Genomic DNA, 51,054 nt, shown 5'->3' on the forward strand with positions numbered 1-51,054 from the left:
GGGGTAGCCGGCCGTCTGCAGGATGCGCGACAGGGTCTGCCAGCCCACGCCGTGCATCGCCGTGTACACCCACGTGAGACCCTGGGCGCCCTCGGGCGCCGGTGCGACGGCGGCCGTGGCCTCGATGTAGGCGTCGACGACGTCTTCGGTTGCCGTCTCGAAGCCCAGCGAGCGCGGGATGGTGCCGATGTCGCCCTCGGCGGCGACACGGTCGATGTGCGCGGCGATCTCGCCGTCGGCCGGCGGGACGATCTGCGACCCGTCGTCGGCGCCACCGAGGTACACCTTGTAGCCGTTGTCGTCGGGCGGGTTGTGGCTCGCCGTCACCATGACGCCGGCCGCGGCGCCGAAGTGCCGCACGGCGAACGCCAGCACGGGCGTCGGCAGCAGCCGCGGCAGCAGGATCGCCCGCAGGCCCGCTCCGGCGAAGATCTCGGCCGAGTCGCGCGCGAACACGTCGGAGTTGCGGCGACCGTCGTAGCCGATCACCACGATCGGGGCGTCGTCGAGGATGCCGGGCACCTCGGGACCCTCGGCCGCCAGCGCGTCTTCGGACGGCGCTTCGGTCAGCTCGGGTGCGGTCGGCTCGTCGGCGCTGCCGGTCTCGGCGTCGGCGTCCTCGCCGGTGGCGTCGGAAGCGGCGCCTTCGGTGTCGGGACCGGCGCCGGCGTCGTCGTCGGACTCTGCGCTCACGTCGCGCTCGGTGTCCGCCGCGGGCGCCGCGACCTCGACGGCGTCGCTGTCCGCATCCGCTGCCAGGGTCGCGGGCGCCTCCGCGGCCGAGCCGAGCGGCTCCAGCCCGGCCTGCTCGCGCACGTAGGCGGCGAGGCCCGCGGCGGCCTGCGCCACGAGCACCCGGTTCATGCGGTTGGTGCCGGCGCCGAGCGCGCCGCGCAAGCCGGCGGTGCCGAACGCGAGGCGCGTGCCGAAGCGATCGTCGAGCTCCGCCCGTGCGGCGGCGTCGTCCGCCTCCGCCGCCTCGATCAGCGCACGCAGCTCGGCGCGGGTCTCGCCGTCGGGATCCTGTGCCAGCCACGCCTGTGCGCGTGCGAGCACCGAGTCGTCGCCGCCGCCCGGGCCGGCGGCATCCTGCTCGCTCACATCGCGCCGATCACTCGGGCCAGCAGCGAAGAGATGACCGGCTCGGCCTCGCGGCCGGCGTCGATCACCTCCTGGTGGCTGAGCGGGGTGGTCTGGATGCCGGCGGCCATGTTCGTGATGAGCGAGAAGCCCAGGATCTCCATGCCCGCCTGACGGGCGGCGATCGCCTCGAGCGCCGTCGACATGCCGACGATGTGACCGCCGATCGTCTTGGCCATGTGGACCTCGGCGGGCGTCTCGTACTGCGGCCCGCGGAACTGGCAGTAGACCCCCTCGTCGAGGCTGGGGTCGATCGAACGGGCGAGGTCGCGCAGACGCAGCGAGTACAGGTCGGTGAGGTCGATGAAGGTCGCGCCCTCGAGCGGCGAGTCGCCGGTGAGGTTGATGTGGTCGCTGATGAGCACAGGGCGTCCCGGCGTCCAGGTGTGCTTGATGCCGCCGGCGCCGTTGGTGAGCACCATGGTGCGCGCGCCCGTCGCCGCGGCGGTGCGCACGCTGTGCACGACGCGGCGGACGCCGTAGCCCTCGTAGTAGTGCGTGCGCGCCCCGATGACGAGCACGCGGCGGCCCTTGGGGGTGATGACGCTGCGGAGCGTGCCCACGTGTCCGGCGAGAGCGGGGGCGCTGAATCCCGTCACCTGCGTGGCGGGGAACGTCGCGGTCGTCTCGCCGAGCAGCTCGGCGGCCTTGCCCCAGCCGCTGCCGAGGGTGAGCGCGATGTCGTGGCGCTCGACGCCCGTGATGCGGGCGATGTCCTCCGCGGCGGCGGCGGCGACCGCGAACGGGTCGGCGGCGGGGTCGTCGAGAGGATTGCCGTTGGTGTCTGACATGGGACCACTTTAGGAACCGCGGGCCGTGAGAGCCAGAACGGCCGTGAGCGCCCGCACGCCGGGAGTGTCGCGGCATGTCGTGCCGGGGGCGCCCGGCAGGGAAGAATGGAAGTCATGTCGATCAGCTTCGAGACCACCCAGAGCGTCGCCATCCTGGGCGGCGGACCCGGAGGCTACGAAGCGGCGCTCGCCGCCGCCCAGCTCGGAGCCGAGGTGACCGTCGTCGAACGGGCGGGCATCGGCGGCTCGGCCGTCATCACCGACGTCGTCCCCTCGAAGTCCCTCATCGCCACCGCCGACGCGGCCGTCGCGATCGCGGGCGCCGGCGACCTCGGCGTGCAGCTGTTCGCGAAGGGCAAGGACGGCAAGCCGCTCAAGCCCGAGATCGCCATCAACCTCTCGGCCGTCAACAAGCGACTGCTGACGCTGGCGCGCCAGCAGTCCGACGACATGCGCGCCTCGCTCGTCGAGGCGGGCGTGCGCATCATCTCGGGCCACGGACGCCTCGAGGGCGACAACGCCGTGGTCGTCTCGACCGGCCCGGGCGGCACCGACTTCGATCGCATCGAGGCCGACACCCTTGTCGTCTCGACCGGCTCCTCGCCGCGCGAGCTCGCGACCGCCAAGCCCGACGGCGAGCGCATCCTCACGTGGACGCAGCTGTACAACATGTCTGCGCTGCCCCAGCACCTCATCGTCGTCGGGTCCGGCGTCACGGGCGCCGAGTTCGCCGGCGCGTACATGAACCTGGGTGCGAAGGTGACGCTGGTCTCCAGCCGCGACCAGGTGCTGCCGGGCGAAGACAAGGATGCCGCGGCCGTCCTGGAGCGCGTCTTCAAGCGCGGCGGCATGAAGGTGCTGTCGAAGTCGCGCGCCGACAAGGTCGAGAACACCGGCGACGGCGTCGTCGTGACGCTGTCGGACGGCCGCACCGTCGAAGGAAGCCACTGCCTCATGGCGGTGGGCTCGATCCCCAACACGCGCGGCATCGGGCTCGAAGAGGCCGGCGTGCAGATGACCGAGTCCGGTCACATCCAGGTCAACCGTGTCGCCCGTACGTCGGTGCCGAACATCTACGCCGCCGGCGACTGCACCACGTTCGTGCCGCTCGCGTCTGTCGCCTCGATGCAGGGCCGCACCGCCGTCTTCCACGCGCTCGGCGACGTCGTGATCCCGCTGGAGCGACGCCGCATCACCTCGAACATCTTCACCGCGCCCGAGATCGCCACGATCGGCTGGCAGGAGAACGACATCGAAGAGGGGCTGATCAACGGCGTCGTGCACAAGCTGCCCCTCGCCGCCAACCCGCGCGCGAAGATGATGGGCATCAAGGACGGCTTCGTCAAGATCATCGCCCGCGAGGGCAGCGGCACCGTCATCGGCGGCGTGATCGTCGGCCCGCGCGCGTCCGAGCTCATCTACCCGATCGCCATCGCCGTCGAACGGCGCCTGACCGTCGACCAGGTCTCGCGCGTGTTCGCGGTGTACCCGTCGCTGTCGGGCAGCATCACCGACGCGGCCCGCGCGATGCACGTCGTCGACCACAACGTCTACGGCGGCTGAGCCCGGCGGTCCCTCACCCGCCGCGTGCGCACCCGCCGGGCGAGCGTCTTCTCGGCCGCCGCACGCAGAATCGGATCCGCATGTGCGGATTCCCGCGGCGACACGCCGCGCCGACGGCCGCAGAAGTGGCATGTCGCGCCGAGGCTCCGCACGTGCGGATCCGATGCAGCGCCGAGCGCGTCGGGCGCCTGACGCGTTGCGCAGAACATGAGGCGAGTGGATGCCGGGCCACCGGCATCCACTCTTCCCAGGTCAGTCCAGACCGGTGCTCGCGCCCCACAGCTCGGCGGCGCGGACCGCGGCGGCGTCGACCAGCGCGCGCAGCTCGGGGCGGTCGGGCATCGGGAACGACACGTACGCTCCGCGGCCGCCCGCCACCGGACGGCCGTAGGCCTTGACCGCGAGCGAGCGGTCGGCCAGCAGTCGCACCGTCAGCGTCTGCAGCTCGAACTCCTCGCCCCGGCGCACGTCGGTCCAGCGCAGCTCCGGCGGGATCACGACGTTGATCGCGAGCGCCGAGACCTCGGGTGCGGGGGAGTCAGGAGAAGCGGCCATCTCGCCATCCTGCCAGGCCCCCGAACTGTCCACATCGCGGTCTGTCACCGAGCAACCCCGTTGTCGACGGCCAGAACGTGGTCGCTCGGCGAGAAACCGCGTTGTCAGCGGAGAGGGGAGAGGGCGAGCGCGGGCGAGGAAGCGGGGGAGAGTGGATGCCTCGGGCCGAGGCATCCAGCCGGGTCAGGAGATGGTGAGGAGCTGGTGGCCCGCCGACACGGTGGTGCCGGGGTCGGCGTTGATCGCGCCGATGACGCCGTCCTTGTGCGCCTGGATGGGCTGCTCCATCTTCATCGCCTCGAGCACGACCACGAGGTCGCCCTTGACGACCTGCTGACCCTCTTCGACGGCGACCTTCACGATCGTCGCCTGCATCGGCGACTTGACCGCGTCGCCCGAGGCGCCGGCCACGACGGACGGGGCGTGCGAGCGCCGCGACGGCGGTACGGCGGCGGGGCGTCCCGACACCCCGGGAGCGGGCGCCACGCGATCGGGGAGGCTCACCTCGAGGCGCTTGCCTGCGACCTCGACGACCACCGTGTGGCGCGCCTCGGCCGGCTTGGGCGACTCGAGCTCGCCGTCCCACGGTGCGATGTCGTTGACGAACTCGGTCTCGATCCAGCGCGTGTACACGCCGAACACGCCGTCCTCGGCGGTGAAGGCGGGGTCGCGCACGACCTTGCGGTGGAACGGCAGCACGGTCGGCAGCCCCGCGACCTCGAACTCGTCGAGGGCGCGACGGGAGCGCTCGAGCGCCTCGGCGCGGTCACGGCCGGTGACGATGATCTTCGCGAGCAGAGAATCGAAGGCGCCGCTCACGCTGTCGCCCGCGGTGACGCCGGAGTCGAGGCGGATGCCGGGGCCGCCGAACGTCTTGAAGACGTGGATCGGGCCAGGCTGGGGGAGGAATCCACGACCCGGGTCCTCGCCGTTGATGCGGAATTCGATCGAGTGGCCGTCGGGCTGCGGGTCGTCGTACCCGAGCTCCTCGCCCTCGGCCAGCCGGAACTGCTCGCGCACGAGGTCGATGCCGGTGACCTCCTCCGAGACCGGGTGCTCGACCTGCAGGCGCGTGTTCACCTCGAGGAACGAGATCGTGCCGTCGGCGCCGATCAGGAACTCGCACGTGCCCGCGCCGACGTAGCCGACCTCCTTGAGGATGGCCTTCGAGGCGTCATACAGGACGCGGTTCTGCTCAGCGGTGAGGAACGGCGCGGGCGCCTCCTCGACGAGCTTCTGGTGGCGGCGCTGCAGCGAGCAGTCGCGCGTCGAGACGACGACGACGTTGCCGGCGGCATCCGCGAGGCACTGGGTCTCGACGTGACGCGGCTTGTCGAGGTACTTCTCGACGAAGCACTCGCCGCGGCCGAAGGCGGTGATGGCCTCGCGCGTGGCCGACTCGAACAGCTCGGGCACCTCGTCGATCGTGCGGGCGACCTTGAGGCCGCGTCCGCCGCCGCCGTACGCGGCCTTGATCGCGATCGGCAGGCCGACGGTCTCGGCGAACGCCACGACCTCGTCGGCGCCGGCGACGGGGCCGGGAGTGCCGGGGGCGAGCGGGGCGCCGACCTTCTCGGCGACGGCGCGAGCGGTCACCTTGTCGCCGAGGGCCTCGATCGCCTCGGGGGACGGGCCGATCCAGACGAGACCCGCCGCGATGACGGCGCGGGCGAAGTCGGCGTTCTCGGCGAGGAAGCCGTAGCCGGGGTGCACGGCGTCGGCACCCGAGCGACGGGCGACCGACAGGATCTTGTCGATCGACAGGTACGTCTCCGCACTCGTCGCGCCGTCCAGCGCGTAGGCCTCGTCGGCCAGACGGGCGTGCAGCGCGTCGCGGTCCTGGTCGGCGTAGACGGCGACAGACGCCTTTCCGGCGTCACGGGCGGCGCGGATGACGCGAACGGCGATCTCGCCGCGGTTGGCAACGAGAACCTTGGCGATCTGAGGCATGGATGCCAGCCTACCGACGCAGTTCCTCGGTCTTTTGAGCGCTTCGTACAAGAACCGAAGAGAAACGTGGGATTCCTACTACAAAGCGGCTGTGCCTTCGACCGAGGGGTCCGTGGTGTTCCACAGGTCGGTCCACTCCACGCCCAGCTCGCGGACCAGCAGGCGCAGCGTCGACACCGACATGCCCACGACCGTCGACGGATCCCCCTCGACGCGCGAGATGAACGCCCCGCCGAGGCTGTCGACGGTGAACGCACCGGCCACGTGCAGCGGCTCGCCGGACGCGACATACGCCTCGATCTCGGCATCCGTCACGTCCTCGACGAACGAGACGGATGCCGCGGCCGTCGCGTGCACCTCGCGCGGCGGCTCCGCCGGCGAGACCCGCACGACCGCGTGCCCGGAGTGCAGCACGCCCGTCCGCCCGCGCATCGCCTTCCAGCGGGCGGTCGCGTTCTCGGGCGTGTAGGGCTTGCCCAGCACCTCGCCGTCCAGCTCGAACATCGAGTCGCCGCCGATGACGATGCCGTCGAATTCCGGGATGTCGTCGTGCAGCCGCGCTGCCACGTCCGCGGCCTTGCGCCGGGCGAGCAGCAGCACGTGCTCGTCCGGGGCGAGGGTGCGCTCCTCTGCAGCCTCGACCGCGGCGACCACCGCCTCTTCGTCGACGTCGGGGGCGAGGGTCAGGGGGCGGATCCCGAACTGCCGCAGCAGCATGAGCCGGGCGGGCGAGGTCGAGGCGAGGCAGACGCGCATGACCCCCACCGTACGCGGCCGACCACGGCGAGGATTCAGGAGAAACGCCGAGAGCCGCGCGTCGTGCCGCAGGTTCGATGCGGGATGTCCTGAGTTCTCGACATCGCGCGCGGCGTAGGCTCGACGGGTGAGTGCAACCGGCGACGTCATCGACCTCGAGATCACAGGTGTGGCGCACGGCGGGGTGTTCGTTGCCCGCCATGAGGGGCGCGTCGTGTTCGTGCCCGACGCCATCCCCGGCGAGACCGTGCGTGCGCGCCTCACCGACACGACGAAGAAGTCGTTCTGGCGCGGCGAGACGCTCGAGGTCCTCGACGCCTCGCCGCATCGGCAGCCCCATGTGTGGCGGCAGGCCGATGTCGACGTCGAGCCCGAGAACCGTCCCGGCGGCGCCGACTTCGGCCACATCGAGCTGTGGCACCAGCGCGAGCTCAAGGCCCGCGTGCTGCGGGACGCGCTGCAGCGGTTCGGCGGTATCGACTCTCCTGCGGTCGGCGTGGAGGAGGCGTCGGCGACGGGTGCGGCGCTCGCCGCCGAGACAGACGACGGCACCGGCTGGCGCACCCGCCTCAGCCTGCACGTCGACGCCGACGGCCGCATCGGTCCGTACGCCGCACGCAGCCACCGGGTGATCCCCGATCTCGACTTCCCCCTCGCGACCGAGCAGGTCGAGCGCGCCGCCATCGAGCTGCGCAGCGGCGAGCCCGGCCGCATCGACCTCGTGCAGCCCGCCGACGGCCGCGTCCGCGTGCTGCCGCGGCCCGAGCGGAAGGGGCCGGTGGCCCGCCGTGGCCGTGGAGGGCGCCCCGCCGTGCGCGGACCCGAGACCGAGGTGGTCGTCGAACGGGTCGGCGGCCGCGACTTCCGGGTGGATGCCGGCGGCTTCTGGCAGGTGCACCGCCTGGCCGCGCACTCGCTCACGCAGACGGTCACGGCGGCGCTGCAGGGCATCCGTCCCGACGGACCCATCCGCCGCGACGGCGGCCTCTGGATCGATCCTGATGCCTGGCACCTGGACCTCTACGGCGGCGTGGGCCTGTTCGCGGCGACGCTCGCCGACCTCGGTGGCCCCACGACCCGCGTCACGAGCGTGGAGTCCGACGAACGGGCCACCGAGCACGCCGGCGAGAACCTCGCGGAATCGGTCGGCGCCCGTGCCGAGACCGGGCGCGTCGACCGGTGGCTGGCGCGCCTCGCGGACGAGGCATCCCCCTCGGAACGCGAGCGGCTGTCACGCGGTGTCGTGCTGCTCGACCCGCCCCGCGCCGGCGCCGGACGCGAGGTCGTCGAGCACATCACGGGCCTCGCGCCCGAGACCGTCGTCTACGTCGCGTGCGACCCCGTCGCGCTGGCGCGCGATGTCGCGACGTTCCGCGCCGGCGGGTACGAGCCGGCGCGGATCGACGCGCTCGACCTCTTCCCCAACTCCCACCACGTCGAGGCCGTCGCAGTCCTCACCCGGTCGGGCGGCTCTCGCTAGGCTGGCGGCATGACGCACGTGGCCCTCATCGACGACCACGAGTCGGTGCGGCTCGGGCTGGAAGCCGCATGCGCGCGCATCGCCGACATGGAGGTCGCCTTCTCAGGCAACACGGTCACCGAGTACCTCGGCTGGCGGGTGCGCACGCGCGGGGCGCCGGCCGACGTGGTGGTGCTCGACCTGACGCTCGGCGACGGCACGACAGTCACCGAGAACGTCACGCGGCTGGTGCGCGACGGCTCGAGCGTCATCATCCACAGCGTCGCCGACCGTCCCGCGGCCGTCCGCGAAGCGCTCGCCGCGGGAGCCGCGGGCGTCGTCAGCAAGTCCTCGCCCATCGGCGACGTGATCGCCGCCGTGGGCACCGTCGCGCGCGGCGAGCCGCTCAACAACGTCGAGTGGGCCAGCGCCGTCGAGGGCGACCGCGACTTCGCCGACGCCCAGCTGGCGGCGCGCGAGCGCGAGGTGCTGCGGCTGTACGCCGCCGGCCTGCCGCTGAAAGCCGTCGCCGACCGCCTCGGGATCGCCTACTCGACCGCCAAGGAGAACATCACGCGCATCCGGGTGAAGTACGTCGAGGTCGGCCGGCCGGCGCCCACCAAGATCGACCTGCTCCACCGCGCGGTGGAGGACGGGCTCATCGACGAGCCGGCGTCCGATTCGGGGGACATCGCGCGTGGCCGCTGACGGGCAGACCGCGGTGCTCGACACCGCGTGGGCCCAGATCCCGCACTCGCGCGAAGCGACGGCGGGCATCGGATCCTTCACGCGGTCGCGCGTAGAGCGCATCATCTCGCTCGTAGCGGGCGGTCTCGGCTCGCTCATCGTCGGCGCCCAGGCGTTCGTCACGGCGCTGGGGCCGTCCGATGAGCGGCCGGGCTGGCACGAGACACTCATGATCGCGGTGTTCGGGTCGCTGAGCATCATGATCCTGGCGTGCGTCATCGGCCGCGGTGTGCGGCTCGCGGCGGGCGGGTTCGCGCTCGTGTACATGCTGGCGCTCGCGGTATGGCCGATCGCGACGGCGGGCATCGCCCCGCGGACGCTCGACGAACCGTGGATCTGGTACCTCGTCAACCTCGCCACCCTCGCCGCGGTGCTCGCCTTCCCGTTCCCGCTGCAGATCGGGTGGACGATCCTCGCCCCCGTGCTGTTCGGGCTCGTGCGGCTCGTGCAGGGCGGCTTCGCCGCCGACTACTGGATCGCCGTGAGCCTCGACGTGTCGTTCGCGCTGATCCTCGGCGGCGTCATCCTCACCCTCGGCTGGCTGTTCCGGTCGGTCGCCGTGAACGTCGACGAGACGCGCGCCCGGGCGGTCTCGTCGTACGCGCGCGCCGCCGCCGCGGATGCCGCGGAGCAGGAGCGGGTGGCGGTCGCCGCGCTCATGCACGACAGCGTGCTGGCCGCGCTCATCGCCGCCGAGCGGGCGACCACGCCGCGCGAGCGCACGCTGGCCGCGGCGATGGCGCGCGAGGCGCTCACGCGACTCGCCAACACCGAGCAGGATGCGCACGAGGGCACCGACGAGCCCCGCGACGCCTACCAGCTCGCCGATGACATCGAGGCGGCCGCCGGAGAACTCGGCGTCGAGGTCGACGTGCAGCGCGACATCGCGCCCGGCAGCCCGCCGCTGCCCGGCCGTGTCGCCCGGGCGCTGTCGCTGGCCGCCACGCAGGCGATCGCCAACGCGCTCCAGCACGCGGGCGGTGCCGGGCTCGGCGTCGCGCTCTCGGCGAGCGAGGGCCGCGTGCGCGTCGACGTGCACGACGCCGGCGAGGGGTTCGACCTCGATGCCGTGCCCGATGACCGGCTCGGCATCCGCGCGTCGATCGTGGCCCGTGTGGCCGCCGTCGGCGGCAAGGCCGACCTCGAGACCGACGCGCACGGCACGGCCGTGCATCTCTCGTGGCAGGAGAGTGCGTCGTGATCAGCGTCAAGAACGTCCTCATGCTGCTGGCGGTGGCCTTCACCGCCTATCTCGCCGCACGCGGCCTGTGGTGGACGACGGGGGAGGTGCGCCAGCCGCTCATCGTCGTCGCCGCCCTCGCGCTGTACCTCGTGACGACCTGGCTCTGCGTGTTCTGGGAACCCACCTCGGGCTACGTCCTGGCTGCCGGCTCCGACGACGAGGGGCCACGCGAGACGTCCGCCGACGTGCGGACGCAGACGGCCATCGACGGCATCCGGGGGCCCCGCTCGCTGCCGCCGGCCGCGCAGGTGCTCGCGCTGGCGTGCGCGGCGATCGTGCCGACCGCGATCGCTCTGGCGGTGGATCCGGGCGATCGCACGGAGCCGTTCGCGACGTGGTACCTGGGCGGCATCGGTGCACTCATGACGATCGTGATGGTCCGTCGCCGGCCCTGGACCGCATGGTCGGGCATCGTGCTGCTGACGATCGCGTCGATGGCGTGGATGGGCCCGTTGGGTGCCTTGTCGCTGGGCCTCGTCGGCTCGGTGGTGTGGGTGGCGTGCGCGCAGCTGCTCGTGCTGTCGATGGACCGTGCCGCGCGCGACACGTCGCGCCTGACCCGGCTGCAGCGTGCGGCCTCGGCCTGGCAGACGTCGCAGGTCGTCCGCCAGCGCGAGCGGCGCGTGCAGGTGCAGAAGGCGCTCGCGGTCGCCGGCCCCGTCCTGACGCGCACCGTCGCGCACGGGGGGCACCTGACCGACGCCGACCGCCTCGAGGCCCGTCTGGCCGAGGGGCGGCTGCGCGACGAGATGCGCGGCCCGCGCCTGCTCGACGACGATGTGCGCGCCGAGCTGGAGCGCGCGCGGCGCCGCGGCGCCAACGTGACGGTGCTCGACGAGGGCGGCCTGGACGGCGTGGACGACGAGACGCTGAGCGTGATCCGGGCGCAGCTGGCCGAGACGCTACGTTCGGCGAGCTCCGACCGCCTGTACATCCGCACCTCACCGGACGAGCGGATCGCGGTCACGGTCGTCGGACGCTCGATGTCGGTCGGCGGGCCGAGCGACGAGGACAACGTCGACCTGTGGCGCGAGATCCCTCACCCCGGCCGCTGAACGCGAGAGAGGAAGGGATGCCGGGCGCCCGGCATCCCGTGAGCCACGGGGCGCGGGGGACGAAGCCGGCTTCGTCCCCCGCCTAGCAGGGGGAGGGGAAGCCAGACGGGGAACGTGACCGGAGGAGGCGAGGGGCGGCGAAGCCGCCCGCCCCTCGCCTGGCGGACGGTTACCCGAAAACCGTCCGCATGGCCGGATCCGGGTCATCCGCCGAGCGGATTCGGATCGGCCGAACGCAGAAGCGTTCCAGCGGTACAAGTATCTCCAGGCCGCAAGCGGTCTGTCTGTAGGTATTTCGGGGGACAAAGCTGTCCGCCGGCTGGACCGGCGGCCCGGCGACCGCCGGATCAGCCGAACCGGCCCCAGCCGAGGTCGCGGTTGAGGGGCTGGCGCATCGACCGTGCCGACAGCTCCCAGCCGCTGCGGCAGCGCGGCTCCTCGGCGACCGCCTCGGAGGCCTCGCCGGTGTACGCCTGGCTGACGACGGCGATGAGGGCCGCCAGCTCCTCCTCGGTGGGCGTGCCACGGCGCACGTCGATCGTGACACCGGGGTCGCCGGCATCCGTCTCGTCCCTTGCGATGCTCACAGCGGGATGTTCCCGTGCTTCTTGGGCGGGAGGCTCGCGCGCTTGCCGCGCAGGGCGCGCAGGGCCTTGGCGATCGAGACGCGCGTCTGCGCGGGCTCGATGATGCCGTCGAGCTCGCCGCGCTCGGCGGCGAGGAACGGGGATGCCACGTTGTAGGTGTATTCGCTGGCCAGACGCGCCCGCACGGCGGCCACGTCTTCGCCCGCCTCTTCGGCGCGCTTGATCTCGCCGCGGTACAGGATGTTGACGGCGCCCTGGCCGCCCATGACGGCGATCTCGGCGGTCGGCCACGCGAGGTTGATGTCGGCGCCCAGCTGCTTGGAGCCCATCACGATGTACGCGCCGCCGTAGGCCTTGCGCAGGATGACCGTGACGAGGGGGACCGTGGCCTCGGCGTAGGCGTACAGTAGCTTCGCGCCGCGGCGGATGACGCCCGTCCACTCCTGGTCGGTGCCGGGCAGGTAGCCGGGGACGTCGACGAGCGTGACGATCGGGATCGAGAACGCGTCGCAGAACCGCACGAAGCGGCTCGCCTTCTCGCCGGCCTCGATGTTGAGCGTGCCGGCCATCTGCGACGGCTGGTTGGCGATGATGCCCACCGAGCGCCCCTCGATGCGACCGAAGCCGATCACGATGTTGGGCGCGAACAGCGGCTGCACCTCGAGGAAGTCCTCGGAGTCGACGATGCCGCGGATGACCTGGTGGATGTCGTACGGCTGGTTCGGCGAGTCCGGGATGAGCGTGTTGAGGGCCCGGTCGGCGTCGGTCGTCTCGAACTCGAAGCCCGACTCGTACACGGGCAGCTCGGCCATGTTGTTGTCGGGGAGGAACCCGAGCATCGAGCGGACGTAGTCGATCGCGTCCTCTTCGTCCTCGGCGAGGTAGTGCGCGACACCCGATCGGGTGTTGTGCGTGTGCGCACCGCCGAGCTCCTCCATGCCGACGTCCTCGCCGGTGACCGTCTTGATGACGTCGGGGCCGGTGACGAACATCTGGCTCGTCTTGTCGACCATGATGACGAAGTCAGTGAGCGCGGGGGAGTAGACGGCGCCGCCCGCCGCGGGTCCCATGATGATCGAGATCTGCGGGATGACGCCCGACGCGGCGGTGTTCAGGCGGAAGATCTCGCCGTACTTGCCGAGCGCGATCACACCCTCCTGGATGCGGGCACCGCCCGAGTCCAGCATGCCGATGATCGGGATGCCGCTGCGCAGGGCGAACTCCATGACCTTGATGATCTTGTCGCCCGCGGCCTCGCCGAGCGAGCCGCCGAAGGTCGAGAAGTCCTGCGAGTACACGGCCACCGTGCGGCCGTGGATCGTGCCCACGCCCGTGACGACCGAGTCGCCGTACGGCCGGGAGCGGTCCATGCCGAACGCGGTGGTGCGGTGGCGCACGTACTCGTCGAGCTCGACGAAGCTGCCGGTGTCGAGCAGCTGCTCGATGCGCTCGCGGGCGGTGCCCTTGCCCTTCGCGTGCTGCTTCTGCTTGGCGGCGTCCTCGGGGTCGAGGACGGCCTCCTGGTAGCGCGCGCGGAGGTCGGCGATCTTGCCGGCGGTCGTCGAGAGGTCGGGCTGCTCGGTCACGGATTCCACCCTATCGGCGGGCTCCCGCGATCCGTTGGAGGGTTCGCACAAGGGGTCGCGGCATCCACTGTCACCTTCGCGCCGAAACAGTCAGTCTGGCAGCCGGGATCCTCACAAGATCTTCGACTCGCATCTGTCCGCCCACCGGGCGGTGCGGCTAGGGTCGGTGCCACGGTGTCAACACGGTCGAGACTTGTGAGAACAGGAATGGCGCGGGCGGCGGTGCTCGCGCTCTCCGCGGTGCTGAGTGTGGGGATGGGCCCGGCCCCCATGCCCGAAGCATCGGAGTCGACTCCGTCGGACACGCGCCCGACGCCGACGCCAACCCCCGCACCGACGCCGACGCTCGCACCGACGCCCAACCCAACCTCGGCGCCGACACCCACTCTCACACCGACGTCCCCCCAGCCGCCAACCGCGCCGACTACATCGCCGACGGACTCGACCCCCGAGATGCCGTCGCCCCAGTCGCCTCCGGACACGCGAGCTCTCCAGGCGCCCGCCACCGCCGTGATCCCGAGCGCACCACGCCTGTCGGGTGCCAACCGCATCATGACGAGCGTCGCCGCATCCCAGCATGCCTTTCCGAGCGGTGCCGCCACCGTCCTGGTGGCATCGGGATATGCTCCCGCCGACGGAGTCATCGCGGCCGGTCTCGCGTTCCACCTCCAGGCACCGCTGCTGTATGTGGACCCGGCAGCGGCGCCCGCAGCTGTGCAGGCTGAGATCGCGCGCCTGGACCCGGGTCGCGTGATTGTAATAGGAGGGCCGTCCGGCGTCAGTGATGGCGTCATCGGTGTGCTGCGCACCATCGTGCCCGACGTTCAGCGCTTCGCCGGGGTCAATCGCTATGACAGCTCTCGGCAGGCGCTGGTCGGGCTCGCCACCCGGATCGAAACGGTCTATCTCGCGAACGGGACGGCATTCGTGGATTCTGCGCTTGCGTCGGCTGCCGCCACCACCATCGATCGCGCCACGCTCCTCGTCGACGGCATCCAACCGAACGCCGACGTCGCCACGATCGATGCGCTCCGCCGCGTCGGCGCTAGTGAACTCGTCATTGTCGGCGGATTCTCGACAATCGGACAGGGGTACGAGCAGTCGCTCAGGGCCGCGGGGTTCACCGTGTCGCGCCGCGTCGCCAGCGATCCGTATGCCGAGACGGTCCTCATGGCAGTCGATCAGCCCCAGTCGCCGCAGCGCGCGATCATCGTGAACCCGCAGACGACTCCCGACCTTGCTGTCGCGTCTGCGCTCGCCGCCGCATCGGGGCAGCCGCTCTTCTACGCGGTCGAACCATGTACACCCGACACGGTCGCGGCGCACATCGCTGCAGCGAGGATATCGGTCACCGCCGTCGGCGGACCGGAATGGCTGGGGCAAGCAGTTCTCGAGAACCGGTCGTGCTCCTCGGAGAAGTCACTTCGGGAGTCTCAGCTGAATCAGGCTATCCGGGACACGGCTGCGCGATACCCCGGCTCGTTCACGGTTTCCGTGCATCAGCTCGACGGCCTTGGCGTGACTACCGATGTCGGAGGAGGTCTCCAGCGCGAACCGGCGAGCATGATGAAGATCTTCGCGGCCTGGGCGGCACTTTCACGGATCGAGCGGGGGACTGCGCGGTTCGACACGGTGCTCGCCTCGGGAATCGACGTTGGTACGTGCATGTACGTGATGATCCATGCATCGGACAACTATTGCCACGCGGATATCGTGCACTGGATCGGCATTCCACAGATCAACGCCATGATCCGTGGCGCCGGCTTCACCAACACGTACTACGGAAGCGTCCCGACCGGAACCAGCGTGCTGTACGCGGGCAACAGAACCACCACCAACGATCTCGTCGGCATGGTCGAACGACTCGAAGAAGGCACCATTCTTTCGCGGCCGTTTGCCGATCACCTCCTGAGTCTCATGCAGGGGCAGATCTGGCGAGCGCGTATCGCGTCGGGGATTCCACCAGGCGTCTGGCAGGCGAGCAAACCGGGGTCGCTGTGGGTGGCTTCGGGACTTCTGCAGGGAGACACCGCCGAGGTGAGGGGGCCGAGATCGTCATACGTGCTCTCGGTCATCGGCGACGATGCCCCCTCGCAGGAAGCGTTCCGTGCTATCTCCCGGACGGTTTACGAATATTTCAACGGATCATTCGGGCAAGCCGCGTCATATCCCGCTGAGCAGATGGTGACCGTTCGTGCGACAGCCCTGCGCACATCTCCCGGGGGGCCGATGACGCTCGTCGTTCCCGCCGGCGCGGCCATCCAGGTCGTGGATGCAAACCGGGTCTGGTACAAGGTGTACTACGGTCAGCGAGAACTCTGGACGATCTTCACGGATCTGCGTAACCGCTGAGCCAGGCGTAGCGTGAGGTCATGTCGTTCCCGTCGGAGGGCTACCCCCTCGCCGCCGCCCTCAGCCCGCGCGTCCAGGTCGTGCCGACGACCGACTCGACCAACGCCGACGTCGTGCGCCACGTCACCGAGGCGCCCGCGGAGTGGCCGCACCTCTCGCTGCTGCTCACTACCGACCAGCGGGCGGGCAGGGGCCGTCTCGATCGCACGTGGGTGACCCCGCCCGGCTCCGCGCTCGCCGTCTCGGTCGTGGTCGACGCCGCCGCCATCCCGCCGGCAGCGCGGGGCTGGATCCCGCTCGTCGCCGGTGCGGCGATGACGCGTGCCGTCGCCGCGCAGCTGTCGGGCACGTGGCACACGACGAGGCTCAAGTGGCCGAACGACGTGCTCGTCGACGGTCGCAAGGTGTGTGGCATCCTCGCCGAGATCGTCCCCGCTCATCCCGACGTCGTCGTGATCGGGGCGGGGGTGAACACGCGGATGCCCGAGACCGATCTTCCCGTCGACACCGCCACCTCGTTCGCGGCGCTGGGCGAGGTGTGCGACAACGACCGCCTGCTCGCGGACTACCTGGGAGCGCTCGCCGAGCAGCTCGAGGCGCTCGCCTCCGCGCACGGGGATGCGGCCGCCGCCGGCGTGCTGGCCGAGGTCGAGGCACTGTGCGGCACGGTGGGCGCGGATGTCGCGGTGTCGCTGCCGGGCGGCGAGACGCTGCGCGGGCGCGCGCAGCGCATCGACCCCGATGGCCGGCTCGTCGTGGTGCAGGACGGCGAGTTCGAGAGCGCGGTGTCTGCCGGCGACGTCGTCCACGTCCGGCGTGCCACCTGACGCGACACGGCCGTTTCGCAGGCGCGTGTCGGCGCCACCGGTCACAATGGACCCATGACGCAGCCGATGGGACTGGGCGGCAGACCGCTGACCCCGGCCCCCGGCGCGCCCACGCCCGAGCTGCTGGTCGCGAAGTTCCGCGGCCACGCGCGGCGCCTGTTCTGGTCGGCGCTGGTGCTGATCGCCGTCGCGGGCGCGTGCGGCTACTTCTACGGCAACCTGCCCGCCGGTCTGCAGAATTGGATGCTGCTGGCCGCAGCCGCCGGGATCGTGCTGCTGCTCGTGGTGCTGCCCTTCCTCACGTGGTGGGGCCATGTGTACACGATCACGACGCGCCGTGTGCTGGAGCGTCGCGGGGTCTTCGTGGTCAAGCGCCGTGAGCTCGCCCATGTCCGCGGCTACACGCTGAAGGTGAAGCGCGGACTGCTGCAGCGCATGTGGGGGGCCGGCACGATCACGCTCAGCAACGGCGTGGACGACCCGCTGCGTCTCACGAACATCCCCTCGGTCGAGCTGGTGCATGAAGCGCTCGTCGACCAGGTCGAGGTGAACCAGATCCTCGCGCACCGCGACGCCCAGCCGCTGCCACCGGGCCCGCCGCCTCCGCTTCCGCCGACGGTCCCGACCACCCCGCTCGCGTAGGTCCTGCATCATCCCGCGCGTGCGGGATGATGGAAGCAGGCAGTCGAGAGGGAGTCGCATGACGCTGCGAGTCGGAGTCGTCGGGGGCGGGCAGCTGGCCCGCATGATGATCGCGCCGGCGGTCGAGCTCGGAGTGGAGCTCCGCGTGCTCGCCGAGGACGCCGGGATGTCGGCATCCCTCGCCGCGACGGCGGTGGGCGATTACCGCGACGCCGACACGGTGCTCGAGTTCGCGCGCGATGTCGACGTCGTCACGTTCGACCACGAGCACGTCCCGCAGGACGTGCTCGCGACTCTCGTCGACGCAGGCGTCGCCGTGCACCCCGGCCCCGACGCGCTGCGCTTCGCGCAGGACAAGCTGCTGATGCGCGCGCGCCTGCAGGAGCTCGGGATGCCGCAGCCCGACTGGGCGGCCGTCACCGATGCCGACGAGCTGCAGGCGTTCATCGACGACCACGGCGGCCGCGCCGTCGTGAAGACACCGCGCGGCGGGTACGACGGCAAGGGCGTGCGCGTCGTGTCGGCCGGCACCGAGGCCGAGGACTGGTTCGCCGCGCTCGCCGAGGACGCCCACGGCGGCGCTCTCCTGGTCGAGGAGCTCGTCGACTTCACGCGGGAGCTCGCGCAGCAGGTCGCCCGTCGGCCCTCAGGTGCGATGCGCGCGTACCCGGTGGTCGAGACCGTGCAGCGCGACGGCGTGTGCGCCGAGGTGATCGCTCCGGCACCGCACGCGGGGGAGCGGCTTCCGCAGGTGGCCGCGCAGATCGGCACCGCCATCGCGGAGGGCTTGGGGGTGACCGGGATGCTGGCGGTCGAGCTGTTCCAGACCACCGACGAGCGTCTGCTCGTGAACGAGCTCGCGATGCGTCCGCACAACAGCGGCCACTGGAGCCAGGACGGCGCCGTGACCGGACAGTTCGAGCAGCACCTGCGTGCCGTGCTCGACTTGCCTCTGGGCGACACCGCGCCGGTCGCCGACTGGTCGGTGATGGTCAACATCCTCGGCGGCCCGACGGAGGGTGCGCTCGATGAGCGCTTCGCCGCCGCGATGGCCGAGCACCCCCAGGCGAAGGTGCACACGTACGGCAAGGCGCCGCGCCCCGGGCGCAAGGTCGGCCACGTCAACGTCGTCGGCGACGACCTCGACGACGTCGCGTACCAGGCGCGGGCCGCGGCATCCGTGTTCCTCGATTGACGCCGGACGGCCGCGCCGTTGCGGGGATCTTCCAGCCATGACCCCTACCCTTGACGGGTGACCGGCGCGCTCGAATCCCCCTTGCACTCCTCCGAGACACCGCTGGTCGGGGTCGTCATGGGCTCCGACTCGGACTGGCGGGTGATGAGCGACGCGTCGCAGGCGCTCACCGACTTCGGGATCCGGCACGAGGTCGAGGTCGTGTCGGCGCACCGCACGCCCGACAAGCTCATGCGGTACGGGCGCGAAGCGCGCGCTCGAGGCCTGCGCGCGATCATCGCGGGCGCCGGCGGCGCGGCGCATCTCCCGGGCATGCTCGCCTCGGTCACGGCCCTGCCCGTCATCGGCGTGCCGGTACAGCTGGCGACCCTCGACGGCATGGACTCGCTGCTGAGCATCGTGCAGATGCCGGCCGGCATCCCGGTCGCCACGGTCTCCATCAACGGCGCCAAGAACGCGGGTCTGCTCGCCGCCCGCATCCTCGGCGCGGCAGACCCCGAGGTCGCCGATCGCGTCGAGGCGTACGCGCGCGACCTCGAGACCCAGGTCGAGCTCAAGAACCGGCGGCTCAAGGAGTCGTTGTGAGCGTCGCGAGCCCGCCGCGTCACACGACCCGTCCCGCCGCGGCGGCGGTCGTCGAGGAGCGCCCGCTGCGGCATCCGGATGCCTCGTCCCGCGCGTTCATGACCAGGCGCGGGTGGTGGCTGGTCGTGCTCAACTTCCTCATCCCCGGGTCGGCGCAGGCCGTTGCCGGCAACCGCAGGCTCGGAAAGTTCGCACTGGGCGCGACGCTCGTGATGTGGACCGCGCTCGTCGTCACGCTGCTGTTCGCCCTGCTCGCACCGACGGCCGGGCTCAGCATCATCACCGGCGCGTGGCTGCCGGACTGGCTGGGACTGCTGCGACCGCTTCCCCTGCTCATCGTGCAGGGTGCCATCATCGCGTACGGCCTGCTGTGGATCGTGCTCACGATCGACACGCTGCGCCTCGTGCGCCTCGTCAAGACGGGCACATGGGCGCGGTTCGGCATCGCGCTGGTGGCGATCGGGCTCCTCGTCGTCAGCAGCGGCACCGCCGCGTGGGCGCAGGGCGCGGTCGGGTCGGTGCGCAGCGGCGTCGGGATCTTCCGGGCGACCGGGCCCGTCGTGCCTCCGGACGACGGCTACTACAACATCCTGCTGCTCGGCGCCGACAGCGGCGAAGGCCGCGACTCGATGAGGTTCGACAGCATCTCGGTGGTGTCGATCAACGCCGAGACCGGCGCGACCACGATCACCGGCATCCCTCGCGACATGCCGAACTTCCCGTTCGCCGACGGTCCGATGAAGGACCGGTACCCGAACGGGCACGAGGGTCACGCCGACCCGACGTGTGGGTGGGGGAGCGGCATCAACCAGCTGCGCACCGAGGTCGAGGTGTGCCAGGACGGGAACGAGCTGTACCCGAAGGCGATCTCTGAGGCGTCGGAGCCCGGCGTCGAGGCGACGAAGGACGCGGCCGAGGGCATCCTCGGCGTCAAGATCCCGTACTACGTCTTCATCGACATGCACGGGTTCGCGTCGCTCGTCGATGCGCTGGGCGGTGTCGACATCAACGTCACCGAGCGCCTGCCGAAGGGGGGACCGCCCGAGGGCGTCGACCCGCACGACGTCGACGCGTGGGCGACCGGTTGGATCGAGCCCGGCCAGCAGCACATGGACGGCGACACCGCCCAGTGGTACGCCCGCTCGCGCTACACCACGAGCGACTTCGACCGCATGCGACGTCAGCGAGAGCTGCAGGAGGCGATCCTCGCGCAGTTCAAGCCCGACGTCGTGCTGACCCGCTTCAACGAGGTCGTCGCGGCGGGCACGGACCTCGTCAAGACGGATCTGCCGCAGTCGCTCATCCCGACGCTGGCCGACCTCGCGCTCAAAGCGAAGGAGCAGCCGGTCAAAACGATCGAGCTGACGCCTGCCGGTGGCATCGACGAGTTCGACCCCGACTACGCCTACATCGCCGAGCTGATCCAGTCGACGCTGCATCCGCCGGCGCCGACTCCGTCGGGGGAGTGATCGTGGTCGCCACACTGCGCGTCGTGCTCGATCAGCTCGTCGCCCCTACCGAACCCGAACTCGCCGAGGCGTCGCGCGAGCTCGCGCGCGCGTTGGTGATTGGTGCGCCTGCCGGCTGCGAGGTCGAGGCGATCGCGCCTTCGGGGTCTGACGCGTTGTCGGGCGCGGTTCCAGGTTTGGCGGGTGTGCGGCGTACGGCCCTGCCGCGACGGGAACTCGCCGCCGCCCTGCAGCTGGGCGTCGGAACCGGCATCGGCGGCGGCATGATCCACTCACCGTCGCTGTTCGCCCCGCTCGTGCGTCACGACCGCGTGCACGACCACGACCAGACCGTCGTGACGGTGTGGGACCTGCGCCCGTGGGAATCGCCCGCCGAGCTGCCGCGCGGCGTCGCGGCGTGGCACAAGGCAATGCTGAAGCGCGCCGTCAAGCATGCGGACGCTGTCGTGGTGCCGACGCACTCGCTTGCCGGGAGGCTGCTCGAGATCGCGCCGGGACTGGGTGACAGGGTGCGGGTGATCGCGGGGGCGTCGCCGTCGGGATTCGCTGTGCCGGTGGACGAGATCGGGCGGCGTCGTGAGCTCGGCTTGCCGGAAGGGTTCGTGATGATTGCCGGCGGTGCGCTGGCATCGGAGGGATTGGATGCCGGATTCGCAGCGGTCGCGGCATCCGGGGTGGACCTTCCTGTGGTCGTGCTCGACGTCGAGGAGGGGCACGAGCCTCTCGTCGCCGAGGTGGCTTCGGCCGCCGGCATCCCGGAGCGACGGCTTCACGTCCGGGGCGTGCTTTCGGTGGCGGATCGGGCGGCCGCGTTCGGCGGGGCCGTTGCGCTCGTCGCGCCGTCGCGCCGTGCTGCGTTCCCGTGGCGCGTCGTCGACGCGCTGACGCTGGGGGTCCCGGTGATCGCCGCGGCGTCCGCCGTGCACGACGAGGTCGTGTTCGACGGGGGAGTGCTGGTGGCGGGTTCGGATGCATCCACGTTGGCTGCGGGGCTGGGTTCGGCTTTGGCTGATGCGCTCGGGTCGACGGCTGCGGCCGATCGGCTCGGCGTGCTCGCGGGCGACCGCGGGCGCGCGTTCTCGTGGCGCGAGGCCGCGGACAAGGTGTGGGCGCTGCACGCCGAGCTGTAGGCGATTCAGAGCCACCGCCGGAACCCCTTCGAGTCACGTGAGAACGTCGTGTTGATGCGCCCAATACGCCGACGATGTTGTACTCACTGGTCACATCCGCCACACTGATCACATGGCGGGGGCTATGAGAACGGGTGCGATCGCGCCTAGATCGTTCAGAATCGGGCTGATCGGGGCGGTTTTCACGTTGATGTTCGGTCTGCTGGCACCGGTTGCTCCGGCCGCGGCCGCTGCACCGACTGACGCGGCCACGGCCGTCGGCTCGTCGATTGTTCCCAGTGCCGATCTGACGAAGTTCCAGCCTGGCAACATCGTCAGCGACGCAGTGTTCTTCCAGAGGGACTCCATGACGGAGGCGCAGATCCAGGCGTTCCTTGAGCAGAAAGTGCCGAGGTGTCAGGCCGGATACACGTGCTTGCGTGACTGGTACGACACCTCGCGGACGACGGCCGCTGACGCCATGTGCGGGGCGTACTCAGGTGGAGTCCGCGAGCGTGCTTCCCGCATCATTTTCAAGGTGGCTCAGGCGTGCGGCATCAACCCGCAGGTGATCCTGGTCATGCTCCAGAAGGAACAAGGACTCGTCACTCACGTATGGCCGAGCGACTGGCGCTACACGATAGCGATGGGCCAGGGATGCCCCGACACAGCGGCGTGCGACACGCGGTACTACGGGTTCTTCAACCAGGTTTTCGGCGCGGCATGGCAACTGAAGCGCTACGCCAATCCGCCGGGAACAAGCCAGTACTTCACTTGGTATGCCCCGGGGAGGACCTGGAATGTCCGGTGGCATCCCAACGTTGCCTGCGGATCCTCACCCGTATACATTCAGAACCAGGCAACGGCCGACCTCTACTACTACACGCCGTACCAACCGAATGCCGCGGCGCTGCGAGCTGGCTACGGCGAAGGCGACGGCTGTTCCAGCTACGGTAACCGCAACTTCTACCAGTACTTCACGGATTGGTTCGGTTCGACCCAGACCCCCGCCAACGCGTGCGCGCAGCCCGCCTCGGTGTCCACGTCAAGTGGCGAGTTCGTGGTCAACGTCGCGTCACTCAACGCTCGCCTAGCTCCGACGACGGCGTGCGATCCGCCAGCTGGATCGCTGAGTCAAGGCACGGTCGTTACGCGCACGGGGACAGCCGGCGACTGGTCGCGGATCCGCATCGACGGAGCGACGTTTTGGGTAAGCAGCCAATACCTGTCGCCCGCACCCGGGGCGACGTATACCGCCACGCGGCTCGCAGGAGTGAACCGCTACGACACGGCCGTCGCAGTTTCCAAGGCGGCTTATCCCGCCGGAACCCGCAAGGTGTACGTCGCGTCCGGGACCGAGTTTGCCGACGCCCTTGCTGCCGGGGCCGCAGCCGCCAAGACCGGCGCCTCCCTGCTACTGACTGAGCGGGATCTGGTTTCCGGCAGCGTCCTGGCCGAGATGCAGCGTCTGGCGCCGACGTCCGTGGTCATACTGGGAGGTCCCGACCGTATCTCGACCGCAGCTCAGGCGTCCATCGCAGCCGCGGTTCCCGCTGCGATGGTGACGCGGATCGCCGGAGTCGACCGCTACGAGACGAGCCGCCTGATCGCAGCCGAGGCGTTTCCACAGGCGACGGCGGCCTACATCGTGACAGGCACGCGTTATCAAGATGCGGTGGCTGCCGCCGCGCTGGGCGGGGCAGTCGGGGCGCCGGTGATGCTGGTCCAGGGTTCGGACGCGACGCTTGACGCGGGGACCGCGGCGGCGCTGCGTGCGCGAGGAGTGAAGTCCGTAACGGTCGCGGGCGACGCTTCGGCGGTGAGCGCCGGAATCGAGGCGGGCCTGCGAGCGGCCGGAATCGCCGTGACGCGGATCGGCGGCGCGAACCGGTACGCAACGAGTCTGCTGCTCAACCAGGCGGTCTATCCGAAGGGCGCGCCGACGGTGTATCTCGCCACGGGTACTGACTTCCCCGACGCGCTCAGCGGCTCGGTGCTGGCGGCCATCACCAAGTCCCCGCTGGTGACGACTCCGGGAAACTGCCTGTCCGGTCCCGCGAAATCGTGGTTCATCGTCAACAACGTTCAGAAGATCACACTCGTAGGCGGCGAGCCGACGCTCAACGCTGACGTCGCGCGTTCGACTCGCTGCTGACGGTCAGGGCCGTAGGCGGCGCCGGCGGCCCACACCTTCAGCAGCGGGCGGACTCGATGTTGTGTCAGGGACGCAGGTAGGCCATGAGCGACGCGTCGGCATCAGTTGGCACGAACCCTGCCCCGATGATCTTGGACAGGTCCAGCACACTGTTCGCGGGACGTGGGGCGATTGGCGCTGGGGCGGCGGAGAAGTACTCCTCGGTGGAGACGCCCGTCACACGGTGAGGATCGTGGCCTGACAGCTCGAACACACGACGAGCGATCCCTGCCCACGAGCAGGGCTCGCCGGCGCCAGTGAGGTTGTAGACACCGTACGGAGAGTTGCTCTCGATCAGGTGTCGGATGCCACGGGCGATCTCGTCGGTGAAAGTCAGTCGTCCCACCTGGTCGTCGACAACCTTCGGATCGACACCTCGATCCGCAAGCGACGCCATCGTGCGGACGAAGTTGTTCCCCTGGCCTATGACCCACGACGTGCGGACGATGTAGTGGCGGGGCACGGTCGCCACGGCGACATCCCCCGCGGCCTTTGTCTGGCCGTAAACCCCGAGCGGTGAGTAGGGCTCCTCTTCAGAGTGCTCGCCGTCATGTGTACCGTCGAAGACGTAGTCGCTTGAGACGTGTACGAGGGTGATGCCGTTCTCTGCGGCGATCCGACTGAGTAGGGCTACACCGTTGACGTTGGCCGCCCATGCGTCGCGGCGCCCCTTCGGTGTCTCGGCGAGGTCCACTGCCGTGTACGCGCCGGCGTTGATGATGACGCCGTAGTCGCGCCACCGTCGTGCGGAGCCCAGCCCCGGGGAGGTGAGGTCCAGTTCATCGCGGGACGTGAACTCGACATGCCTCGCGTCGGCGAACTCCGCGCGCAGCGCGCGCCCCAATTGACCGTTCGCGCCCAGCACGAGCGTCTTGCGCGGTTGCATCGGCATGACGTCCGCCAGGCGCGGGTGGGCCAGGTCCTTCGCCGAAATCTCCACCTGGTCCAGAGCAATGGGCCAGTCGATGCTGATCGTCTCATCCGCGAGGTTGAGGAACGTATACGTGGCGTCAGGCGACCAGTGATCGTTTACGAGGTAGACGTAGGCGGTGTCAGCTTCGAGCGTCTGGTAGGCGTTACCGACCCCGCGGGGGACGAAGATCGCGCGCGAGGGGTCGATCTCTGCGGTGAACACCTTTCCGAACGTCGGGCCTTCTCGCAGGTCGACCCACGCTCCAAAAATCCTGCCGGATGCGATCGAAACCCATTTGTCCCAGGGTTCGGCGTGGATACCGCGGGTGGTCCCCACCGCGTCGTTAAACGAGATGTTGTTCTGCACGGGTCCGAAGTCCTGCAGCCCCAGCGCGGTCATCTTCTCGCGCTGCCAGTTCTCCTTGAACCACCCGCGGCTGTCGCCGTGGACGGGGAGGTCCCAAAGCACAAGCCCGGGGATGCCGGTCTCGACCGAAGCAAGTTGTTTGCCGAACTCCGTCATCACTGGCCCTTCGTGGCGTAGAACGCCTCGGTGGCGTCCTTGGCGGGAGCCCACCAGTCCTCGTTCTTGCGATACCAATCGATCGTGGCTGCCAGCCCCGCCTCGAAATCGCGGTAGGCAGGCTGCCATCCGAGTTCCTCGCGCAGGCGGGTCGAGTCGATGGCATAGCGCAGGTCGTGGCCCGCTCGATCGGTCACGTGGTCGTAAGCGGCGGCATCCTGTCCCATCAGGGTCAGAATCAGCTCGACGACGTCCTTGTTGTTCTTCTCGCCGTCCGCGCCAATCAGATAGGTCTCGCCGATTCGACCCTTATCGAGAATCGTCAGCACGGCGGATGAGTGGTCGTCCGCGTGGATCCAGTCGCGTACGTTCTCGCCCTTGCCATATAGCTTCGGACGGATTCCCCGCAGCACGTTTGTGATCTGCCGGGGGATGAACTTCTCCACGTGCTGGTAGGGACCGTAGTTGTTCGAGCAGTTCGAGATCGTCGCCTGGACGCCGAACGAGCGCACCCACGCGCGGACGAGGAGATCGCTTCCTGCCTTGGTTGACGAGTACGGACTGGACGGGTTGTACGGCGTGCTTTCGGTAAAGCGCGCAGGGTCGTCCAAATCCAGGTCGCCGTAGACCTCGTCCGTCGAGATGTGATGGAAGCGGGTGTCGTGGCGGCGCGCGGCTTCGAGCAGGGTGTAGGTCCCGATGATGTTCGTGTCGATGAACGGGCGGGGGTCGTTCAGCGAGTTGTCGTTGTGCGACTCCGCGGCATAGTGGACGACGGCGTCGGCCTCGGCGACGAGGCCGTCCACCAGGGCGGCGTCCGCGATGTCGCCTTTCACGAAGGTCACGCGCTCCTCGGGGAGACCGTCAAGAGACGCCAGGTTGCCGGCGTACGTCAGCTTGTCGAGCACCGTCACGTGATCGTCGGTGTGGGCGACGACGTGGTGGACGAAGTTCGAGCCGATGAACCCGGCTCCGCCGGTCACGAGGAGTTTCCGCATGCCACAAGATTACTGGCAGCCGCCTCGCCGCTCGTGCGGCGACCGCGCTGCACTCAGGATCTCCCGGGCATCGGTCGAATAGGCTAGGCGACAGTGCGCTCCTCGACACGAGTTTGCGGCACGGATCATGCGATGCAGCGTGCGTTGCTGAGAATCACCGAAAGGCACGGAATGGTCGAGGGGCGAGCGTCGGTCGACGATGCACCGACGATGGACGAAGCAGGCGACGCGGAACACACTGTCGGCGTGGACCGCGCGGCGACACCGAAATGGATGCAGCGCAACAGCCGCCTGGTGGACTGGATCGTCGCGATCATCCTTGTGATCGCGAGCGTGGTTCTCGTGGTGTGGCAGGTGCCACAGCACAAGATGGTCTCGCCGATCGACGAGTACGTCTACATCGACTACCTCGCCAAGGTACCCACCCAGCTAGTCGTGCATCGTGGCGAGGAGACGGGCGAGTATGCGCGACTGTACCTCTCGTGCAACGGTGTCAGGACGCTGGGGTACTACCCTGCGGACTTCTGCACCGACTGGCAGGAAGCCGACGAGGCGACGATGCCCAACGGCGGGAAGACGACCGCCGACATCTACACCCCCGTGTACTTCGGCGCGACGTGGCTCCTCGCCCAGCCGCTCATGCTTCTGGGCATGAGCGACATCACCGAGGCGGGTCGCTACACCGGTGTCGTCTGGCTGGCTGCTGCAGCCGTGTTGCTGTATCTGACTCTGCGGAGGCTACGGGTCGACGTGGTGACGGCGGGTTCGCTGGGACTGCTGATGGTCGGCTCCCTCTCCGCATACTGGTCGAACACCTACATCAGCACCGATGCGATGTCGTTGCTAGCCGGAGCGCTGATGGCGTTCCTCCTCACCATGTTCCTTCGCGGATCACGGTGGGTTCCGTGGCTGTTCGTCGGGTCGGCTGTCGTGCTCACTCTCGCGAAGATGCAGAATCTCATGGGCGTGGCCGCCGCCGCGGTCACGTTGATCCTCTGGGCGCTCACCGATGCGGTCCGCCGGGGCCGCGGAGCCGAGAGGCGCTGGATCTCTCTGGTACGCGACCGGCGCGTGATCGCGGCGTTCGCGGCCGTCGTCGTCTCCGTTGTCGCGCAGGGCGTCTGGGCAGTCATCCGCAACCTGATCGTCGCCGACACACGAGCGGACCAGGGCGTCGAGGCGCCGTTGAGCAAGCGTGCACTGGCCGAAGAAGTACTGCGCTTCTTTCCTGGGGTCTCGAAGGGGGCGATCGATCCGGGGCTGCTGGGAATCGCCGCGCAGATCGCTTCGGCCGTCATGGCCTGGATCATCGTCGCCGGTGTGATCGGTCTGATCGCCGCATCGCGTCGAGGGTCGCGCTCCGAGTCGCTGGCGCTCGCGACATTCTTTGTCGCGCTCGTTTCGGGGCCGCTTCTGGCCATAGCGACGGTGGTGATGGCGGGTTACTACTTCTATCTCCCGGCGCGGTACGGCATGTCGCTCCTGGCGTTCTTCCTCGTGTGCGCTGGCCTCCTGTTCACGCGCTCGGTGTGGACACGCTGGTTCTCTGTGGTCGCGGCTGTGGTGAGCTACGTCGCAGTGATGACCCTCACCGGGTGACGCCCTCGAGGCTGCCGACGGTTTGGAGCGAGTCAGCAGATAGCCCAGACTAGAGGAATGCGTGGCATCATCCTCGCCGGCGGCACCGGCTCGCGGCTCCACCCGATCACCCTCGGCATCTCGAAGCAGCTGGTCCCGGTCTACGACAAGCCGATGATCTATTACCCGCTCTCCACGCTGATCCTCGCTGGCATCCAGGACATCCTGATCATCACGACACCTCAGGACTCGGACCAGTTCCAGCGACTTCTCGGGGATGGTTCACGGTTCGGCGTCTCGCTGACGTACAAGACGCAGCCCTCTCCAGACGGCCTCGCTCAGGCTTTCGTCCTCGGTGAAGAGCACATCGGCGGCGAGAGCGCGGCGCTCGTCCTCGGCGACAACATCTTCTACGGCCAGGGCATGGGCACGCGCCTGCGTCAGTACACGGATCTCGAAGGCGGTGTGGTCTTCGGATACTGGGTGGACGACCCGACGGCCTACGGGGTCGTGGAGTTCGACGCGGATGGCAGGGTCGTTTCGCTGGAGGAGAAGCCGACGGCGCCGAAAAGCAATTACGCAGTTCCCGGCCTCTACTTCTATGACAACGACGTCGTGGAGATCGCCAAGAACCTCACTCCGTCGCCTCGTGGCGAACTCGAGATCACCGACGTGAACAAGGCTTACCTCGAGAGAGGCGCCCTGCAGGTGGAACTCCTGCCCCGCGGGACGGCCTGGCTTGACACCGGCACTTTCGACTCTCTCAGCGAGGCCACAGACTTCATCCGTACGGTCGAGAAGCGCCAGGGTCTCTCTATCGGCTGCCCTGAGGAAGTCGCCTGGCGCATGGGCTTCCTCTCCGATGACGAACTGCGCACGCGCGCAGAGCCGCTGGTGAAGAGCGGTTACGGCGCCTACCTTCTCAAGGCGCTCGAGCAGGGGCGACACTGACCGAGAAGAGCGCTTCGTTGGTTTCGAGAACCGTGACTCCGCCAACTTCCCTTCCGAGCGACTGCCGGCGCCTGGTCGTCTACGTCGTCTGGGACAGACGAGGCGACGTGGAGCCTTACATTCCCCACGCGCTGGGTGCCCTTCGGCAGCACGCAGCGCGCATCGTCGTCGTCGTGAACGGCAAGCTGAGCGACGACGGACGGGCGGCACTCGAGCCCGTGTCGGATGAGATCCTCGTGCGCGACAACGTGGGCTTCGATATCTGGGGCCACAAGGCAGGGCTCGATCATGTCGGCCCTGCGATCGCCGAGTACGACGAAGTGGTGCTGACCAATGACACCTGGTTCGGGCCGATTCGGCCGTACGGACCGGTCTTCGAGAGGATGGCGCAGCAGGACGTCCACTTCTGGGGAATGACAGATCACGCCCGGGAGGAGCCGAATCCGTTCACCGGGGACGGCGTACTCCACTACCACCTGCAGTCCTTCTGGATCGCGATCCGCCGAGGGATGTTCGACACCGAGGCATGGCGGGAATATTGGCGCGAGCTTCCTCCGATGCCGGGCTATTTCGATGCGGTGCTCAAGCACGAGGCGGTCTTCACCGAGCACTTCGCGACGCGCGGATACACGCACGCGGCCGCATTCCCCTCGTCGCAGTACCCGACTGATCATCCGGCGCTCTTCAATCCGGATCTGCTGATCGACGACGGCTGCCCCCTGCTCAAGCGGAGGCCGTTCTTCCACTATCCACCGTTCCTGGACCGGCACGCCGTCATCGGGCGCGAGATTCTGCAGACCGTTGAAACGCACGGCTTCCCCATGCCGGTCATCTGGCACGATCTCGCCCGCAATGTGGCGCCGCACACGCTCAACACGGATGCCGCAATGCTGGAGGTCCTCTCCGACCTCGAGGAGGCGTACGAGCCCGCACGTGCCATGCGGATCGCGGCCGTGGTGAACATCGTTCATCCCGACATGACCGACGCGCTCCTCGATCGCATAGAGCGCCTGCCAGGCGATGTGCACGTCTTCCTGACGACAAACGAGCAACGTCGGGCAGATGCGATCCGTGAGGTCTTGCACGAGCGAGGCCGCGATGACGTCGCACTCCGGATCGTGCCCTCGAAGGCCGGTAAGCATATGAGTGCCTTCCTCATCGAATATCCGGAAGTGTTCGAGCCAGATCGATTCGACCTGGTCGTCAAGCTCCACTCGAAGCGATCGGCCAAGAAGTCGTACAACGCGAGCAGGTACTTCACGCGCCATCAGCTTGACAACCTGCTGAGCTCCCCGGGTTACGCCGCGAACGTCATCGGGCTGTTTCAGCGGGAACCGGGATTGGGCGTCGTGTTCCCACCGACCATCCACACGGGCGTCGCGACGATGGGCAGCGGCTGGGGAACGTACCGGAAACGGGCCGAGGCATTGGCACATGACCTGCGCATTGATGTTCCCATCGACGAGATCACGCCTCTCGCCCCCTTCGGAGGCATGTGGATCGCTCGGCCCGAGGCGCTGCGACGCCTGACCGAGCGGGTTTGGACCTACGAGGAGTTCGAGCCGGATTCCCGCTTCCCCGACGCGCCGCTGGGCCCCACGATCGAGCGCCTGATCGCCAACGCGGCCGGGGAGCTGGGGTTCCACGTCCGCACAGTCCTCAACGCGGAGCATGCCGAGCTCAGCCACACATCCCTTGAGTTCAAGCTCGACCAGCTTTCCTCCACGACACCGGGGTACCCAGTCGAGCAGATCCAATTCCTCCATCGGGCCGGCCCAACGGGCCACGGTGGAGCGGCCGGCCTCGCCCGAATGTATCTTCAGTTGAACCATCCGTCAGCGGCGCGCACGATCTCGCCGGTCTACCAGGCGGTGCGTAGGGTCGCGGGCGCTGGTCGCCGGATTCTCAAAGGGATCGGAGGCGGGCGATGACTGCCGATGCGATTCCTGTGACCGCGGCTGACACTCGTCGGCTGATCATTTACGCCGTCTGGGACCGTCGCGGCGGGATCGAGGATTATGTGCTCTTCGCCCTCGACGCCTTGCGGTCGCATGCGACGCGGATCGTCGTCGTGGCGAACGGCACGCTGAGTCCCGCGGCCAGGGCCAGTCTGGAAGGGCGCGCCGACGTGGTGATCGTCCGCGACAACGTCGGGTTCGACATAGGAGCTCACAAGGCCGGTCTTGAGCACGTCGGCGACGGCGTCTCCGACTTCGACGAGATCATCCTCACCAACGACACCTGGTTCGGTCCGGTCCGCCCCTTCGCGCCGGTCCTGGAGAGGATGGCGGCCGTGCCGGTCGCCTTCTGGGGAATGACCGACCACCCCGAGGTCGCGCCGAATCCATTCTCGGGGACGGGCGTACTGCCGTACCACCTGCAGTCGTTCTGGATCGCGGTGCGTCCGCAGCTGTTCCTGTCGGAGGCATGGCGCGACTACTGGCGTGACCTGCCCGAGATGGCAACCGTCCAGGATGCCGTGCTGCTGCACGAGGCGAGCTTCACTCGTCACTTCGCAGCGCAAGGCTTCGACCACACGGTCGCGTTCCCGTCCAGCGACTTTCCGAGCGAGCATCCGGCGCTCTTCAACGCCGACCTCCTCATCGAGGCGGGCTGCCCGCTGCTGAAGCGACGACCGTTCCTGCATTGGCCGCCGTTCCTGGATCGCCATGCCGTCGTCGGGCGGTGGGTCATGGAGACGGCCGAGCGTCATGGGTATCCGATAGAGCTGGCATGGCGGAGTCTGGCCCGCAACGTCGAGCCGCGTGTGCTGTACACGGATGCCGCAATGCACAAGGTCGTTCCTCACCGCGACATGGGCTACGACGCTTCGCGCCCGTTCCGGGTCGCAGCGCTCCTGCACATTTTCTACGTCGAGATGACCGACGAGATGCTCGACCTCGTCGACGCGTTGCCCGGCACGTACGATCTGTTCATCACTACCCCTGACGCCGACAAGGCCGCCGCCATCGCTGCGCTGATCGATCAGCGGCCGCGTGAGGGCCGCGCCGTCGAGGTCAGGGTGGTCGAGAATGCGGGCCGGGACCAGAGCGCATTCCTCATCGGATGCAGGGACGTCGTCCTCGACGGCGGCTACGATCTCATCGTCAAGCTCCATTCGAAGAAGACACCGCAAGACGGTTACAACGTCGGGCGCCACTTCAAAGCCCAGCAGTTCGGGAACCTCCTTCCGAGCCCGGGATACGCTGCGAACGTCCTGGCCATGTTCCAGAAGGAGCCCGGCCTGGGCCTCGTCTATCCGCCGATGATCCATCTCGGCTACCCGACGATGGGCCGCGGGTGGTGGTCGAACAAGCCGGGATTCGAGAAGTACTGCCGAGAACTCGGCATCCATGTCCCGCTGGATGAGATCTCGCCGATGGCCCCGTACGGCTCGATGTACATCGCCCGTCCCGAGGCGTTGCGTCTTCTCGTCGAGCATCCCTGGACCTACGACGGATTCGGGGGAGCGGACGCGTACCGTGACGGGGGTCTGGCGCACATTCTTGAGCGGATGCCCTCTTACGCGGCCGCGGAGCTCGGGTATCACACCCGGACCGTGTCGACGCCGGAGTACACCTCGATCAGCCACACCTCGATGCAGTTCAACTTCGATCAGATGTCTGCGACGATTCCCGGCGACAGCGTAGATCGGATCATGTTCATCAAACGGGCGGGATACGTCGGCCAAGGGCGCTTCCGCGATTTCGTCCGGATGTACTTCGGGCTTCATCCCCGGATCGGCCGCCGGCTCGGGTGGATGACGGACCCGTCCAATCGCCTGGTGCGGCTCGCTTCGCGTTTGACACCGCGCCGGTGACTGTCCATCGGCGCGGTCGCTCGGAACGGAGCCGGCTGCATCTGGGAGAATGGAGCACATGACGGATGCCGACGATGACCAGAACGTCGGTGCGGTCGTGCTGGCCTATCATCCTGATGCATCGCTCGTGGACAACGTGCTCGCGCTGGTTCCGCAGGTGTCCGCCGTCGTTGTGGTGAACAACTCGCCGGCCGCCGAACCCCGACTGTTCGACGAGCTGCGCGGGATCGCGGGGGTCGAGGTCGTGGATCTGCCCGGCAACCTCGGGGTAGCCGCGGGATTCAATGCAGGCATGCGGAGACTCTTCGATGCGGGCCACCGTTACACGGTGATCTTCGATCAGGACAGCACCGCACCGCCCGGACTCGTGCAGGGGCTCGTCGATGCTTACCGGTCGTTCGGAGCGGGGGCCGGGATCGTAGGACCGGCACTGCGCTCAGGGGTCACTGGTCACGAGTTCCGGCGTGAGCGGGGCTCGGGGGTCGGCGTGCGCTCGACGCTCATCAGCTCAGGAGCGCTGTTCTCCCGGGAGGTGGTCGAGCGGATCGGCCTTCACGACGAGGGTCTTTTCATCGACTACGTCGACCATGACATCAGCCTGCGTGCGGAGCGACGCGGACTCAAGAACCTGAAAGCGTTCGACGTCGTTCTCGACCATCGCTTCGGCGGAGCCGTCCCGCGGCGCATCTTCGGACGCGACTTCTTCGTAGCCGACTACTCACCCATGCGGCAGTATTACATGTCCAGGAATCGCCTGATCCTGGTCCGCCGATACGGATTCGGTGGCTGGTTCTGGGAGGATCTGTCGTACATGGTCAAGGCATGGGCGAAGGTGCTTCTGTTCGAACGCGACAGGGGTCGCAAGGTGGGGGCCTTCCTCCGCGGTGCGCGGGACGGCCTCCGTTACGACGCAAGGCATCGGGATCAGGGCGCGGGCGCGGGAACCACGTCATAGACATACTGGGTCCGTCCTGACCAGGTGAGCCGGCCGGCCGCGACGAGGCAGGACGCGTCGAGTGGTCGGATCGAGACGACGTGGCGCAGCTCTGCGATTCGTTCCTGGACGACACACGGTGACGCTCTCACGACGACTGTGTCGGCGAAAGGCTGTTCGAAGTCGATCCCCGAGTCGGCCCAGTCGAATTCGATGTGAGTACCGCCACGGTTCCACATCGACTCGTGAGCCCGCGTCGGATCCAGCAGTTCCCATCGCTCGCTGTTTGGTCCGATCTGCTGTCGATAGCTGAGCGACGGCACGGCGGTGGCCGTCATGAGCGACACCATCTCGGCGGAGTCGGCCGCCCACAGGGTTCCGTCGTGCCTACTCGTCTCGCCCCAAGAGAGCAACTGCTGTGCGGATGGACTCTCTCTGAGGTCGCCGAGGCCGAGGGTCAGCGGTTGCGCAGTGATGGTCACGGCGACCGCGGCCGCGCCGCCCGCCAGCATGGACCATGCCCGTCCGGGCCAGTAGACGAGGACGAAGACGACAAGCCCCGACACGACGGCGGACAGTGCGACCATCCAGGGAGCGAGTTCAGAGATCAGCCCGGAGGTCAGCAGCGAGATACCGCCCCAGACGGACAGGGCTGCGACCGAGACGCCGGAAGCCGCCCCTGTGACGAGGCGCTGGCCGGGAGTGGTGCCGCGGTACAGCGACAAAGTGATGCAGAACGCCACGACAGCGAGGTATCCCACACCCATCGCGGCGCGGTTCGCGGGGACCCGATTGATCAGTGGGATCGCCGCGCTCCACTCGCCCCAGCTCACGAGCGCCCAGGCGGCCCAGAACAGTGTCGGAACCAATACCGCGAGGACGACCCATCGCGAGCGCGCGCCACCGCGCAGGCGTCCCGTCAGGAGAACGACGATGACCGCGGCGGCGAGAGCGAGGTAGGAGGTGGTGACTTCCGACTGATTTGAGCTCGCACCGACGGTTTGGAACCGCAGCCAGCCGAGGTTCGTCGCGCCGAACACGAAACCCGGGTCCAGTGCCTGCCCACCGCTCTGCCGCAGTCCGGGATAGACCGTCGACAGGCCCGCCGCGATCGCGTCGCGGCTCTCCCAGAACAGCGCTGCCGTCCATGCCAGGCCGGAAGCGGTCACGGCTGCGATCGCGGCGATCCGCGCTCGGAGGGGCGACCGGTCCGTTAGGATCACCACTGCAGTCGCGAGCACGATGGGCAGACCCACAACGATCGCCGTCGGCTGGTAGTACGTCGGTGTCCGCGCCAGCAGGATGCCTGCGACAACGAAAGCGCATGCGCTCACTAGCCACCTGCGAGAAGACAGAGCGCGTGAACCGTGCACTGCGAGGGCGCAACCTGCCGCGACGAAGCCCATTGTGTTGACTGGAATTCCCGACCACCACGCCGTTGCCGGAGACGCGGCGACGACGACCGCTGCGAGATATCCCCACCGTAGCTGTCCCGAGATCGCTCGGAACAGCACGGGTACGCCGAGGAACAGCAGGTAGCTCGGGAGCCACCATTTGAGCGCGAAGAGCATCTCGGCGGGCACAAGCGGCGCCAGGTGGAAGAGTGTGCTCTCAAAGAAGACCAGGTCGGAGACCGGTCCAGTGGGCAATTGGGCGAACAGATCGCCCGAAGCGCTCAATGGAAGTACTGCTGAATCGCCGTGGCGGGTGATCTGCCCCAGCCAGATGGGGGACCCGGTGCCGAACTCGTCCGCCCGAACGCTCTGGTAGCCACCGAGGTGAAACCCGAGAGGATGCTGCGGATCCTCACGCAGAGCACTGATGCCGATGTTGGACGTCGTCGCTCCGAGCAAGATGAGGGAAAGGTAGAGCAGAGTCGGAACTGCGAAGACCAGGAAGCCGAGTCGTCGACGCCTCCGGGCTGAGAGATCTTCGGGAGGTGACGGGGCGCGGGGCGCGGTCATGGTGAAAATGGGGGGTGCTGACACAGCGGTCCTCTCGAGCGAGCAGTAAGCCCGAGCGTGGGGGCAACACAAGCTAACACGAGGTGTTCGGACGACTGGGCTAGACTCGTGCGGCGTGACTGCCGAGATTTTCGTGCCCTTCTGGGGTGACCCGGCCCTTTTGTTCGCGACCGTCGAATCGGTGCGGGCGATGAACGACCGGGACTGGCGCCTCATCATCCTGGATGACTGCTACCCGGATGACTCCGTTCCCGCGTATTTCGAGCGACTGTCGGACGATCGGGTGGAGTACGTCCGCAATGAGCGGAACCTGGGCATCACCGACAACTACCGCGAGGCGATCCGCCGAGCGACGGCCGACCACATCACGATTCTGGGCTGCGACGATCTTGTCCACCCGAACTACCTGGCCGTGGTGCGACGCACGCTGCAGGCAGTGCCGCATGCCGACGTCGTCCAGCCCGGGGTCGTAGTCATCGACGAAACCGGCCGAAGCGTCCGTCCGTTGGTCGACCGTGTCAAGTCCGGTCTTCTTGCGCCCCGGGGTGGGTCGGGGATCGCGGTGCTGTCCGGCGAGGCGATGGCCACGAGTCTCATCCGCGGCGACTGGCTCTACTGGCCCTCGTTGACCTTCCGGACCGAGACGCTGAGACGCATCGATTTCCGCGATGGACTCCCGATCATCCAGGACCTCGCGCTGCTGATGGACATCGCTTTCCAAGGTGGGACGCTCGCCTTCAACCCCGAGGTCGCGTTCTCATACCGGCGACACGGCGGCAGCGCCTCCCAGAAGACGCTGCTGGATGGGCGGCGCTTCCGGGACGAACGGACGTACTATGCGGAGGCGCGCCGACTCGCCCTGTCGCAGCGCTGGAAGCGCACAGCACGAGCCGCTCGACTCCGTGCGATGTCGCGGCTACACGCAGCGGCGGAGCTTCCCTCGGTCATCCGGCACGGCAACAGGGCCGGGGTAGAATCGACCATCGCCCATATTTTCGCTGTCTAGCGCTCTGTCCGCGCATTCGTGATGGCGGGACGAGCATCCAAGGAACTTCGTCATGCCCAAGAACGTCCTGATCACGGGAGGCGCCGGTTTTATCGGCACGCGCCTCGCCGCGCGTTTCGCTGCCGACGGTCACCGCGTGACGGTGCTCGACTCACTGATCGCCCAGGTGCATGGCGACGACCCGGAGCGTACGTCCCCGCTCCTGCGGAGCCTCGACGGTGTCGCCACCGTCGTCCGCGGTACCGTCACCTCGGCTGATGACATCCGAAGCGCGCTCGACGGCGCCGAGATCGTCGTCCATCTGGCCGCAGAAACGGGCACCGGGCAGTCGATGTATGAGATCGACCGTTACACCGAGGCGAACGTCGGCGGTACGGCGAAGCTCCTGGACATCCTGGCGAACGAGCCGCACTCGGTCGATCGCGTCGTGATCGCATCGTCGCGGTCCATCTACGGGGAGGGTGCCTACAGGACGGAAGACGGGCGGATCGTCTATCCGCCGCATCGAGCCGACGCGGACATGGCGGCCGGTGACTTCGCCGTGCATATGTCCGGGGAGGGGCCCCTCGACATGGTGCCCACCACCGAGGAGGCGAAGCTGCACCCGTCGAGTGTCTACGGGATCACGAAGCAGATGCAGGAGTCACTCATCATGACGGTCTGCCCGACGCTGGGCATCGAGCCGGTTTCGCTTCGCTACCAGAACGTGTACGGTCCGGGGCAGTCGCTCAAGAATCCGTATACCGGCATCCTGTCGATCTTCTCCACCCTCATTCGGCAGGACAAGCAGATCAACATCTTCGAAGACGGTCTCGAGAGCCGCGACTTCGTCTACATCGACGACGTGGTCGAAGCCACCTTCCTTGCCGCCATCACTCCCGCTGCCGCGGGACAGGTGATGAACGTCGGCTCGGGCGTTGCCACCACCGTGAACGACGTGGTCGAGGCCCTCGCCGCTGCGTACGGCCGGAACGTCTCGTCAAGGGTCTCGGGAAACTACCGACTCGGTGACATCCGCCACAACGTCGCCGACGTGACGCGGCTCGCCGACGTTCTGGATTTCCGGCCGCGGGTCTCGTTCGAAGAGGGTGTGAAGAGATTCGCGGACTGGGTGGTGACCGAGCCGGTGGAGGGTGGGTCATACGAGCGCTCGCTCAGCGAGATGGCCACACGGAACCTCCTGAAATGACGGTTGCCGAGGCCACTCGAACAGGTCGCGTCGATCGAAAGAGCGAGCCGCGGGCGTTCCTGCCCGAAGTGCAGGCACTGCGCGCCGTCGCCGTACTGCTGGTCGTCGTCTACCACATATACCCGGGCAAGCTGCCGGGCGGGTTCGTCGGCGTCGACGTGTTCTTCGCCATTTCCGGTTTCCTGATCACGTCCCATCTGCTGAGTTCGCTGCTGACGCGGGGCACGATCAGAATTTCCCGATTCTGGGCTAACCGCATCTGGCGGCTCCTGCCCGCGTCGCTGTTCGTGCTCGCGGCATGCTGGATCTTCACCCTCCTCTACACACCGGTCACCGTCGCCTCAGACACCTTCAAGCAGATCGGCGCCGCATCGGCGTACGTCGAGAACTGGGTTCTTGCGATCGACTCCGTCGACTACCTCGCACGTGACAACGCTCCCACGATCGTGCAGCACTACTGGTCGCTGTCGGTGGAGGAGCAGTTCTACATCCTGTGGCCGCTGCTGCTCATCAGTACCGCCCTCGTGGTGGGCAAGCTCGCCGCGCGCAGAAGCGGGTCCACCGACGCCGCCAGGGTCCGCGGCCTGTGGATCGTGATGATCGCCGTCGCGGTCGGATCGTTCATCTTCTCGGTCGTCGAGACGCGCCTCCTTCCTGCTCACGCCTACTTCGACACCTTCACTCGCGCGTGGGAGTTCGCGGCGGGTGGCCTGCTCGCCCTCGTCATCGTCACTTTCCGGGACCGGATCGAGACCTTCCGCGGGCATCGTCTGGTCGGTTTCGCGGGCCTCCCGTTCATCGCCGGCATGGCGTTGATCTTCGCATCCGGGCTCCTCATGAACTCGTCCACGCCGTTTCCCAGCGGCTGGGCGGGAATCCCGGTGGTGGGAACGCTGCTCGTCATCGCCGGTGGTCTCCCTCGCGCCCGTCCGTTCGCAGTGGCTGTCCAATGGCGACCAGTGCAGTTCTTCGGCGACATCTCGTACTCGCTGTATCTGTGGCACTGGCCGTTGATCATCGGATTCGCGATCGTCGTCGAGCGACGCCACACCACGGTCGAAGGGCTGGTGATTCTGGCGGTTGCCATCGGGCTGGCATGGCTGACGAAGATCACTATCGAAGACCCGATCCGCCGCGTGGGTAGGCGGGCAAAGCCGGTGTGGCCTTCATTCCTGCTCGCAGCCCTCGGTGCGACGATCCTCATCTCAGCGTCGTTGTTCGTCGTGAACGACCGCGCCCAGGCCGCCGCCGCTGCGGAAGCAGAGCGCGCGGCCGCGATCACCGATGAGAGCGGATGCGTGGGGGCGAATGCAACCTTGGGAACGTCGGACTGCGCTGATCCGTTCCAGCCGACAGCCGGCAGCAACCCCGTCCTGCCATATAAGGACCTTGACAAGGACTGGTGCCTCACATGGTTCGACGAGGATTGGCGGACCTGCACGTTCGGCGATACCGCGGGCACGAACGGCACCATGGCGATCGTCGGCGACTCTCACGCTGCAGCACTGACCAATCCGCTTGGCGAGTACCTTCGCGAACGCGGATGGAAGCTCGTCACCTTCACCCGGTTCGGCTGCCCCGGCCTGTCGCCGACGCCCATCGGCCTGCGCGCGCAGACCCCGGAGATGGAAGCTGCATGCGCCGAGTGGTCGGCGCGTGTCACCGACGAGATTTCGTCGCGCACCGACATCGACACCGTGCTGTACACGTCATACGAATCCGCCTACGCGACACCCGCGTACCCGGGCGCCGTGCAGTTGACCTCTGACGACATCATCCAGACACTCGGCCGCGTCGCCGACTCCGGCAAGAACGTGATCCTGCTGCATGACTTCCCGCGGACCTCGGGTACAGACGTTCCGACCTGCATCGCCCAGACACATGATCCGATGGCCGATTGCAGCGTCGCACTCGCAGACGGGTATCCGCCGGTGCCGCACAGCGTGGCGGCAGAGAAACTAGGTGGTCGGATCCGCACCGTCGACTCGCGGGCTGCGCTCTGCGACTCAGACCGGTGCTACCAGTTGGTCGGCGATGTCGTGGCTTATGCCGACGATAACCACATCAGCGAGAGTTTCGCCCGGTCGTTGATGCCGTACCTCGGTCCGGCCATCCTCGACGGAGCCCCGCTGGAGCCCACCGCAGGCAAGGGACAGTGAGTTTGTAATGCCCCGAGTTCTCGTCGATCTGTTGTCATTCACCGGCACCAAGGGTGGGATGGAGACGTACACCCGCGAGCTCTACGCTGCCATCGGGCGCGCCCCCGCCGGGTACGAGTTCGTCGGCTTCGTTAGCCGCGAAGGCGCCGCACTCGATACTTCCTGGTTCCCCGGCCGGATTGTCGAATCAGGGATCAGCGGAGAGAACCGGTTCGAATGGGCGTGGGGAGAGCTGACGCAGGTCTCCCGTGCCGCTTCCCGGGAGCGGGTCGATCTGATCCACGCACCCGCGACACTCGGCCCTCGCAGGGCTTCAGTGCCCACGGTGCTCACGATTCACGACGTGCTCTATTTCAGCCATCCGGAGCACATGTCGACGCCGCTCTACACCGAGCCGGTGAAGTGGATGGAGAAGCAGGCGTCTCGGAACGCCGCCCGAATCGTGACGATCAGCCCCACCTCCGCGAGCGAGATCACGAAGTACCTTCACGTGCCGGGCGAGCGAATCGACGTGGTACCGCTCGCGGGTTCAGCGCCCAAGGGTGTCGAGCGTGCGCGTGCCGGCGAAGAGGGTCCGCTCATCCTCGCAATGGGCAATCGTCGTCCTCACAAAAACTGGGCCGCACTCATTCGCGCGACGGCTCTGATCCCGGAAGACAAGCGGGCGCGGATCGTGATCACCGGTGGGCGCGGGGAGGACCCCCTCACGCCAATCGTCGACGAGTATGGGGTCGCCGATTGGGTTGACCTACGGGGATGGGTCAACGATGAGGAAGTCGCCCGTCTCTACTCCGTCGCGACGGCGCTGGCCATCCCCTCCTTCGCCGAAGGATTCTCGCTACCCACCATCGAGGCGATGGCTGCCGGTATCCCGACGCTCCTGAGCGACATCGATGTGCACCGCTACGTGGGCGGTGACGCCGCGCACTACTTCGACCCGACGGATGACGCGGATGTCGCGCGCGCGATCACCGATGTGGTCACGAACGCCGCTTTGCGAGCTCAGATGGTCCGGGCGGGGTACGCCCAGGCAGCCGGGTTCTCATGGGATCGAACGGCAAGCGAGACGCTGTCAGTGTTCGACAAGGTGCTGGGTCGACACTGAACCGGTCATGTCGCCGGGTCGGACGTCTCCGTCGGTTCCTGTCGCGACGCGGTCGCGTCGCTGTGTGAACGAAGGCCCAGGGCGTGCACGCCCACGCCGATGAGCGGCGCCGCGACCAGAGCGACCAGAATCCCTTGAGGGCGGGCGATGGGCACGCTCAGAAGCACCACCAACGCCACAGAGGCGGCGGCCCACCCTGCGAGGTACCAGCCGTGGTGTCCTGCAGCGAGGACCGCAGGACCCGTGATGCAAAGGAGCCCGGTCAGACCAGCGCTCAGCACGATGAACGCGTAGGCCGCAGGGGGCAGTGCGTACCGATCGCCATAGAGCAGCTGGATGACCCAGGGCCCGACCCAGATGGCGGCTACGGCGAGGACGGACGATGCACCGAGAAGAGCACCGCTCCAGACCAACACGCGCCGTCGCGCCGAGATGGGGTGATCACGGAAGGTCACGACGAGGTAGCTCTGAAGCGCCAGCAGAGGGATGACCAGGGGAGCGCGTGTGAGCGTGATCACGAGGATGAGCGATGCAAGCAGGCCAGGGGTGACGCTCTGGCGGGTGATACCCAGCAGGAACGGCAGGCCGCTGATCATCAGACCGGTCGCCGTGGAGGCGAGCACCGTCGAGACGCTGTTGCGCGAGAGTCCGCGCAATCCCACGTCGATCGCCGCATCGCGCCGCACCCTACGCCCGGTGAAAAGCCATACTCCGACGATCGCGATCGCGAACGGCAAAGCGACCGCCCACCCGAGCGCGATGGTGCCGGCGCCGAGCGCGAGCGCGACGCAGATGAGGCAGAGCCGGATCGCTGAGTCGGTCACTGTCATGGCGGCGACTCCGCCCCAGTCGCGCACGCCGTACAAGGCGCCGCTGAGGAGAGCGACGAAACAGTATCCGACGGTGGCGACAAGGAGCGCCAACACCAAGGGTGCGCCTTCTGCGCCGAACAGGGACGGGGCCCACAGCGGCGAGCTCGCTCCGATGAGCACGAGGGCGACCGCGCTCGCGCAGAGGCCGAACGCGGCGATCGCTCGCCACGCGGGCCGCTCCTCGGCGGCGCGTATGTGAGTCGCCCGGGTCACCTCCTGTTGCAGGCCCGCCAACGCCGACACGACGAGGTAGACGATCGACCAGAAGACGCTGAAGGCTACGTACTCTGAGGCTGCGACGAATCCCGGGACGAGCGCCTGAATGATGTAACCGATGGCGCCAGCGATCGCTGTGGCCGCGAGGACATACGCCAATCCCCGGCGACCCGATGCCGCTCCACGCGACGACGAGGGCTCACTCATCGGGGCGGTCGGTCTGGGAGGACACGGCCGCTTCCGTCATCTCGGCATCGTCACGGCGCAAGGCATCTGTGGGCTGCGAGGCGCTCTCGGTCGACGGATCTGCATGCGATGCGCCGGCAGCGTCGCGGCCGTCAGGAGCGATGCCATCGAGGCGGGCATGCAGGATAGCCACCTCTTCGGCCAGCCGACGCGTCTCATCTTCCACCTGGGAGAGCTCCCAGGAGAGGTGGAGCGAAACACCGATGAGGAGCAGGGTCGCGAGTGCGAACAGCAGGTTGGCTGGAACGGCCACTCCGAGAAGTCGGGTGAGGCCGAACAGGAGCTCGGGGAAGATTCCGAGGATCAGCACAGCCAGAGCGATCACAAGCCACAGGACGGCGTACTTCTCACGCAGCCGCCGCGTCAGGAGCAGCCACATGACGAAACTCAGGATTCCCAGGGCGATGACGATTCCGAGAGCGATGATCACGCCGTCGCCTCCTGCTCGGCTGCACGCCGGCCCATGGGGCGGCGCATGACGGCCAGTATCAGCGCGAACGCTGCACGGGCCAGATATTTGATCGAACCGATGGTGCCCTGGCTGGGGTTGCCGTGCGCCCGGGGTCGCATTGCGACCGGCACTTGAGTGACGGTGAGTCCCGCGTGGCACGCGGCCACGAGCGAGTCCAGAGTGTCGCCGAAGTACTCGGCCGGGTAGTAGCTCACGTACTGCGCTATCGCGCGCGGACCGGCCGCGCGAAACCCGCTCGTCACGTCCGTGAGTCGGGTCTTGGCAACGCGCGAGAGGACGGATGCCAGGAACCGCATCGCCCATCTGCGAGGGCCTCGGACATCGTAGTCGCCGACGCCATCGAAGCGAGCGCCGATGGAGATGTCTGCGGAGTCGAGTCCGGCAAGCACTCGTTCTATGTCGGACGGATTGTGCTGGCCGTCCGCGTCGACCTGGATCGCGCGGCTGTACCCGCAGCGCTGGGCGTAGGTGTAACCAGTCCGCATGGCTCCGCCGACGCCGAGGTTGTATGGCAGCGAGAGCACTGTCGCGCCTGCCGCCCGCGCGACATCGGCGGTGGCATCAGTGGACCCGTCGTCGACGACGGCGATGTCGTACTCGGGATGGGCTCGCGCGATTTCGCGCACCGTGTTGCCGACGTTGCGCTCCTCGTTCCACGCGGGAACGATGATCAGCGTCGGTTCGGGGGACGTGTGCATGGCGGTTACAGCCTACTAGGCAGTGGTGGTTACGCTGAGGAGGTCCATGTCTTCGACCAGAGGGACCCGCAGTGGAAATCGACCTGCTCATCGTCGGCTCCGGTCTCTTCGGGCTCACCATTGCGGAGCGGGCGGCGGCATCCGGTCGCAAGGTCACCGTCATCGACCGCCGGCCGCACATCGGCGGCAACGCCTACAGCTCTCCCGAGCCGACGACGGGCATCGAGGTGCACCAGTACGGGGCGCACCTGTTCCACACCTCGAACCCGGGCGTGTGGGAGTACGTCAACCGCTTCACGTCGTTCACGAACTACGTCCACCGCGTGTATACGAACCACAAGGGCGTGGTCTACCCGCTGCCGATCAACCTCGGCACGATCAATCAGTTCTTCCAGGCGGCCTACTCACCCGACCAGGCGCGGGCGCTGGTGCATGAGCTGGCGGGCGAGTACGACGCGAAGGATGCCGCCAACCTGGAGGAGAAGGGGATCTCGCTGATCGGGCGGCCCCTGTACGAGGCGTTCATCCGCGACTACACCGGCAAGCAGTGGCAGACGGATCCCAAGGATCTGCCTGCCGAGGTGATCAGCCGGCTGCCAGTGCGCTACAACTACGACAACCGCTACTTCAACGACACGTGGGAAGGTCTCCCTACGGACGGCTACACCGCCTGGCTGGAGCGCATGGCGGACCACGACAACATCGACGTCAAGCTGGACACCGACTTCTTCGACGAGTCGCAGCCGCTCAATAAGAAGGCAACGGTCGGCCAGGTGCCGATCGTCTATACCGGGCCGGTCGATCGCTACTTCAATTACGCCGAGGGCGCGCTCTCGTGGCGGACGCTCGACTTCGAGCAGGAGGTGCTCGAGGTCGGCGATTTCCAGGGGACTCCCGTGATGAACTACGCGGATGCTGACGTTCCGTACACGCGCATCCATGAGTTCAAGCACTTCCACCCAGAGCGTGCCGAGCGATATCCGGCCAACAAGACCGTCATCATGCGCGAGTTCTCACGTTTCGCGTCGCGTGACGACGAGCCGTACTACCCGGTGAACACGGCGGATGACCGCGCCGGCCTCCTGTCGTACCGCGAACTGGCCAAGGGCGAGCGGAACGTGCTGTTCGGCGGGAGGCTCGGAACCTATCAGTACCTCGACATGCACATGGCGATCGGGTCCGCCCTCTCGATGTGGAAAAACCAGTTGGCGTGAGCGGGCCGCATAGGATCTAGGTGTGACCACTGCCGCCGTCGGCGCCCCCGGATCGCCCCGGCGCTACCTGCACTCGCTGTGGCTACTGTCGGCGCGCGACCTCAAGGTCCGGTACTCGACAAGTGCGCTCGGGTACCTCTGGTCGGTGCTCGATCCGCTCGTGATGAGCGCGATCTACTGGTTCGTGTTCACGCAGGTGTTCCACCGCACGGTCGGATACGAGCCGTACATCGTGTTCCTGATCACGGCGCTGTTGCCGTGGGTGTGGTTCAACTCGTCGGTATCGGACTTCACGCGCGCGTTCAACCGGGACGCACGCCTGGTGCGATCGACGGCGATCCCGCGGTCGATCTGGGTCAATCGGATCGTGCTGAGCAAGGGCATCGAGTTCCTCTGCTCGCTGCCGGTGCTCGCGCTGTTCGTCGTGATCTCGTACTTCACGGATTATCCAGCGCAGGTGAACTGGGGACTCCTGTGGATCCCCGTCGCCGTCCTGCTCCAGACGGTGCTGCTCGTCGGCCTCGGCCTCCTCGTCGCGCCGCTGTGCGTGCTGTGGAACGACCTCGAGCGCACAACGAAGCTCATCCTGCGCGCTCTGTTCTACGCGTCGCCCGTGATCTACGGCGTGGAGGACCTGCCTGGCGTGTTCGAGACGCTCGCCGCGTTCAACCCGCTGGCTGGAATCTTCGCGCTGTACCGCGTGGGTTTCTTCGCCGGCGAGTGGGATCCGTGGGTCATCGGCATCGGCGCCGTGATGTCGTTCCTGTTCCTCGCGCTGGGCATCTTCGTGTTCCGGCGCCTCGAACGTCCCGTCCTGAAGGAGCTGTGATGGCGGCATCCGATCTCGCCATCGAGGTGCAGGGCCTCGGCGTGCGCTTCCGGCGCAACCGGCGCGGACGCCGCAGCATCAAGGATCTGTTCTCAGACTCGACCCGCCGCTCGAAGCCGGGCGAGTTCTGGGCGCTGCGCGACGTCAGTTTCGATGTCCGACCCGGAGAGTCCATCGGCGTCGTGGGACGTAACGGGCAGGGCAAGTCGACTCTGCTGAAGCTCGTCGCGGGCGTTCTCCTCCCGGATGAGGGCACGGTATCCGTCAACGGGGGTGTCGCGCCGCTCATCGAGATCACGGGCGGATTCGTAGGAGATCTCACCGTGCGTGAGAACGTCCGGCTCACGGCAGGCCTGCACGGAATGTCGAAGGCGGAGGTGGCACGCCGGTTCGACGGGATCATCGACTTCGCCGAGCTGGAGGACTTCGTCGACACGCCCTACAAGCATCTCAGCAACGGCATGAAGGTGCGCCTCGCATTCTCGGTGGTGTCCCAGCTGGAAGAGCCGATCCTGCTCGTCGACGAGGTGCTCGCCGTGGGCGACAAGGCATTCCGCGAGAAGTGCTACACACGCATCGACGAGCTGCTTGCCGATGGCCGCACACTGTTCTTCGTGTCGCACAGTGAGCGGGACCTGCGCCGGTTCTGCACCCGCGGTCTTTACCTGGATAAGCACCGATTGGCGATGGATGCCCCGATCGGCGAAGTTCTGGATCGCTACAACGCTGATTATCCCGTCGGCTGAGGGGCGCGGCCCTGGCGTCGCTCCCAGGCGCACGCAGGTATAGTTGTGGGCTGTTGTCGAAAGGGAGTGCGGAGCTATCGTGACTGACAGTGCTCTCGTTCGGTTCGAGCGCCTCCGCGACGAGCCCATGATCCCCACGGGCGCATCGGGCCGGGGTACCTGGGCATCGCTGCGCGCTGTCCTGTCGCACCGGCAATTGCTCGCTCTGCTCGTGCGCCGTGACATCAAGGCGCGCTATAAGGACAGCGCGCTCGGTCTGTTGTGGACACTTATCAATCCGATCGTGCAACTCCTCATCTACTACCTGGTGATGGGGCAGATCCTCGGTGCAGCGCGTGGGATCGACAACTTCGCGATCTACGTCTTTTCGGGATTGACCATCTTCGGACTGTTCTCAGAGACGATGACGGGCATGACTGCCTCGATCGTCGCAAACGCCGGTTTGGTCAAGAAGGTGTACGTGCCTCGCGAGGTGTTCCCCCTTGCATCGATCGGCTCCGCCCTGTTCACGTTCAGCATGCAGGTCCTCGTGCTGACCGCAGCCTGCTTGATCCTGCTGACGCCCCCCTCGCTCGGCGGGCTGGTGTACTTCGTCCCATCCGTGCTGTTGATAGTCGTCTACGCCGCGGCACTCGGGCTCCTGCTGTCATCGCTGAACGTCTACCTGCGTGACATCCAGTACCTGACGCAGATCGTTCTCATGCTCGCGCTGTGGGCTTCGCCGATCGTCTACGGCTGGACCATGGTCAAGGACGTCTTCGCTCAGTTCGGATTGCCGCAGTGGCTCCTTGAGGTCTATACCAACAACCCGATCACTCTGGCGGTGCTCGGCTTCCATCGGACATTCTGGGCCGCCGGCACAGCCGCCGACTATCCGCCCCATCTCGAGCTGAGAATGCTCGTCGCCGTTGTCGTCGGCCTGTTCTTGTTCTGGATATGCCAGCGTGCTTTCGCACGCCTGCAGGGCAACTTCGCACAGGAGCTCTGACCGTGTCTTCCGTCAACGCTGCTGCCACCGCACCCGACATCGTCGTGGTCGACTCCGTGTCAAAAACGTTCGTCATCCGCAAGGACAACTCTCTCAAGGAGCGGGTCGTCACCCTGGGGCGGAGAGGACGCGCCCACCAAGAGCAGTTCCGCGCATTGAACGATGTGTCCTTCTCCATCCCGGCGGGGCGAACCATCGGCCTGATCGGGACCAACGGGTCGGGTAAGAGCACCCTGTTGAAGGTCATCGGCGGCATCATCGATCCGTCGTCCGGAAGCGTCCGCCGCCGCGGACGGCTCGCCGCGCTGCTCGAGCTTGGCGCGGGTTTCCACCCTGACCTGTCGGGCCGGGACAACATCTACCTCAACGCCGCGGTCCTCGGGCTGTCGCGGGAGCAGACCGATGCGGCCTTCGAGAGCATCGTCGCCTTCTCCGAGATCGGCCCATTCATCGACACCCAGGTGAAGTTCTACTCCTCGGGCATGTACGTGCGCCTTGCCTTCGCGGTGGCTGTGCACACCGATCCTGATCTACTGCTCGTGGACGAAGTCCTAGCGGTGGGTGACGAGGCCTTTCAGCGAAAATGCATGGACAAGATCCGCCAGTTCCAGAAGGAAGGGCGCACCATCGTCCTGGTCTCGCACTCGGCCGCGCAGGTCATGGAGGTCTGCGACGAAGGAATCGTGCTCCGTGACGGCGAGATCGCTTACATGGGCTCTGCCGCCGACGCGACCCGCGTCCACCGCGAGATACTCGAGGGAAAGCGCAAGCAGATCGTGGAGCGCGAGGAGTCCGAGCACGCGGCGCAGGCGGCAGGGGAGAGGGCGGCGCATGGAGAGGTTCTCGGGGTGTTCGTCGAGAACGAGGACGGCGAAGTCGTTCGCGACATCGCACCTGGAGACACCGTCACGCTGCGCGTCAAGGTGAGGCATTCGCGTCCCGTCCACGCGTGGAATACGAGTGTGAGCATCGACACCTCGAATGGGCAGCAGGTGTTCGGCACCGGAAGCCGTCGGCTCGGCACGAGCCATCCGGCGGCGCCGGCTGGGGAGATCGAGATCGGTTACCGTCTCAGCGACGTCCGGTTTGCGGGCGGACAGTACTTCGTCAACGTCGATCTTCAGGACGCCGACGGACGCTCGCTCGATGTTGCATGGCAGGCCGCGGCCTTCTATGTGCCCACCGATGAGCGTCAGACCGGCACCATCTATACCGACGTCTCGCTCACCTGATCGTCGCGAGCTCGCCCCAGATTCGACGCCGGGTCTCGGCCGAGTGAGTCGCGGCCAACTGACGGTCGTTTTCGCCACCCGTGACATTGACAGCATTGAGACCAGTCTGCTGCGAGCCGGGGATGAACCACCAGTGCTGCTGCCGGTCGAGCACCTGGCGCGTGGCAAAACCGTGCTTGACCGCTTCGTAGTGGAGCCACACGTCGTCGGCGGTGGGTGCGGTGCGGAGGAACCCCTCTCCGTCGTCGCGGATCGCCTTCTGCAGTTGGGGCGGAAGGAGCTGCCCTGATACGGAGGTCGCGAAATGGGCGAAGTGCGCTGCGTCCGACTCGCAGGGACGCCAGGACGAGTACGGAGTGAACGCGGACTCTGATGACATCCCGATGACGTGTGCACGATGGGCGATGACGCACCCAGGTGAGTCCTGGTGCGCGCCGCGCAACTCTTCGAGCCACGTCTGGGGATAGATGATGTCGTCGTCGCTCATGACCAGCGGGCGGTCGAGGGGCTCGGACGACAGGAGCGGCCAATACTTCGTGTGGACGCCGAGTCCAGGGGAGACGAATCGGATTTCCAAGCCGCGCTGCTGCAGACGGCGAAGGCGCCAGGGGATGCGCCTCAAGGGGCGATCGAGCCACAGCACCAGCCGGTGCGGCTTCACCGTGCCGCGGCCGATCGACTCGATCGCCAGCCAGACATCGCGCAGTCGTTCTCCGTGCGTCGTCATGGTGACGATCTCGGACGAGGTGGAGTCAGTTATTGCTTCGTGGGATCGGGCGCTGCGCAGCCACAGGTTGGTGATGTCACGGGCGACGTGAGGCGGCGGACTGTCCACGGTGCCGACCGAGTGCGGCAGCCCACCGACGGCGACGGCGAGAGAACGGGCGACTGCTCGTGCACGTGCGGCCGCCGGAATCCGAGTCGCCCTGTCCATCCATCTACGGTACTCGACGGCTGTCACGCTTATCGGTCGTCCACAGCGGTGAGAGAGAGCTCGGGTGTACACACGGTACGGTTGACGTGCGCTGATCGCATAGACGCGAACTCCGCCACGACGAGTCCCCTCCGCCTACCCGAAGTGCGCAGGGCCCACGACCGAGAGGGGTCACCTTCGATGAGAATCTGCGTGTACACCGCGCTGATCGGACAGTATGACGGGCTTATCGAGCAACCGGTCGCAGCGTCGAGCACCGCGGATTTCATTTGCTTCACTGACGATCCGGATTTGAGCAGTGAGACCTGGGAGATTCGTCGCGTCGAGCGTGCCTTCCCGCAAGACCCGGTCCGGAGTGCTCGACTGTTCAAGATCCTCGGGGACGAATCGCTCGATGGGTACGACGTCACGCTATACATTGATGCGTCGGTGCTCTTGCGCAGGTCACCCGAGCAGATCGTTGAGGACTGGCTCACAGACGAGGAAGAGGTCGCTCTTGCTGGCCATGCCTACCGAGAACAGCTCGTCGATGAATTCGATGAAGTCGTGCGTCTTCAATACGATGACCGTGCGCGGGTGTATGAGCAACTGCTGGACTATTCCGTCGAATACCCTGAGGTGTTGGAGGCACGCCCGTTGTGGACCGGCATGCTGGTTCGTCGTCGGACTCCGCGCGTCGCCGCCGCGATGCGGGTGTGGGCCAACCATGTGCTCCGGTACTCGCGACGTGACCAGCTGTCGGTCGTCGTTGCTCTCCGATCGAACGACGTCGCGGTACGAGTGCTCGACGTCGACAACTTCGACTCGCCAAACCACCAGTGGCCGGTGATCCCGCAGCGCCGCATACCGCAGGGTAAAGCTCCGATGTTGCCTTCCGGCCCGCTGCTGGCTGAACTGCGGCGTGCGAATCGGCAGATCGAGGCGCTCACGTCCGACTTTGACGGGCGCTCGGCGCGCGATGTGCTCGAATCCGAGCGTGATGCGCTTCGACGGGCCGCAGACGCACAGCGACAGTTCGAGGCCGTGAGCAGTCAGCTGGAGGCGACCCAGTCAAGCCTCAAGCAGACCACTGGGATTCTGGGGGCTACCCGGAATCTCGGCAGGGCGATCGCAGGAAAATTCCGACTGTCCTGATTCCTGCGACCGACACGCGGTTGCCCCCCTTGCGGGCTTCTGTTGTTTCGGCGGGCTCACTGGGCTGCCGCTCAAAGAATTGCGCGGAGGTCTCAGTTGATCGCGCCGGCTTGGGTGAGGACGTTGTCGGTGATGGAGGCGTCGGATCCGAGGATGATGATCTTGGCGGGGCGGAGTCGTGCCAGTTCCTGAGTCACTTGTCCGGGGATGCTGTCTTGCTGGGTGAGCAGGACGGGACCGCCGAGGTGTCCAGCGGCGGCGGCACCGGAGAGCGCGTCGGGGAACTTTTCGCCGTTGGCGAGGTAGGCCACGGGTGTTCCGGGTTCGAAGGTGGCCGCTGAGACGGCTGCGGAGGTGGCGTAGCGGTCTACCCCAGCCGTCCGCTCCACCGTGTCCGCGTAGGCGCCGGCTTGGGTGAGGACGTTGTCGGTGATGGAGGCGTCGGATCCGAGGATGATGATCTTGGCGGGGCGGAGTCGTGCCAGTTCCTGAGTCACTTGTCCGGGGATGCTGTTTTGCTGGGTGAGCA

The 51,054-nt window shown here is 67.6% G+C and carries 43 protein-coding genes (1 of these 43 only partly in view); 28 read left to right on the plus strand and 15 right to left on the minus strand.

The window, feature by feature from the left end; translation table 11 throughout:
* Together JNB62_RS12850 and JNB62_RS12855 are read right to left on the minus strand one after the other, a co-directional pair.
* Positions 1–996 carry the 5' portion of a phospho-sugar mutase gene (locus JNB62_RS12850; RefSeq protein WP_374450930.1) on the minus strand. 906 nt of this gene lie to the left of the window's left edge, so the window shows 996 of its 1,902 coding nt (coding positions 1–996); it begins with the start codon at positions 994–996; its stop codon lies off the left edge, out of view.
* A 101-nt stretch (positions 997–1,097) separates the two neighbouring features.
* The gene (locus tag JNB62_RS12855; RefSeq protein WP_220301282.1) at positions 1,098–1,931 is read right to left on the minus strand and encodes a purine-nucleoside phosphorylase; all 834 of its coding nucleotides are present in this window, start codon (positions 1,929–1,931) and stop codon (positions 1,098–1,100) included.
* A 114-nt stretch (positions 1,932–2,045) separates the two neighbouring features.
* On the opposite strand from JNB62_RS12855, the gene JNB62_RS12860 reads away from it, so the two are divergent.
* Complete coding sequence (locus tag JNB62_RS12860; protein ID WP_374450911.1) at positions 2,046–3,494, plus strand: NAD(P)H-quinone dehydrogenase; 1,449 nt, start codon at positions 2,046–2,048, stop codon at positions 3,492–3,494.
* Positions 3,495–3,746: 252 nt separating this feature from the next.
* Here JNB62_RS12860 and JNB62_RS12865 read toward each other — a convergent pair whose 3' ends face one another.
* From JNB62_RS12865 to JNB62_RS12875, 3 genes are all read right to left on the minus strand, one after another.
* Positions 3,747–4,049 (minus strand): hypothetical protein, encoded by a 303-nt coding sequence (locus JNB62_RS12865; RefSeq protein WP_220301284.1) that lies wholly within the window; start codon positions 4,047–4,049, stop codon positions 3,747–3,749.
* A 183-nt stretch (positions 4,050–4,232) separates the two neighbouring features.
* Positions 4,233–5,999: an ATP-binding protein gene (locus JNB62_RS12870; RefSeq protein ID WP_220301285.1), complete on the minus strand. Its 1,767-nt coding sequence runs from the start codon at positions 5,997–5,999 to the stop codon at positions 4,233–4,235.
* Positions 6,000–6,077: 78 nt separating this feature from the next.
* Positions 6,078–6,755, minus strand: a complete 678-nt coding sequence (locus JNB62_RS12875; RefSeq protein WP_220301286.1) for a Maf family protein — start codon at positions 6,753–6,755, stop codon at positions 6,078–6,080.
* Between the two features lie 127 nt (positions 6,756–6,882).
* Between JNB62_RS12875 and JNB62_RS12880 the strand changes: the two genes are divergently transcribed.
* The 4 genes from JNB62_RS12880 to JNB62_RS12895 are packed head-to-tail and all read left to right on the plus strand — an operon-like array spanning position 6,883 to position 11,259.
* Positions 6,883–8,235, plus strand: a complete 1,353-nt coding sequence (locus tag JNB62_RS12880) for a class I SAM-dependent RNA methyltransferase (RefSeq protein ID WP_220301287.1) — start codon at positions 6,883–6,885, stop codon at positions 8,233–8,235.
* A gap of 9 nt (positions 8,236–8,244) precedes the next feature.
* Positions 8,245–8,922 carry a response regulator gene (locus tag JNB62_RS12885; protein ID WP_220301288.1) on the plus strand — a complete coding sequence of 226 codons (678 nt, stop codon included), beginning with the start codon at positions 8,245–8,247 and terminating at the stop codon, positions 8,920–8,922.
* The gene (locus JNB62_RS12890; protein ID WP_220301289.1) at positions 8,912–10,162 is read left to right on the plus strand and encodes a sensor histidine kinase; all 1,251 of its coding nucleotides are present in this window, start codon (positions 8,912–8,914) and stop codon (positions 10,160–10,162) included. The genes JNB62_RS12885 and JNB62_RS12890 overlap by 11 nt, the downstream gene beginning before the upstream one ends.
* Positions 10,159–11,259 (plus strand): hypothetical protein, encoded by a 1,101-nt coding sequence (locus JNB62_RS12895; RefSeq protein WP_220301290.1) that lies wholly within the window; start codon positions 10,159–10,161, stop codon positions 11,257–11,259. Before JNB62_RS12890 ends, JNB62_RS12895 begins: the two co-directional genes overlap by 4 nt.
* Before the next feature lie 347 nt (positions 11,260–11,606).
* Here the strand turns inward: JNB62_RS12895 and JNB62_RS12900 are convergent, their stop codons facing one another.
* A complete protein-coding gene (locus JNB62_RS12900) occupies positions 11,607–11,846 on the minus strand; it encodes an acyl-CoA carboxylase subunit epsilon (protein ID WP_220301291.1) in 240 nt (79 codons plus the stop codon).
* Positions 11,843–13,432 carry an acyl-CoA carboxylase subunit beta gene (locus JNB62_RS12905; RefSeq protein ID WP_374450915.1) on the minus strand — a complete coding sequence of 530 codons (1,590 nt, stop codon included), beginning with the start codon at positions 13,430–13,432 and terminating at the stop codon, positions 11,843–11,845. The genes JNB62_RS12900 and JNB62_RS12905 overlap by 4 nt, the downstream gene beginning before the upstream one ends.
* A 453-nt stretch (positions 13,433–13,885) precedes the next feature.
* On the opposite strand from JNB62_RS12905, the gene JNB62_RS12910 reads away from it, so the two are divergent.
* The 8 genes from JNB62_RS12910 to JNB62_RS12945 all read left to right on the plus strand — a co-directional run bounded on the left by JNB62_RS12910 (position 13,886) and on the right by JNB62_RS12945 (position 23,766).
* The gene (locus tag JNB62_RS12910) at positions 13,886–15,784 is read left to right on the plus strand and encodes a serine hydrolase (RefSeq protein ID WP_223231127.1); all 1,899 of its coding nucleotides are present in this window, start codon (positions 13,886–13,888) and stop codon (positions 15,782–15,784) included.
* 20 nt (positions 15,785–15,804) lie between these two features.
* Positions 15,805–16,611: a biotin--[acetyl-CoA-carboxylase] ligase gene (locus JNB62_RS12915; protein ID WP_220301295.1), complete on the plus strand. Its 807-nt coding sequence runs from the start codon at positions 15,805–15,807 to the stop codon at positions 16,609–16,611.
* Positions 16,612–16,665: 54 nt separating this feature from the next.
* Positions 16,666–17,253, plus strand: a complete 588-nt coding sequence (locus JNB62_RS12920) for a PH domain-containing protein (protein ID WP_220301296.1) — start codon at positions 16,666–16,668, stop codon at positions 17,251–17,253.
* Between the two features lie 58 nt (positions 17,254–17,311).
* Positions 17,312–18,448 (plus strand): 5-(carboxyamino)imidazole ribonucleotide synthase, encoded by a 1,137-nt coding sequence (locus JNB62_RS12925; protein ID WP_220301297.1) that lies wholly within the window; start codon positions 17,312–17,314, stop codon positions 18,446–18,448.
* A 117-nt stretch (positions 18,449–18,565) separates the two neighbouring features.
* Positions 18,566–19,033, plus strand: coding sequence for a 5-(carboxyamino)imidazole ribonucleotide mutase (purE, locus tag JNB62_RS12930; RefSeq protein WP_220301342.1), 468 nt, complete (start codon positions 18,566–18,568; stop codon positions 19,031–19,033).
* Positions 19,030–20,502, plus strand: coding sequence for an LCP family protein (locus JNB62_RS12935; protein WP_220301298.1), 1,473 nt, complete (start codon positions 19,030–19,032; stop codon positions 20,500–20,502). The genes purE and JNB62_RS12935 overlap by 4 nt, the downstream gene beginning before the upstream one ends.
* Before the next feature lie 2 nt (positions 20,503–20,504).
* Positions 20,505–21,632, plus strand: a complete 1,128-nt coding sequence (locus tag JNB62_RS12940; protein ID WP_220301302.1) for a glycosyltransferase — start codon at positions 20,505–20,507, stop codon at positions 21,630–21,632.
* A gap of 112 nt (positions 21,633–21,744) precedes the next feature.
* Positions 21,745–23,766, plus strand: a complete 2,022-nt coding sequence (locus JNB62_RS12945) for a cell wall-binding repeat-containing protein (RefSeq protein WP_220301304.1) — start codon at positions 21,745–21,747, stop codon at positions 23,764–23,766.
* 64 nt (positions 23,767–23,830) lie between these two features.
* Here JNB62_RS12945 and JNB62_RS12950 read toward each other — a convergent pair whose 3' ends face one another.
* Together JNB62_RS12950 and rfbB are read right to left on the minus strand one after the other, a co-directional pair.
* Positions 23,831–25,240: a sugar nucleotide-binding protein gene (locus JNB62_RS12950; protein WP_220301305.1), complete on the minus strand. Its 1,410-nt coding sequence runs from the start codon at positions 25,238–25,240 to the stop codon at positions 23,831–23,833.
* Entirely contained in the window at positions 25,240–26,238 is a 999-nt protein-coding gene (gene rfbB, locus JNB62_RS12955; RefSeq protein ID WP_220301306.1) for a dTDP-glucose 4,6-dehydratase, read from the minus strand. Before rfbB ends, JNB62_RS12950 begins: the two co-directional genes overlap by 1 nt.
* Positions 26,239–26,370: 132 nt before the next feature.
* Between rfbB and JNB62_RS12960 the strand changes: the two genes are divergently transcribed.
* The 5 genes from JNB62_RS12960 to JNB62_RS12980 all read left to right on the plus strand — a co-directional run bounded on the left by JNB62_RS12960 (position 26,371) and on the right by JNB62_RS12980 (position 33,542).
* Entirely contained in the window at positions 26,371–27,837 is a 1,467-nt protein-coding gene (locus tag JNB62_RS12960; protein ID WP_220301307.1) for a hypothetical protein, read from the plus strand.
* A gap of 57 nt (positions 27,838–27,894) precedes the next feature.
* Complete coding sequence (gene rfbA / locus JNB62_RS12965; protein WP_220301308.1) at positions 27,895–28,767, plus strand: glucose-1-phosphate thymidylyltransferase RfbA; 873 nt, start codon at positions 27,895–27,897, stop codon at positions 28,765–28,767.
* A 107-nt stretch (positions 28,768–28,874) separates the two neighbouring features.
* A complete protein-coding gene (locus JNB62_RS12970; RefSeq protein WP_220301309.1) occupies positions 28,875–30,698 on the plus strand; it encodes a rhamnan synthesis F family protein in 1,824 nt (607 codons plus the stop codon).
* Positions 30,695–32,587, plus strand: coding sequence for a rhamnan synthesis F family protein (locus JNB62_RS12975; protein ID WP_220301310.1), 1,893 nt, complete (start codon positions 30,695–30,697; stop codon positions 32,585–32,587). Before JNB62_RS12970 ends, JNB62_RS12975 begins: the two co-directional genes overlap by 4 nt.
* Positions 32,588–32,645: 58 nt before the next feature.
* Positions 32,646–33,542, plus strand: a complete 897-nt coding sequence (locus JNB62_RS12980; protein WP_220301311.1) for a glycosyltransferase — start codon at positions 32,646–32,648, stop codon at positions 33,540–33,542.
* Here the strand turns inward: JNB62_RS12980 and JNB62_RS12985 are convergent.
* On the minus strand, positions 33,512–35,485 hold the full coding sequence (locus JNB62_RS12985; RefSeq protein WP_220301312.1) for a DUF7657 domain-containing protein: 1,974 nt from the start codon (positions 35,483–35,485) through the stop codon (positions 33,512–33,514). The two genes, JNB62_RS12980 and JNB62_RS12985, sit on opposite strands and share 31 nt — an antisense overlap.
* 115 nt (positions 35,486–35,600) lie before the next feature.
* Between JNB62_RS12985 and JNB62_RS12990 the strand changes: the two genes are divergently transcribed.
* Genes JNB62_RS12990 through JNB62_RS13005 form a run of 4 tightly spaced genes read left to right on the plus strand, consistent with a single transcriptional unit; the run spans position 35,601 to position 40,944 of the window.
* Entirely contained in the window at positions 35,601–36,491 is an 891-nt protein-coding gene (locus JNB62_RS12990; protein ID WP_220301313.1) for a glycosyltransferase family 2 protein, read from the plus strand.
* A 52-nt stretch (positions 36,492–36,543) separates the two neighbouring features.
* Complete coding sequence (locus JNB62_RS12995; RefSeq protein WP_220301314.1) at positions 36,544–37,680, plus strand: NAD-dependent epimerase/dehydratase family protein; 1,137 nt, start codon at positions 36,544–36,546, stop codon at positions 37,678–37,680.
* Positions 37,677–39,839 (plus strand): acyltransferase family protein, encoded by a 2,163-nt coding sequence (locus JNB62_RS13000; protein WP_220301315.1) that lies wholly within the window; start codon positions 37,677–37,679, stop codon positions 39,837–39,839. The genes JNB62_RS12995 and JNB62_RS13000 overlap by 4 nt, the downstream gene beginning before the upstream one ends.
* Before the next feature lie 7 nt (positions 39,840–39,846).
* A complete protein-coding gene (locus JNB62_RS13005) occupies positions 39,847–40,944 on the plus strand; it encodes a glycosyltransferase family 4 protein (protein ID WP_220301316.1) in 1,098 nt (365 codons plus the stop codon).
* 5 nt (positions 40,945–40,949) lie between these two features.
* Here JNB62_RS13005 and JNB62_RS13010 read toward each other — a convergent pair whose 3' ends face one another.
* Genes JNB62_RS13010 through JNB62_RS13020 form a run of 3 tightly spaced genes read right to left on the minus strand, consistent with a single transcriptional unit; the run spans position 40,950 to position 43,448 of the window.
* Positions 40,950–42,191 carry a lipopolysaccharide biosynthesis protein gene (locus tag JNB62_RS13010; protein WP_220301317.1) on the minus strand — a complete coding sequence of 414 codons (1,242 nt, stop codon included), beginning with the start codon at positions 42,189–42,191 and terminating at the stop codon, positions 40,950–40,952.
* A gap of 40 nt (positions 42,192–42,231) precedes the next feature.
* Positions 42,232–42,708 carry a DUF2304 domain-containing protein gene (locus JNB62_RS13015; RefSeq protein ID WP_220301318.1) on the minus strand — a complete coding sequence of 159 codons (477 nt, stop codon included), beginning with the start codon at positions 42,706–42,708 and terminating at the stop codon, positions 42,232–42,234.
* Positions 42,705–43,448, minus strand: coding sequence for a glycosyltransferase family 2 protein (locus JNB62_RS13020; protein ID WP_220301319.1), 744 nt, complete (start codon positions 43,446–43,448; stop codon positions 42,705–42,707). The genes JNB62_RS13015 and JNB62_RS13020 overlap by 4 nt, the downstream gene beginning before the upstream one ends.
* 77 nt (positions 43,449–43,525) lie before the next feature.
* On the opposite strand from JNB62_RS13020, the gene glf reads away from it, so the two are divergent.
* From glf to JNB62_RS13045, 5 genes are all read left to right on the plus strand, one after another.
* Positions 43,526–44,662, plus strand: a complete 1,137-nt coding sequence (glf, locus tag JNB62_RS13025) for a UDP-galactopyranose mutase (protein WP_220301343.1) — start codon at positions 43,526–43,528, stop codon at positions 44,660–44,662.
* A 22-nt stretch (positions 44,663–44,684) separates the two neighbouring features.
* On the plus strand, positions 44,685–45,491 hold the full coding sequence (locus JNB62_RS13030; RefSeq protein WP_220301320.1) for an ABC transporter permease: 807 nt from the start codon (positions 44,685–44,687) through the stop codon (positions 45,489–45,491).
* The gene (locus JNB62_RS13035) at positions 45,491–46,237 is read left to right on the plus strand and encodes an ABC transporter ATP-binding protein (protein WP_220301321.1); all 747 of its coding nucleotides are present in this window, start codon (positions 45,491–45,493) and stop codon (positions 46,235–46,237) included. The genes JNB62_RS13030 and JNB62_RS13035 overlap by 1 nt, the downstream gene beginning before the upstream one ends.
* A 79-nt stretch (positions 46,238–46,316) precedes the next feature.
* Positions 46,317–47,225: an ABC transporter permease gene (locus JNB62_RS13040; protein ID WP_308291803.1), complete on the plus strand. Its 909-nt coding sequence runs from the start codon at positions 46,317–46,319 to the stop codon at positions 47,223–47,225.
* 2 nt (positions 47,226–47,227) lie between these two features.
* Positions 47,228–48,457, plus strand: coding sequence for an ABC transporter ATP-binding protein (locus JNB62_RS13045; protein ID WP_308291804.1), 1,230 nt, complete (start codon positions 47,228–47,230; stop codon positions 48,455–48,457).
* On the opposite strand, the gene JNB62_RS13050 is transcribed toward JNB62_RS13045, so the two are convergent.
* Positions 48,450–49,391, minus strand: a complete 942-nt coding sequence (locus tag JNB62_RS13050) for a hypothetical protein (RefSeq protein WP_220301324.1) — start codon at positions 49,389–49,391, stop codon at positions 48,450–48,452. The genes JNB62_RS13045 and JNB62_RS13050 overlap by 8 nt on opposite strands.
* Positions 49,392–49,583: 192 nt before the next feature.
* Between JNB62_RS13050 and JNB62_RS13055 the strand changes: the two genes are divergently transcribed.
* Positions 49,584–50,525: a glycosyltransferase domain-containing protein gene (locus JNB62_RS13055; protein WP_220301326.1), complete on the plus strand. Its 942-nt coding sequence runs from the start codon at positions 49,584–49,586 to the stop codon at positions 50,523–50,525.
* A 92-nt stretch (positions 50,526–50,617) separates the two neighbouring features.
* On the opposite strand, the gene JNB62_RS13060 is transcribed toward JNB62_RS13055, so the two are convergent.
* Positions 50,618–51,054, minus strand: a 437-nt coding sequence (locus JNB62_RS13060) for a cell wall-binding repeat-containing protein (protein ID WP_220301327.1), incomplete at its 5' end; no start/stop codon positions are given.

This window comes from Microbacterium jejuense, from assembly GCF_019511665.1.
GTDB classification, from domain to species: Bacteria; Actinomycetota; Actinomycetes; order Actinomycetales; family Microbacteriaceae; genus Microbacterium; species Microbacterium jejuense_A.

What these genes read in the sequence shown, in the direction of transcription:
- JNB62_RS12855 (WP_220301282.1), bottom strand. Translation starts at nt 1,931, where the DNA reads ATGTCAGACACCAACGGCAATCCTCTCGACGACCCCGCCGCCGACCCG.
- JNB62_RS12860 (WP_374450911.1), top strand. Translation starts at nt 2,046, where the DNA reads ATGTCGATCAGCTTCGAGACCACCCAGAGCGTCGCCATCCTGGGCGGC.
- JNB62_RS12865 (WP_220301284.1), bottom strand. Translation starts at nt 4,049, where the DNA reads ATGGCCGCTTCTCCTGACTCCCCCGCACCCGAGGTCTCGGCGCTCGCG.
- JNB62_RS12870 (WP_220301285.1), bottom strand. Translation starts at nt 5,999, where the DNA reads ATGCCTCAGATCGCCAAGGTTCTCGTTGCCAACCGCGGCGAGATCGCC.
- JNB62_RS12875 (WP_220301286.1), bottom strand. Translation starts at nt 6,755, where the DNA reads ATGCGCGTCTGCCTCGCCTCGACCTCGCCCGCCCGGCTCATGCTGCTG.
- JNB62_RS12885 (WP_220301288.1), top strand. Translation starts at nt 8,245, where the DNA reads ATGACGCACGTGGCCCTCATCGACGACCACGAGTCGGTGCGGCTCGGG.
- JNB62_RS12910 (WP_223231127.1), top strand. Translation starts at nt 13,886, where the DNA reads ATGCCGTCGCCCCAGTCGCCTCCGGACACGCGAGCTCTCCAGGCGCCC.
- JNB62_RS12915 (WP_220301295.1), top strand. Translation starts at nt 15,805, where the DNA reads ATGTCGTTCCCGTCGGAGGGCTACCCCCTCGCCGCCGCCCTCAGCCCG.
- JNB62_RS12920 (WP_220301296.1), top strand. Translation starts at nt 16,666, where the DNA reads ATGACGCAGCCGATGGGACTGGGCGGCAGACCGCTGACCCCGGCCCCC.
- JNB62_RS12925 (WP_220301297.1), top strand. Translation starts at nt 17,312, where the DNA reads ATGACGCTGCGAGTCGGAGTCGTCGGGGGCGGGCAGCTGGCCCGCATG.
- purE (WP_220301342.1), top strand. Translation starts at nt 18,566, where the DNA reads ATGGGCTCCGACTCGGACTGGCGGGTGATGAGCGACGCGTCGCAGGCG.
- JNB62_RS12945 (WP_220301304.1), top strand. Translation starts at nt 21,745, where the DNA reads ATGGCGGGGGCTATGAGAACGGGTGCGATCGCGCCTAGATCGTTCAGA.
- JNB62_RS12950 (WP_220301305.1), bottom strand. Translation starts at nt 25,240, where the DNA reads ATGACGGAGTTCGGCAAACAACTTGCTTCGGTCGAGACCGGCATCCCC.
- rfbB (WP_220301306.1), bottom strand. Translation starts at nt 26,238, where the DNA reads ATGCGGAAACTCCTCGTGACCGGCGGAGCCGGGTTCATCGGCTCGAAC.
- JNB62_RS12960 (WP_220301307.1), top strand. Translation starts at nt 26,371, where the DNA reads ATGCAGCGTGCGTTGCTGAGAATCACCGAAAGGCACGGAATGGTCGAG.
- rfbA (WP_220301308.1), top strand. Translation starts at nt 27,895, where the DNA reads ATGCGTGGCATCATCCTCGCCGGCGGCACCGGCTCGCGGCTCCACCCG.
- JNB62_RS12975 (WP_220301310.1), top strand. Translation starts at nt 30,695, where the DNA reads ATGACTGCCGATGCGATTCCTGTGACCGCGGCTGACACTCGTCGGCTG.
- JNB62_RS12980 (WP_220301311.1), top strand. Translation starts at nt 32,646, where the DNA reads ATGACGGATGCCGACGATGACCAGAACGTCGGTGCGGTCGTGCTGGCC.
- JNB62_RS12985 (WP_220301312.1), bottom strand. Translation starts at nt 35,485, where the DNA reads ATGACCGCGCCCCGCGCCCCGTCACCTCCCGAAGATCTCTCAGCCCGG.
- JNB62_RS12995 (WP_220301314.1), top strand. Translation starts at nt 36,544, where the DNA reads ATGCCCAAGAACGTCCTGATCACGGGAGGCGCCGGTTTTATCGGCACG.
- JNB62_RS13000 (WP_220301315.1), top strand. Translation starts at nt 37,677, where the DNA reads ATGACGGTTGCCGAGGCCACTCGAACAGGTCGCGTCGATCGAAAGAGC.
- JNB62_RS13005 (WP_220301316.1), top strand. Translation starts at nt 39,847, where the DNA reads ATGCCCCGAGTTCTCGTCGATCTGTTGTCATTCACCGGCACCAAGGGT.
- JNB62_RS13020 (WP_220301319.1), bottom strand. Translation starts at nt 43,448, where the DNA reads ATGCACACGTCCCCCGAACCGACGCTGATCATCGTTCCCGCGTGGAAC.
- JNB62_RS13035 (WP_220301321.1), top strand. Translation starts at nt 45,491, where the DNA reads ATGGCGGCATCCGATCTCGCCATCGAGGTGCAGGGCCTCGGCGTGCGC.
- JNB62_RS13050 (WP_220301324.1), bottom strand. Translation starts at nt 49,391, where the DNA reads ATGGACAGGGCGACTCGGATTCCGGCGGCCGCACGTGCACGAGCAGTC.